34 protein-coding genes and 1 pseudogene are annotated in these 46,854 nt (G+C 70.0%); 15 read left to right on the top strand and 20 right to left on the bottom strand.

Annotated features, from left to right (window positions below):
- Nucleotides 1–120 precede the first annotated feature (120 nt).
- The 6 genes from FJV41_RS18515 to thrA all read left to right on the top strand — a co-directional run bounded on the left by FJV41_RS18515 (nucleotide 121) and on the right by thrA (nucleotide 7,845).
- Nucleotides 121–1,023, top strand: coding sequence for a LysR family transcriptional regulator (locus FJV41_RS18515; protein ID WP_174489304.1), 903 nt, complete (start codon nucleotides 121–123; stop codon nucleotides 1,021–1,023).
- A 123-nt stretch (nucleotides 1,024–1,146) separates the two neighbouring features.
- A complete protein-coding gene (gene trxA / locus FJV41_RS18510; protein WP_141643836.1) occupies nucleotides 1,147–1,473 on the top strand; it encodes a thioredoxin in 327 nt (108 codons plus the stop codon).
- Between the two features lie 236 nt (nucleotides 1,474–1,709).
- Nucleotides 1,710–2,336, top strand: coding sequence for a DUF47 domain-containing protein (locus FJV41_RS18505; RefSeq protein ID WP_141643835.1), 627 nt, complete (start codon nucleotides 1,710–1,712; stop codon nucleotides 2,334–2,336).
- Between the two features lies 1 nt (nucleotide 2,337).
- Nucleotides 2,338–3,363 carry an inorganic phosphate transporter gene (locus FJV41_RS18500; protein WP_141643834.1) on the top strand — a complete coding sequence of 342 codons (1,026 nt, stop codon included), beginning with the start codon at nucleotides 2,338–2,340 and terminating at the stop codon, nucleotides 3,361–3,363.
- Nucleotides 3,364–3,441: 78 nt separating this feature from the next.
- Nucleotides 3,442–5,013, top strand: a complete 1,572-nt coding sequence (locus FJV41_RS18495) for an adenylate/guanylate cyclase domain-containing protein (RefSeq protein WP_141643833.1) — start codon at nucleotides 3,442–3,444, stop codon at nucleotides 5,011–5,013.
- Nucleotides 5,014–5,391: 378 nt separating this feature from the next.
- Nucleotides 5,392–7,845, top strand: coding sequence for a bifunctional aspartate kinase/homoserine dehydrogenase I (gene thrA / locus FJV41_RS18490; protein ID WP_141643832.1), 2,454 nt, complete (start codon nucleotides 5,392–5,394; stop codon nucleotides 7,843–7,845).
- Here thrA and FJV41_RS18485 read toward each other — a convergent pair.
- Nucleotides 7,767–10,277 carry a sensor histidine kinase gene (locus FJV41_RS18485; RefSeq protein WP_141643831.1) on the bottom strand — a complete coding sequence of 837 codons (2,511 nt, stop codon included), beginning with the start codon at nucleotides 10,275–10,277 and terminating at the stop codon, nucleotides 7,767–7,769. The genes thrA and FJV41_RS18485 overlap by 79 nt on opposite strands.
- 294 nt (nucleotides 10,278–10,571) lie before the next feature.
- On the opposite strand from FJV41_RS18485, the gene FJV41_RS18480 reads away from it, so the two are divergent.
- Together FJV41_RS18480 and FJV41_RS18475 are read left to right on the top strand one after the other, a co-directional pair.
- Nucleotides 10,572–12,221 (top strand): hypothetical protein, encoded by a 1,650-nt coding sequence (locus tag FJV41_RS18480; RefSeq protein WP_181790745.1) that lies wholly within the window; start codon nucleotides 10,572–10,574, stop codon nucleotides 12,219–12,221.
- Between the two features lie 38 nt (nucleotides 12,222–12,259).
- Nucleotides 12,260–12,790, top strand: a complete 531-nt coding sequence (locus FJV41_RS18475) for a hypothetical protein (protein WP_141643829.1) — start codon at nucleotides 12,260–12,262, stop codon at nucleotides 12,788–12,790.
- A gap of 406 nt (nucleotides 12,791–13,196) precedes the next feature.
- On the opposite strand, the gene rsgA is transcribed toward FJV41_RS18475, so the two are convergent.
- The gene (gene rsgA, locus FJV41_RS18470) at nucleotides 13,197–14,288 is read right to left on the bottom strand and encodes a ribosome small subunit-dependent GTPase A (protein ID WP_141643828.1); all 1,092 of its coding nucleotides are present in this window, start codon (nucleotides 14,286–14,288) and stop codon (nucleotides 13,197–13,199) included.
- 336 nt (nucleotides 14,289–14,624) lie between these two features.
- Between rsgA and FJV41_RS18465 the strand changes: the two genes are divergently transcribed.
- Nucleotides 14,625–18,242: a serine/threonine-protein kinase gene (locus tag FJV41_RS18465; protein ID WP_141643827.1), complete on the top strand. Its 3,618-nt coding sequence runs from the start codon at nucleotides 14,625–14,627 to the stop codon at nucleotides 18,240–18,242.
- A gap of 12 nt (nucleotides 18,243–18,254) precedes the next feature.
- Here FJV41_RS18465 and FJV41_RS18460 read toward each other — a convergent pair whose 3' ends face one another.
- The gene (locus tag FJV41_RS18460; protein WP_141643826.1) at nucleotides 18,255–18,788 is read right to left on the bottom strand and encodes a hypothetical protein; all 534 of its coding nucleotides are present in this window, start codon (nucleotides 18,786–18,788) and stop codon (nucleotides 18,255–18,257) included.
- Between the two features lie 89 nt (nucleotides 18,789–18,877).
- Complete coding sequence (locus FJV41_RS18455) at nucleotides 18,878–20,464, bottom strand: sigma 54-interacting transcriptional regulator (RefSeq protein ID WP_141643825.1); 1,587 nt, start codon at nucleotides 20,462–20,464, stop codon at nucleotides 18,878–18,880.
- A gap of 233 nt (nucleotides 20,465–20,697) precedes the next feature.
- Here FJV41_RS18455 and FJV41_RS18450 point away from each other — a divergent pair, with 233 nt between their 5' ends.
- Entirely contained in the window at nucleotides 20,698–21,378 is a 681-nt protein-coding gene (locus FJV41_RS18450) for an RNA polymerase sigma factor (RefSeq protein ID WP_174458466.1), read from the top strand.
- On the opposite strand, the gene FJV41_RS18445 is transcribed toward FJV41_RS18450, so the two are convergent.
- The 6 genes from FJV41_RS18445 to FJV41_RS52340 form a co-directional block, all read right to left on the bottom strand.
- Nucleotides 21,314–22,675, bottom strand: coding sequence for a TAXI family TRAP transporter solute-binding subunit (locus FJV41_RS18445; protein WP_141643823.1), 1,362 nt, complete (start codon nucleotides 22,673–22,675; stop codon nucleotides 21,314–21,316). The two genes, FJV41_RS18450 and FJV41_RS18445, sit on opposite strands and share 65 nt — an antisense overlap.
- A 63-nt stretch (nucleotides 22,676–22,738) precedes the next feature.
- Nucleotides 22,739–24,244 (bottom strand): hypothetical protein, encoded by a 1,506-nt coding sequence (locus tag FJV41_RS18440; RefSeq protein ID WP_141643822.1) that lies wholly within the window; start codon nucleotides 24,242–24,244, stop codon nucleotides 22,739–22,741.
- 484 nt (nucleotides 24,245–24,728) lie between these two features.
- On the bottom strand, nucleotides 24,729–26,042 hold the full coding sequence (locus FJV41_RS18435; protein WP_141643821.1) for a nitrilase-related carbon-nitrogen hydrolase: 1,314 nt from the start codon (nucleotides 26,040–26,042) through the stop codon (nucleotides 24,729–24,731).
- Nucleotides 26,039–26,626, bottom strand: coding sequence for a hypothetical protein (locus FJV41_RS18430; RefSeq protein ID WP_141643820.1), 588 nt, complete (start codon nucleotides 26,624–26,626; stop codon nucleotides 26,039–26,041). The genes FJV41_RS18435 and FJV41_RS18430 overlap by 4 nt, the downstream gene beginning before the upstream one ends.
- Before the next feature lie 127 nt (nucleotides 26,627–26,753).
- Nucleotides 26,754–27,488, bottom strand: coding sequence for a hypothetical protein (locus tag FJV41_RS18425; protein ID WP_141643819.1), 735 nt, complete (start codon nucleotides 27,486–27,488; stop codon nucleotides 26,754–26,756).
- Nucleotides 27,489–27,715: 227 nt separating this feature from the next.
- Nucleotides 27,716–27,886, bottom strand: coding sequence for a hypothetical protein (locus tag FJV41_RS52340; RefSeq protein ID WP_174467939.1), 171 nt, complete (start codon nucleotides 27,884–27,886; stop codon nucleotides 27,716–27,718).
- Nucleotides 27,887–28,036: 150 nt separating this feature from the next.
- On the opposite strand from FJV41_RS52340, the gene FJV41_RS18420 reads away from it, so the two are divergent.
- Entirely contained in the window at nucleotides 28,037–30,043 is a 2,007-nt protein-coding gene (locus FJV41_RS18420) for a hypothetical protein (protein WP_141643818.1), read from the top strand.
- A gap of 76 nt (nucleotides 30,044–30,119) precedes the next feature.
- Here FJV41_RS18420 and FJV41_RS18415 read toward each other — a convergent pair whose 3' ends face one another.
- The 4 genes from FJV41_RS18415 to FJV41_RS18400 all read right to left on the bottom strand — a co-directional run bounded on the left by FJV41_RS18415 (nucleotide 30,120) and on the right by FJV41_RS18400 (nucleotide 34,615).
- Nucleotides 30,120–31,049, bottom strand: coding sequence for a TolB family protein (locus FJV41_RS18415; RefSeq protein WP_141643817.1), 930 nt, complete (start codon nucleotides 31,047–31,049; stop codon nucleotides 30,120–30,122).
- A gap of 146 nt (nucleotides 31,050–31,195) precedes the next feature.
- Entirely contained in the window at nucleotides 31,196–32,008 is an 813-nt protein-coding gene (locus FJV41_RS18410; protein ID WP_141643816.1) for a LytR/AlgR family response regulator transcription factor, read from the bottom strand.
- Complete coding sequence (locus FJV41_RS18405) at nucleotides 32,005–33,096, bottom strand: sensor histidine kinase (RefSeq protein ID WP_246137271.1); 1,092 nt, start codon at nucleotides 33,094–33,096, stop codon at nucleotides 32,005–32,007. Before FJV41_RS18405 ends, FJV41_RS18410 begins: the two co-directional genes overlap by 4 nt.
- Nucleotides 33,097–33,220: 124 nt before the next feature.
- Nucleotides 33,221–34,615 (bottom strand): HEAT repeat domain-containing protein, encoded by a 1,395-nt coding sequence (locus tag FJV41_RS18400; protein ID WP_141643814.1) that lies wholly within the window; start codon nucleotides 34,613–34,615, stop codon nucleotides 33,221–33,223.
- Between the two features lie 76 nt (nucleotides 34,616–34,691).
- Here FJV41_RS18400 and FJV41_RS18395 point away from each other — a divergent pair, with 76 nt between their 5' ends.
- Nucleotides 34,692–34,958, top strand: a complete 267-nt coding sequence (locus tag FJV41_RS18395) for a hypothetical protein (RefSeq protein WP_141643813.1) — start codon at nucleotides 34,692–34,694, stop codon at nucleotides 34,956–34,958.
- Between the two features lie 25 nt (nucleotides 34,959–34,983).
- Here the strand turns inward: FJV41_RS18395 and FJV41_RS18390 are convergent, their stop codons facing one another.
- On the bottom strand, nucleotides 34,984–36,642 hold the full coding sequence (locus tag FJV41_RS18390; protein WP_141643812.1) for a M14 family metallopeptidase: 1,659 nt from the start codon (nucleotides 36,640–36,642) through the stop codon (nucleotides 34,984–34,986).
- Nucleotides 36,643–36,812: 170 nt separating this feature from the next.
- Between FJV41_RS18390 and FJV41_RS18385 the strand changes: the two genes are divergently transcribed.
- Nucleotides 36,813–37,271 carry a YaiI/YqxD family protein gene (locus FJV41_RS18385; protein ID WP_141643811.1) on the top strand — a complete coding sequence of 153 codons (459 nt, stop codon included), beginning with the start codon at nucleotides 36,813–36,815 and terminating at the stop codon, nucleotides 37,269–37,271.
- Nucleotides 37,272–37,300: 29 nt separating this feature from the next.
- On the opposite strand, the gene FJV41_RS18380 is transcribed toward FJV41_RS18385, so the two are convergent.
- Together FJV41_RS18380 and FJV41_RS18375 are read right to left on the bottom strand one after the other, a co-directional pair.
- On the bottom strand, nucleotides 37,301–38,752 hold the full coding sequence (locus tag FJV41_RS18380) for a glycoside hydrolase family 6 protein (RefSeq protein ID WP_141643810.1): 1,452 nt from the start codon (nucleotides 38,750–38,752) through the stop codon (nucleotides 37,301–37,303).
- Nucleotides 38,753–39,058: 306 nt separating this feature from the next.
- Entirely contained in the window at nucleotides 39,059–40,381 is a 1,323-nt protein-coding gene (locus FJV41_RS18375; protein WP_246137270.1) for a sigma 54-interacting transcriptional regulator, read from the bottom strand.
- Nucleotides 40,382–40,617: 236 nt separating this feature from the next.
- On the opposite strand from FJV41_RS18375, the gene FJV41_RS18370 reads away from it, so the two are divergent.
- Nucleotides 40,618–41,961 (top strand): ADYC domain-containing protein, encoded by a 1,344-nt coding sequence (locus FJV41_RS18370; protein WP_141643808.1) that lies wholly within the window; start codon nucleotides 40,618–40,620, stop codon nucleotides 41,959–41,961.
- 108 nt (nucleotides 41,962–42,069) lie between these two features.
- Here the strand turns inward: FJV41_RS18370 and FJV41_RS18365 are convergent, their stop codons facing one another.
- On the bottom strand, nucleotides 42,070–42,738 hold the full coding sequence (locus FJV41_RS18365) for a hypothetical protein (RefSeq protein WP_141643807.1): 669 nt from the start codon (nucleotides 42,736–42,738) through the stop codon (nucleotides 42,070–42,072).
- 275 nt (nucleotides 42,739–43,013) lie between these two features.
- Here FJV41_RS18365 and FJV41_RS18360 point away from each other — a divergent pair.
- Nucleotides 43,014–43,223, top strand: a pseudogene (locus FJV41_RS18360) (integrase core domain-containing protein); the annotation flags it as partial.
- An 84-nt stretch (nucleotides 43,224–43,307) separates the two neighbouring features.
- On the opposite strand, the gene FJV41_RS18355 reads toward FJV41_RS18360, so the two are convergent.
- Nucleotides 43,308–43,604, bottom strand: a complete 297-nt coding sequence (locus tag FJV41_RS18355) for a hypothetical protein (protein WP_246137272.1) — start codon at nucleotides 43,602–43,604, stop codon at nucleotides 43,308–43,310.
- Nucleotides 43,605–43,639: 35 nt separating this feature from the next.
- On the bottom strand, nucleotides 43,640–46,854 hold a 3,215-nt coding region (locus FJV41_RS18350; protein WP_141643805.1), incomplete at its 5' end, for a serine/threonine-protein kinase.

Raw genomic sequence — 46,854 nt, 5'->3', positions numbered from 1 at the left:
GCTCGGAGTTGTGTATAAGAGACAGCCCCAGTGACGCCCGGGGGCCCGAAGGGAGAGGAGCCGGACAACCGTCCCGGTTAGGCTGTCCGCGTGCCGCCGAGCCCGCCCCTTCTGGATGACATGCTCCTCTTCTCGGAGGTGGTGACCGCGGGCGGCATCACCGCCGCCTCCACGCGACTGGGGCTGCGCAAGTCCACCGTCAGCCGCCGGCTCTCCGCCCTGGAGGAGCGCCTGGGGGTGCGACTCCTGGAGCGCAACGCCCGACATTTGAGGCTCACCGAGGCCGGGCGCGACTACCACGCCCACTGCGCGCGGCTGGTCGCCGAGGCCCGCGAGGTGAACCGCGCGCTGGGTGAGTCCCGCACCACGCCCCAGGGCACCCTGCGCATCGCCACCCTCTCCCTGCTGGGCGAGCTGCTCACGCCCGTCATCGCCGAGCTGCTCCTGCGCCACCCGCTCCTGCGCGTGGAGGTCTCCCTCGCCGAGGCCCACGTGGACCTCATCGCGGAGGAGTACGACCTGGCCCTGCGCACGGGCCCGCTGGCGGACTCGTCGCTGGTGGCGCGCAAGCTGGGGCGCCTGCGCACCGGCTACTACGCCAGCGCCGCCTACCTCTCCCGGCAGGGCACTCCAAAAAGCCCGGCGGAGCTCCAGGGCCACGCCTGCGTCGTGCTGGCCGAGCCCGGCACCGACGAGGTCTGGTTCTTCGGAGAGGGCCGCACCGCGAAGAGCATCCCCGTCACCGGAAGGCTGCGGGTGCCCAGTGTGCGCGCGGGACAGGCGGCGGCTCGCGCGGGGCTGGGCGTGGTGCGGCTGCCCGCGTCGCTCGTCGTCGACGACGTGAGGAACGGGCTGCTCGTCCCCGTGCTGGAGACAGAGACGCCACCGGGCATCCCCATCTTCGCCGTCTACCCCAGCAGCCGGCAGCTTCCCCCCAAGGTGCGCGCCTTCCTGACGCTCCTGGGTGAGCGCGGCGCCGCGCTTCCCTGGGAAGAGGCCACCGCGCCGGGCCGCGCCCGTTAGGAGCACTTCCCGCAACGAAGCGTTCCGCCAGGGGCTCTCGTTCCGGGGCCCTGGGGCCACTACACCTTCCCTCCACACGCAAGGCGCGGCCCCGCGGGCCGTGCCCCACGAGGAGGACAGGACATGGCGGCGGACGTCATCGAGCTGGGAGACGCGGAGTTCGACCGGGAAGTACTGGAAGCAAAGGGGCCCGTGCTGGTGGACTTCACCGCCGCGTGGTGTCCCCCGTGCAGGTTCATCTCCCCCATCCTCGATGCGCTGGCGGTCGAGTACCGGGGCCGGCTCAAGGTGACGAAAATCGACGTGGACGCCCACCAGGAGGCGGCGCAGCGCTACGGCATCCGCGCCTTGCCCTGCCTGCTCGTGTTCAAGGAGGGCAAGGTGGTCCGCCAGCTCGTGGGCGCGATGCCCCGGGCGAGGCTGGAGCAGGAGCTGCTCGCCTGGCTCTGAGACAGGCCCCGGCTAATGGCTGGAGACAGAGGGGCGCCAGGACGACAGCAGCCCACCCCTGGCGCGCCCGGCCTGTAGCACCGGCCGGGAGTACGGCCGCCCTCTGTGGTGACTGGCTTTCAGTTGCAAGTCAAAAAGGAAGGCTGGCGATTATCCCCAGGTGAGGTAGTCACGGGCGCGCCACGGGAGCGTCACGACCAGGTGACACCCCGGGCATGCCCAACCGGGAGGTAGCCATGCTCGAAAGGCTGATGCCCAAGTCGGACGAGTTCTTCGACGACTTCGACAAGCAGTGCGCCGCGACAGTCCAGGGCGCGAAGATGCTGTACGAACTGTTGAGCGACTATCGCGATGTGCCCGCACGGGTCCGCGCGCTCAAGGACGTGGAGCACCAGGGCGACGAAGTCACCCACACCGCCTTCAACCGTCTGCACAAACAGTTCATCACCCCGTTCGACCGGACGCAGATTCACTCGCTGCTGTCGCGCATCGACGACGTGCTGGACCTGGCGAACGCGGCCGCGTCCCGGCTGCACTACTACGAAATCCAGAGCAGCCTGCCGGATGCGACGGAGCTGGCGCGCCTGCTGGTCCTGTCCTCGGAGAAGGTGCAGGAGGTGGTGGCGGCGCTGCGGCTCATCAAGAAGCCCGAGCAGATTCTGGCCGGCTGCAAGGAAATCAAGCGGCTGGAGACGCAGGCGGACGAGGTGCTGCGCTCCGGGCTGGGCCGGCTCTTCAAGAGCGGGGTCGACACTCTGACCATCATCAAGTGGAAGGAGATCTACGACCTCATCGAGACCGCCACGGACAAGTGTCAGGGTGTGGCGAACGTCATCGAGGGTGTGGTGCTGGAGCACTCCTGAGATGCTACTCGCCGCCGTCATCCTGATCGTCGGAGTCGCCCTCATCTTCGACTTCATCAACGGCTTCCACGACGCGGCGAACTCCATCGCCACCGTGGTGTCCACCCGGGTGTTGTCACCGAACCTGGCCGTGGCGTGGGCCGCCTTCTTCAACTTCATCGCCGCCTTCAGCGGGGGTGTCCATGTCGCCAACACCATGGGCAAGGGCATCATCAACTTCGACATGCTGCGCGGCGCGGGCCCCTCGGCCGTGCTGTCGGTCATCTTCGCCGCGCTGATGGGCGCCATCGCCTGGAACCTCCTGACGTGGTGGTGGGGCCTGCCCTCCTCCTCGTCACACGCGCTCGCCGGAGGAATGATTGGCGCGACGGTGCCGGTGCTGGGCTTCAAGGGACTGATGGGCGCGGGCATCGCGAAGATCGCCGCCTTCATCGTGCTCTCCCCCCTCATCGGCACGTTCCTGGGCATGACGCTGATGCTCATCAGCACCTGGGTGGTGCACAAGCAGACGCCCACCTACGTGGACCGGTGGTTCCGCCGCCTCCAGCTCGTGTCCTCCGCCATCTTCTCGTACAGCCACGGCACCAACGACGCGCAGAAGGTGATGGGCATCATCGCGGTGGTCCTCTTCGGCACCATCTGGAAGGACCGCCCGTTCCACATTGACTGGTGGATGATCATCTCCTGTCACGCGGCCATCGCCCTGGGCACGTTCTTCGGCGGCTGGCGCATCATCCGCACCATGGGCCACAGCCTCACGAAGCTGGCGCCCATCGGCGGCTTCAGCGCGGAGACAGGTGGCGGCGTCACCATCATCGCGCTGGCGGAGCTGGGCATCCCCGTGTCCACCACCCACACCATCACCGGTGCCATCGTCGGCGTGGGTTCCACGCGCGGCTGGCGCGCGGTGAAGTGGGGCGTGGCCGGCCGCATCATCTGGGCCTGGGTGTTCACCATCCCCGCCGCCGCGCTCATGGCGCTGCTCGTCTACGGGCTTACCCAGGTGGTCGTCCGGCTGGTGGGTTGAGTCCGGCCTCCCCCTGCCCGCCCGCGCCGGCCACTTCCTTCGGGAGGCCCGCGGGCGGGTGCTAGCATTCCCTCCTCCATGCGTCTCATCCTCAACCCCGGGCGGGAGGGAGAGCAGGAGCTCCTGCTCCCCGAGGGCACCACCACCATCGGCAGGACGGACGAGAGCTCCGTCTGCGTGCTCCACAAGAGCATCTCGCGGCGCCATGCGCGGCTGGAGCGCCAGGGCTCGCGCGTGGTGCTGGTGGACCAGGGCAGCAAGAACGGCACGTTCATGGGGGAGGTCCGCGTCGAGCGGCACGTGCTCCAGGAAGGCGAGGCCTTCCGCTGCGGCGAGGTGTGGTTCCAGCTGCTCGCGGGCGACCCCGAGCGCGAGGAGGAGCTGAGTCCGCTGCACACGCGCACGCTGGACACGCGCTTCACCCTGTCTCCCCTGGAGACCCTGCTGGACGCGGACGCGCCCCGGCTGCGGGTGCGACCGGAGCCCGAGGGCGACACGACGCGGGAGCGGCTCCAGGTGCTGCTCGCCGTGGCGCAGCTGCTCGCCTCGCCCGGCTCGCTGGACACGCTGCTGGAGCGCATCCTCCAGCTCGTCTTCCGCATCCTCGGCGTGGACCGCGCGGCGCTGTTGCTGGTGGACGAAACCACCGGAGAGTTGCGCCCTCGCGTGGCGCGCGCGGCGAGCGGAGAGACGCTCCCGGAGCGCTTCTTCAGCCAGCGCATCGTCGACTTCGTGCGCACCCATGGCCTGGCGTCCCTCTTCGCCAACGCCCAGCGGGACGTGCGCCTGGACAGCTCCGCTTCCATCCGCTCGCAGGCCATCCTCTCCGCCATGTGCGTGCCGCTGCGTCCGCGCGACACCTGGCTGGGCGTGCTCTACGTGGACAACCGCTCGCAGGGCGGGCTCTTCACGGAGCAGGACCTGGAGTTCCTCACCGCCTTCGCCAACCAGGCCGCGGTCGCCATCGACAACGCGCGGCTGGCGCGACGGTTGGAAGAGGAGGCCGTGCTGCGCAACACGTACCTGCGCTTCTTCCCTCCCGCCGTGGTCCGCAGGCTCAACGCGTCACCGGGCGCGTCGCTGGAGGTGGTGGAGACGGAGGTGACGGTGCTCTTCGCGGACATCTCCGACTTCACGCCGCTGTCGGCGTCGCTGCGTCCCCGGGAGGTCGTGGACATGCTCAACGAGTACTTCCCGGTGATGGCGGACGCGGTGTTCCGTCACGAGGGGACGCTTGAGAAGTACATCGGCGACGCGCTGATGGCCGTCTGGGGCGCGCCCTTCTCCCGGGACGACGACGCGGACAGGGCCGTGCGCGCGGCGGTGGACATGCAGCGCGCGCTGGTGGCGCTCAACGCGCGCTTCCGCGCGAAGGGCCACCCGGAGCTGCGCATCCACGTAGGCCTCAACAGCGGCCCCGCCGCCGCGGGCAACATCGGCTCCGGGCACTATCTGCAGTACGCCACCCTGGGTGATGTCACCAACGTGGCCAGTCGCGTGTGCGGCGTGGCGAAGGCGGGAGAGGTCGTCCTCTCGGAGGCCACGCGCGCCCGACTGCGCGAGTCGACCTGGCGCCTGACGACGCTGCCGCCCACCCGGGTCAAGGGCAAGCAGGACGCCCTGACGCTCCACCAGGTGGCGTGGGACTGATGGAGCGACGCGGCCCTCGCCCGCTCGTTCGGGAGGGTGGCTTGACTCGCACCGGGGTCATCGGTCAGCGTTCCACTTCGTGAACGGCATGCGCCAGGACTTCGCGTGGACCCGGGGACAGACGTCCTCGTCCTTCGCGCGCGCGGCGACCGCTCCCTCCACTCGCACGACGACGACGACCACTACCACCACGACTCCTCGCGGAGCGCGGGAGGTCTAGCTCGGAATCGGCAGTGCTTCCGACCTGGCCCCGCGCTCCCCGGCGCGGGGCCTTTTTCGTTTTCCTCCACCCACCTGGAACGCCATGCAGACCCAGACCTCGACGACGCCCCGCCAGTCCGCCGCCTCGCGCCTCCCCGCCCTCCACGAGGTGCCGTCATGCGCGTGATGAAATTCGGCGGGACGAGCGTGGGCGGCACCGCGCAGATACGGCGCGTGGTGGACCTGGTGGAGCAGGCCCGCAAGGACACACGGGTGATGGTGGTGGCCTCGGCCGTCACCGGCATCACCAACCTCCTGGTGGACACGGCGCGGCTCGCGCAGGAGGGCGGCGCGGTGGACGCCGCGCTCTCCCGCTTCGAGCAGACCCACCTCTCCATCGCCCGGGAGCTGGGGGGCGAGCTGGAGGCGCTCGCGCCGCTGGAGCTGGGGCTCGCGGCCATCTCCACCGAGCTGCGCGGCCTGCTCCAGGGCGTGGGCCTCCTGCGCGAGTGCTCGCCCTCCGTGCTCGCCCACCTGTCCGGCCTGGGCGAGCGCGCCTCCTGTCTGCTGCTGGAGGCGCTGATGTCGGCGCGCAAGCTGTCCCCGCACGCGGTGGAGCCGCGCCACGTGCTCATCTGCACGGGAGACCCGCTCCAGGCCACGCCGCGCATGGACGAGATTCGCGCGCGCTTCGCACCGCTGCGCGACGCGAGCGGCCCCGGGCTGATGCTGATGCCGGGCTTCTTCGGCGGTGACGAGCGCGGCAAGACGCTGTCACTCGGACGCGGCGGCTCGGACTATTCGGCGGCGCTGGCCGCGGCCGCGCTGGATGCCCGGCTCCTGGAAATCTGGACGGACGTGGACGGCATCTTCAGCGCCGACCCCCGGCTGGTCCCCGAGGCCTTCCCCCTGGCGGAGGTGAGCTTCGAGGAGGCGATGGAGCTGGCGTACTTCGGCGCCAAGGTGCTCCACCCCAAGACGATTGCCCCCGCCCGTGAGCGCGGCATCCCCGTGCGCGTGTGCAACAGCTTCCGCCCCGAGCACCCCGGCACCCTGGTGACGGACTCCGCCGCGCCGCCGGACCACCCCGTGCGCGGCCTGTCCTTCCTGCGCGACGTGGCGCTCATCAACATCGCCGGCGCGGGCCTCAAGGGCGTGCCGGGCACCGCCGCGCGCGTCTTCGCGTCCATGGCCCGCACCGGCATCTCCGTGGTCCTCATCACCCAGGGCTCCAGCGAGTGCTCCATCAGCTTCTGCGTGCAGCAGTCGGAGTCCGACGCCGCCGTGCGCGCGCTGGAGACCGAGTTCGAGGTGGAGCGCGAGGCCGGCAAGGTGGACACGATTGAGCGCCAGGGCCAGCTGGCGGTGCTCAGCATCGTCGGCGACGGCATGCGCCACCGCGTGGGCGTGGCCGGCACCTTCTTCAGCGGACTGGCCGACGTGGGCTGCAGCATCGCCGCCATCGCCCAGGGCTCCAGTGAGCGCAGCATCTCCGCCGTCATCACCGAGGCGGACGGCCCGCGCGCCATGGCCCACGTCCACCACCGCTACTTCGGCACCACGGAGGTGGTGGAGCTGCTGGTGGCCGGCGTGGGCAGCGTGGGCGGGGAGCTGATGCGGCAGATTCGTCAGCAGGCCCCCCACCTGCGCGCCCAGGGCGTGGACCTGCGGGTGTGCGCCATCGCCAACAGCCGCAAGGGCGTCATCGAGCCCGCGGGCATTCCCCTGGAGCAGTGGAAGGAGAAGCTGGAGGCGGGCACCGCGTCCGCGTCGCTGGACTCCTTCCGCGAGCAGGCGCGCGAGAAGCGCCCGGGCCGTCCCATCTTCGTGGACTGCACCAGCAGCGAGGACGTGGCGCTCGCCTACCCGTCCCTCCTGGCCTCGGGGCTCCACGTCGTCACCGCCAACAAGAAGGCCAACGCGGGACGCATGGCCCACTGGCGCGCCATCCGCGAGACGGCCTCGCGCCACCAGCGCCGCTTCCTGTACGAGACGAACGTGGGCGCGGCCCTGCCCGTCATCGACACGCTGAAGAACATGCTGCGCACCGGAGACCAGGTGCACCGCATCGAAGGCATCCTCTCCGGCTCGCTGTCCTTCATCCTCGGCCTCACCGAACAGGGCGTGCCACTGTCACAGGCGGTGGGCACCGCCATGGAGAAGCGCTTCACCGAGCCGGACCCTCGCGACGACCTGCAGGGCACCGACGTGGCGCGCAAGGTGCTCATCCTCGCCCGGGAGCTGGGACGCGAGGTGGAGCTGGAGCAGGTGGCGCTGGAGTCGCTCCTGCCCGCGGACTTCGACGCGGACGGCCCGCTCGACGCGTTCCTGGAGCGGCTGCCGAGCATCGACGCCGCCTTCCAGCGCCGCGTGGAGCGCCTGCGCGACGAGGGGAAGGTGCTGCGGTACGTGGGCAGCGTCGGACAGGAGGGCTGCGCGGTGGGCCTGAAGGCCGTGCCCCTGGAGAACCCGCTGGCGGCGGTGAAGGGCGGAGAAAACGCGCTCAGCTTCCTCTCCGAGCGCTACAGCCCCACGCCGCTCGTCATCCGGGGCTACGGCGCGGGCGCGGCGGTGACGGCGTCCGGCGTGTTGGCGGACGTGCTGCGGCTGGTGGAAGGCCCACTGACGTGAGTCCACTGGGGCAGCTCGACGACGAAGCGGGCGCCCCGCCCCGGCTCGCTCTCCACCCACACCCGGCCACCGTGGGCCTCCACGATTTGTCGGGTGATGAAGAGGCCCAGCCCCAGCCCTCCGTAGTTGGGTGAGGCGGCGCGCTCGAAGCGCTCGAAGATGCGCGCCTGGGCCTCGCGGGGGATGCCCATCCCCCGGTCCTCCACGCTCAGCCACACCCGCTCGTCGTGGGAGGCCAGCCGCATCCAGATGGGCTGGCCCGCCCCATACTTCACCGCGTTCGTCAGCAGATTCATCATCACCTGCTCCAAGCGCAGCCTGTCCCAGCGGCCCGGCAGCGACGGCGGCGCCTCCAACATCAGCTCGCAGCCCGCCTTCTCCAGTTGCTCCCGGAGGTGGGCCGCCACGTCGCGCGCCACCATCGACAGGTCCATCTCCTCCGGGCGCAGGGCGAGCCGCGACTCGTGGATGCGGGAGACGTCGAGCAGGTGCTCCACCAGTCGCGACAGCCGCGACAGCTGGCTTTCGCAGACGAAGAGCATGCTGGACAGCCTGGTGGCGAGCGTCGAGTCGGGCCGGGGCCGCGACAGCAGGGCCGCCATCTGCTGCATGCGCAGCTTCATGGACGTCAGCGGTGTCTTCAGCTCATGGGAGGCGATGGAGAGGAACTCGTCGCGGACGCGAATGGCCTCCTGGGACTTGCGGTACAGCTGCGCATTGTCGATGGCGAAGGCCGCGCGGCGCCCCAGCTCCTCCGCCAGCGCCACCTGGTCCGCGCCGAAGCTTCGCGCGGACCGCGACGTCGACAGGAGGGTCAGCACGCCCAGGCTCCGGCCGCGCGCCTGGAGCGGCACGCTGAGGGAGGGTCGACCGCCCAGCGCGCGCACGCGGCGCCACTGCCTCGCATCCAGCCCATCCTTGTCCAGGATGCCCCCAGGCAATCGCGAGCACTCCGAGCGCCCCGTCGCCATCACCGCCACCGGGCCCCGGTGGACATCTGGAAGCAGCGGGTGGGCCGAGAGCAGCGCTCGCACATCCTCGGCCTGCCCGGGCTCTCGGGCCGACACCGCCACCGGACGCAGTCGCCCGCCTTCCCCCGGGATGAAGACGACACACACGTCCGCGAGACGGGGCACCGTCAGCTCCGCGACGCGCTGGAGCGTCGTCTCGTAGTCGAGCGACGTGCCCAGTTCGCGACTCGCCTCGGCGAGAAACCGCTGCGCTTCCTCCAGGCGCTTGCGCTCGGTGATGTCCGTGGAGATGCCGCAGACGGCATAGGGCACGCCCAGGGCGTCCATGAGCGGGAACTTCTGGGTGATGTACGTGTGGAGGCCGTCCTCCTGGGGGATGCGCTCCTCCTGGGCCAGCGGCATCCGGCGCTGGAGCACCGCGCCGGTCATCCGCTGGAAGCCGTCCGCGACCTCCGGCGGGAAGAGGTCGTGGACCTGTTTGCCGATGACGTCCTCGCGGGTGCGGCGGAACATCAACTCCCACTGCCGGTTGACGAAGACGTAGCGACCCTGGGTGTCGAGCAGGAAGAAGATGGAGGTGGCGTTGTCCAGGATGGCCCGCAGCTGCTGCTCACTCTGCAGGAGGGCCTCCTCCGCGCGCTTGCGCTCCGTCACGTCGAGCAGCACCGCGAGCGAGCGGACCCACGCGCCGCTCGAGTCGCGCTCGGCGATGGCGGACAGCAACACGTCGAGGTACTCGCCGTTCTTCTTGCGAAGCCGGTACGGGACGTCCTTGCAGAAGCCCGTCGCGAAGAAGGCGGGCAGCACCTTCTCCCGGGCAAGCCGCGTGGACTCCTCGGACAGGAACTCCACCGAGTCGTGGCCCAGCACCTCCTCGCGCCGGTAGCCCAGCGTGGACAGCCAGCAGTCGCTGACACTGATCAGCCGGCCCTCGCGGTCGATGGAGTGCATCATCACCGGCGTGTTGTTGTAGAGCATCCGGTGCTTCTGCTCACTCTCGAGCAGGGCCTGCTCGGCCCGCTTGAACTCGGTGATGTCGGTGAAGACGGCGACCCCGCCGCGCGGTGCTCCGCTCGCGTCCCGCACGGGTCGGCAGCTCACCAGCAGCCAGACGCCCGAGGGCTTCTCGGGGTTGCGCAGGAAGATCTCCACCTGACTCATCGACTCGCCCCGGATGGCGCGCGCCAGCGGCAGGTCCTCCGGGGGATACGGCGTGACCTGGTCCGGCAGGAAGAGGCCAAAGTGCGATGACCACTCGGAGAGCGCCGTGCCCGAGGCGTCCACCCCCATCAACTGCTCCGCGGTGGGGTTGATGAAGACGAACCTCCCCTGCTCGTCCGCCACCACCACGCCCTCCGCCATGCTGGTGACGACGGACTGGAAGAAGCCCTCGCCGCCCTCGACAGGCGCATCCCTCCCGGTGGGGCGAGGCAGGCTCGGACTGTCGGTCGAAGAGGGCATGGCGAGGAGACGATGGGCCAGGGGGTCGCTCGCCCCCCGCGCGCGACGCCTGCGTGAACGATGCGTGCGCCCTGCTCCAACGCCAACCCACACCTGGGTCCGAGGCGAGGCCGGCCTGCCTGCCGAGCCTCGAGGACGGGCCCGCACGCCCGGACGCTCCCGGCCAGAGTGCACACCCTTCCCCGACAATTCGCGGCTCACGGGCCGCATCCGCCCTCCAACGTTTGAAGTTCCAGGAGGACCCGCCGAGAATGCCCGCCACCCATCGAAAGCGAAAGGAAGGGGGAGGACGGAATGTACGTGTCTCGCAAATCGGTCTGGGGCCGCACCAGCGCGATGCTGGCGCTCGCGCTCAGTCTCACCATGTTCGGCTGTACCGACAACGGCAATGACGACGAGCCCGACGGCGGAGGCAATCCCGATGCGGGGGTGCCCGAGCCCGATGCGGGCCCGCCGATCACCGCCACCCTCACCGGCAGGGTGACGTACGACTTTGTTCCGGCCATCCTCACGACCACGCCCATCCGTGGCGGCATGCTGGCCTTCGCACAGACGAGCGTGCGGCCCGTGCGCAACGCCGCCGTCCAGGTGATGCGGGGCACCACCGTGCTCGGCACGGCGACGACGGACGAGGACGGCCGCTACCAGCTCACCTACACCGCCGGCACCGGCGCCAACCTGACGCTCGCGACCCTGGCCAAGACGACCACCCCCGCCATCCAGGTGGAGGACAACACGGCGCGCAACGCCATCTGGGCCGTGTCCGCCACCATCACCGGCGGCACCACGAGCAGGGATTTGCACGCGGGCCACGGTTGGACGGGCTCCTCCTACAACCCGAGCCAGCGGGTCGCCGCGCCCTTCGCCATCCTGGACAGCATGTACACCGCGTCACGGGCCTTCCTCGCCGTGCGCACGGTCCCCTTTCCACCGCTCAAGGTGAACTGGAGCCCGAACAACATCGCGGAGCGCAACAACAGCGGCGACACCTCCACCGGGCAGATTGGCACCTCGCACTTCTCGCCCTCGGAGAACGAAGTCTACGTGCTGGGCAAGGAGGGCGCGGACACCGACGAGTTCGACAACCACGTCATCGTCCACGAGTGGGGGCACTACTTCGAGTCCAACCTCTCCCGCTCGGACAACCCGGGCGGCCAGCATATCGGCGGCGACGTGTTGGATCCGCGCATCGCCTTCGGAGAGGGCTACGGCAACGCGCTCTCCGCCATCCTCCTGCCGGACCCCCTCTACGTCGACACCTCCTGGGGAGCAGGCCGGCAGACCGCCTTCGGCTTCGACATGGAGACGGCGGCCGCGGACGACCCGACGCCAAGCGTCTTCTCCGAGTTCAGCGTCATGCGGCTGCTCTATGACATCTTCGACGCCTCGAGCGCGGCCGAGGCTTCGTATGACCAGGTGAACATCGGCCTGGGCACGCTGTACGACGTGCTGGTGGGACCGCAGAAGACGACGCCCGCGCTGACGACCATCGGCTCCTTCATCCACGGGCTCAAGGCGCAGCCGGGCGTCAACGCGGCGACCCTGGACACGCTCGCGGCCCACTACCAGATCGGCTCGATTCGCTCCGCCTTCGGCGAAGGCGACACCCAACTGGCGGCCATGTACACCACGGTGTCGTCGCTGCCGTACAACGCCAACGGCACCCTCAAGGGCGGCAAGCCCTCCAACCAGCAACAGCAGAACCGGTACTACGTCTTCAACGGCACGGGCAGGACGGTGATCATCTCCGCCAACTCAACCGAGGACGTGGGCATCCAGGCCCTCCAGCAGGGCACCCGAGCGGGCTTCGCCGACGACTTCCTCAGAGGCACGGAGTCCTTCCGCTTCTCCAGCCAGGCGGACCGTCAATACGTGCTGATCGTGACGGGCTTCAAGGACAGCACGGGCACCTACAACTACTCCGTCTCCATCACCAGCCCATGAACGGACCTCGCCTCTTTCAGTCTCCCCCAGGAGTTCTCATGAATCGCATCGCACCCGCGCTCCTCTCCGGCCTCCTCGCGCTCGTGGCGCCGGTGGCCTGCACGTCTCCGGCGAAGAGCAGCCCCGCCGGGAGCGGTACGGCGGACACCTCGTCGCAGGCGGACGGGGCCACCACCGGCAAGATCAGCGCGCCCGTGGAGGTGGGCGCCACGCTGGCCAGCGACAAGGCCACCGTCACCCTGCGCTTCCAGGGCCCCGCGGACGACGTCCAGGTGGACATCTCCGGCCTGGACGGGCTGCGCGTGACGAGCGAAACCACGCCCCTGCGGGGCGCCCGCTTCGAGCAGGCCACCACCACCACCCTGGACGTGGACTTCACCCCGGGCGACGGGCGTTCGCTCCTCGTCGTCGCCATCAGCGGCACCTTCCGAGGCGCTCCGATGACGAAGGTGGCCACCTTCTCCGTGGGAGAGCCCAGCGTGCAGCAGCAGAAGACGCAGGGTGACGTGGTGACGGGGGACGACGGTCAGCCCATCAAGCTGATGCCCTCGTCCGACTCCGCGCGGTAGCTCACGCGTGGCGGGCCTGGACGGGCCCTGAAAAGAACCGCGGGGAGCGCGCCCCCTCGACGCGCTCCCCGCCGTATGGACTGCTCGAATTCGAACTTCCGGTCCAACGTCGGGCACGCCCCTCGGCATGCCCTCCGGAAGCCACGCCCCTCCCCAGGGGCGCCCCCTCACAAGGTCAGAGGCGAGCCCCCCGGCGCGCCTCGTCCCCCCTCGAACGCAGTGCGTTCGAAAACTCGAGTGCCGGCAAACCGCCCGGACACTCCCCCAACCGCCCTTCAGACGCTCTGCGTCTGAACCCCTTGGACACCCCGGCTCTGCCCGGATGTCCCCACCTTTCGAAATATCCAAACGCGACGGGTCCAAATCCTTGAGCGCGGGATTTCCGCGGCGATTTTCGGCCCGGGGTTCAGTCCTTGCGGCGCTTGGCGCGAGAGCTCTCCCACCCCATCACCGTGCGGCCCTTCTCGAACTTGCGCTGCTCACGCTGCGCGGCGGGGCTCGTCTGGCGCGACTGGAACGCCTTCTCCTTCTGGAGCTTCTCGAAGCTCGAGAGCCGCTCCTCGGGAAGTGTTCCGGCCTTGACGGCGGCGCGCACGGCGCACCCCGGCTCGCCCTGGTGGGTGCAGTCGTTGAAACGGCACCCTTCCGCCAGCTCGAGGATGTCGGCGAAGGTCTGCTCGATGCCTTCCTCCTCATCCCCCATCAGCCCCAGCTCGCGCATCCCAGGGCCGTCGATGAGCAGTGCGCCGTGGGGCAGGAGGAACAGCTCGCGGTGCGTCGTCGTGTGACGCCCCTTGTCATCCTCCACGCGAACCGACTGGGTGGCCAGGCGCTCTTCGCCCAGCAGCCGGTTGACGAGGGTGGACTTGCCCACGCCGGAGGAGCCCAAAAGCGCGCCCGTCTTGCCGGAGGGCAGCAGCGCCCGCACCGCGTCGAGCCCCTCGCCAGTCCATGAGCTCAGCGCGAGCACGGGGACCCCGGGGGCCAGTGCCTCCACGGCCTGGACGAGCGACGTCGCGTCGTCGTGGAGGTCCACCTTGGTGAGCAGCACCGCGGGGGTGGCGCCGCTGCTCCAGGCCAGGGTGAGCGCGCGCTCGATGCGGCGGGGGTTGAAGTTCGAATCCAGCCCGGCGACGAGCAGCACGACGTCCAGGTTGGCGGCGATGAGCTGGCCGCCGCCCTGCTCGCGGCCGACCTCCCGGCGCACGAGCAGGCTTTTGCGCGGCAGGACGGCGTGCAGCATTCCCTCCCCTTTTCCGGGAGGCATGAGCATCGCGACCCAGTCCCCCACGGTGGGCAGCGACTCGGCGCCGGGGGCCTGGTGGAGCAGCTTTCCCGCCGTGCGCGCCCACAGGGTGCGCTCGGCGGTCTGCACGGAGACGAGCCCTCGGTGCTGGCGCACCACGCGGCCGGGGACGAGGGGCAGAGGGGACGACGCGACGACGACGGAGAAAGCCTGGGCCAGCTCGGGCCCCCAACCAAAGGTTTCAAGTGACACGTGGAAAGACTCCGGACAGAGCGGTGCCTGCGGCGCACCTCGGTTCTTCAGGGGCACCCGGGGGGACGTGGACCGCGCTGTGACGGGCCTTCACGCCGGCCTTACCAGGCCCGCGTCCTCCGGGTGAACAGGACTCCCACCGCGGCAAGATGAATGTCGGCGTGCATGGGGCCTCCAGGGGACACGCGGGACGACGACGACCGCCGTCCGGCGCCCCCTGCATATCAACGAGGCCCGCCCCGTGCACGGGGGATGTCGTGGGGGGCGGGTGGTACAAAACGTCCCGCCCGTCGTCTCGGTAGAGAAGGCCGCGGACACACGAGCCTGGGAACGCCGATGCGCGAGGACTACGAGGCGGAGCTGCGGGCGGTGCTCTTCGAGGGCCTGCTCTCGGACAGCGAAGTGGAGGCGCTGCGGGCGGAGGCCCTGCGACGCGAGGCCGCGCCCCTGGAGCTGTTGCGGGAGCGGGGGCGACTGTCCGAGCACACGCTCGCCTCGCTGCGGAGCGCGTCGCGCGCGGCCCTCCAGGGCGCGCTGGTGGGCGCCCCCACCGCCACCGGCCATGTGGGGCCCCCCAAGGCGCTGGAGCCGGAGCCGGAGCCTGGCTTCCCCGTGCCGGGCTGGGAGCGCTACGCGCCCATCCGCTTCCTGGGACAGGGCGGCATGGGGCGCGTCTTCCTGGTCCAGGACCCGGTGCTGCGTCGCCCCGTGGCGCTCAAGTTCGTGAGGGACGACGACTCGGACCGGGCGCGGCACTTCGTCGCCGAGGCGCAGGCCCAGGCACGGGTGGACCACGAGCGGGTGTGCAAGGTGTACGAAGTGGGCCAGGTCCAGGGCCGCGCGTACATCGCCATGCAGTACGTGGACGGCCAGCCCCTCCACCAGCTCGCGGGCGTGCTCAGCCTGGAGCAGAAGGCGCTCATCCTGGCCCAGGCCGCCGAGGGCGTGCACGCCGCCCACCGCGCGGGCCTCATCCACCGGGACCTCAAGCCGTCCAACATCCTGGTGGAGCGCACGGCCGACGGGCAGTGGAAGCCGTACGTCATGGACTTCGGCCTCGCCAGGGACCCGGGAGAGGGGGCCACCGCCACGGGCTCCATCCTCGGCACGCCGCACTACATGGCGCCGGAGCAGGCGCGCGGAGAGGTGAACCGCCTGGACCGCCGCGCGGACGTCTATGCCCTGGGCGCCACGCTCTACGCGCTCCTGGTGGGCCAGCCGCCCATCCCCGGGGGCAACGCGCTGGAGGTGCTCAGCCGCATCCCCACCGAGGACCCCACACCGCCTCGAGTGCTCGCGCCCGAGGTTCCCGCGGACCTGGAGGCCATCGTCCTCAAGTGTCTGGAGAAGGAGCGCGCGGGCCGCTACGACTCGGCGCGCGCGCTCGCTGAGGACCTGCAACGCTTCCTCGACGGGGAGCCGGTGCTCGCGCGCTCGGTGGGGACGGCCTGGAGGCTGGCGCGGCTGACGCGCAGACACTGGCGTGGGTTGCTGCTCGCGGCGGTGGCGGGCCTGCTGATGTTGCTGGCCGGGGTGCAGGCCGTGCTGGCCCGCCGGGACGCGGACGTGCGCGAACACCTGGCGCGGCGCTTCTCCGAGCTGGCCGAGCACGTGGAGTCCCGCGCGCGCTACACCGCCCTGACGCGACTGCACGACACCCGGAATGAGCGGCACGTGCTGGAGACGCGCCTCCAGGAAATCGCGGGGGAGATGCGCGAGGGCGGTGAGCACGCGCTCGGGCCGGGCAACGAGGCGCTGGGCCGGGGCTGGCTGGCGCTCGGAGAACCGGCGCGGGCCCGGGAGCACCTGGAGGCCGCGTGGGGGCATGGCACCCGCACGCCTCGCGTCGCGTGCGCGCTGGCGCTCGCGCTCGGGCAGCTCTACCAGGAGCGGCTGCGCGCCTACGAGCACCTGCCCGCCTCGGAGCGACAGGCGCGGCGGCGCGAGCTGGTGACGCTCTACCGGGAGCCCGCGCTGGCGTGGTTGCGGCAGGGAAGCGGCGCCGACCTGCCTCCGGCCGAGTACGTCGCGGCCCTGCTCGCGTACCACGAGGAGCGGTACGAGGACGCGCTGGAGCGGCTGGATGCGCTGGGAGACCGGCTGCCCTGGTTCTTCGAGGCCCCGCTCCTGAGGGGTGACGTGCTGGTGGCGCGCGCCACCGGGCACTGGGACGCGGGACGTCGCGAGCGCGCGCAAGAAGACCTGGAGGCGGCGAGGAAGGCCCATGTCCGCGCCGCGTCCCTGGCGGAGAGCCTGCCGGAGTCACACCTGGCCCTGGCCGGCGTCGAGCAGGTGGCCCTGCGCATGGGCCTGTATGGCCAGGGTGACGTCACACCGCACATCGAGCGGGCGCTCGAAGCCCTGGAGCGCGCGCTCACCGCGTCGCCCCGACACCTGCCGTCCCTGGTGCGCAAGGCCCACCTCCATCGCAGGCTCGCCGAGTTCCGGAGCCGACAGGGTGGCGACGCGGAAGCCGCGCTCCAGGCGGCGCTGAAGGCGGCCCGGGCCGCGCTCGACGTGGACCCCGTGAGCAGCGAGGTCCGCCACGCGCTGGGGCTGGTGCTCTGGCAGCGCGCCCGGATTCAACAGGCGCGCAGCGAGGACCCCCGGGAATCGCTGAAGCAGGCCATCGAGGCCTTCGACGGCGTGGCGCTCCAGGAGCGCGGCTACGACTACCACTCCAACCTGGGCCTCATCTTCAAGGTGTGGGCGGACCACGAGGACGCGGTGGGCGAGGACTCGCTCGGCCATCGCAAGCGCGCCATCGACGCGTACCTCACCGCCATCCGCATCGACGAGGCGCTTCCCGACGCGTGGATCAACCTGGGCAGCGCCTGGTTCAAGCGCGCGTCGAACCCGCGCAACCCCGACGCGGACGCGGACCTGGAGCGCGCGCGACAGGCGCTGGAGAAGGCGCGGACGCTCAATCCCCGCAACCTCGTCAGCCACTTCTACGAGGCCCAGGTCCACGCGCTGCGCGCCACGCGACTGCGCGACGGTGGAGGCGACGCGAGTCCTTCCCTGGACACCGCGCTCGCGTCGTACCGGAGCGCGCTGGCCCTCAACGCGGACGTGCCCCAGCTCCATGGAGGAGTGGGGCTGGTGCACCTGGAGCGCGCGCGCGCCGCGTGGCTTCGCGGCGAGCCCCCCTTCCCCGCCCTGGACGAAGCGCATGCATCCTTCAGCCGCGCCCTGGCACTGGCCCCGAAGCAGGGCCTGCCGCACAGCAACCTGTCGGAAGCCCACGCCACCCGCGCGGCCTATCGCCTGGCCCGGGGAGAAGACCCGCGAGACGACGCCCGCGCCGCGCAACGCGAGGCCCGCGCCGCGCTCGCGCTCCAGCCAGACCTTTCGACGGCCTGGGCCAACCTGGGACAGGCCCACCGGGTGCTCGCCGCCTTCGCGCTGGAGCGAGGTGCGGACGCCAGGCCCGAGCTCGACGCCGCCGAGCAGGCCCTGGGTGAGGCCCTGCGACGCAACCCCCGGGACGAGGAAGCACTGCGCTACGCCGCGGAGGCTCGCGGTCTGAGCGCGTCCTGGAGTGCCCTCCACGCGAAGGACTGGGAGGCCGCCTTCACTCGCGCCGAGCAGGCCCACGAGGCCGCCCTCGCCGTCAGCTCCCGTCCCCACGATGACCGGCGCGCACTGGCGCGGCTCCACCTGGACTGGGCGCTGGCGCGGCGGTTCGCGGACAAGGACCCTCGCGAGGTGCTGGAGCGCGGCCTGTCATGGGTGGCCCCGGTGCTGAAGGCGCGCCCCCACGATGAAGAGGCGCGCGCGCTGCATGCGGCGCTGGAGCTCACCCAGGCCCGGGCCTTCCCGGAGGAGCATCCCGGTCAGCAGGCACGCGCGCGGGAAGCCCTGGCGAGCGCGCTCGCCACGCGCCCCCTGCTCGCTCGGACCTGGGCGCCCCTGCTCACGGAGCCGGGCCGCTCCCGCGCGACGCCTCCGTGAAGAGCTGGAGCGTCACTCCTCCTCGGGCTCGTTGGGATCCCTGACCACTTCCAGGTCCCCGGGCTGGCCCTCGCCCGTGTCGGTCGAGACGACGAAGGGGTAGTCCTTCCAGACCGCATTGCGACGGACCCTGCGGCACCAGCTCGCCATGGGCCCCGCCACCAGCTTGATGTCGTCCTTGTTGTAGTTCTCGAAGATGGCGTCGGCGCCCTCTCCATGGAACTTGAGCAACGCCCAGGGGACACCCGGGGCGAGCTGAAACTTGAGCAGGTGTCGCTGCCAGACGCAGCTTCGGGGAGGCGTCACGGGGTCGGCCCCCAGGGAGATGGTGATGAAACACAGCGTCCCCTCCTCGGGCTTGGGGCAATCCCCGTCCACCATGGGACAGGGCACAGCCTGGAGCTTGGCGCAGGCGGAGGCGTCGTATTCCGCCTGGGACTGCACGCCCCGCGCATCGACCTCCGCGGGCCCCGACGTGTCGGGCGCGCAACTCCACCCCAGCGACAACATGACGACGCCCGGCCAATGCTTCCAGTGTCCATCCATGGTGCAAGCCTCCCCGCCACGTCGCTTGGGATGCGCGGGACTGGCCCGACCCGGACGGTGGCCCGTGGAGCTTGCCACGCCCCACGGCTTCATGACTCGGGAGGCTCGAGGCCCAGCTCCCTGACCCGCCGCTGGAGGGCGCGACGGGACACCTCCAGCTTCCGCACCATGGCGTCCAGGTCGCCACCGCAGTCCTGGAAGCAGCGGGTGATTTCCTCCGCGCCCAGGTCCTTCACCGTGCGGATGTGGGGACTGCGGTCGACGAGGTTGTAGAGCGATGCCCGGGTGATGCCGAGCTTCTCCGCCGTGTTCTTCAAGTCCCAGGAGCACTCGCGCAGCGCCTCCAGCAGCTCGGGCTCCGTCACGTCCGAGGGCTTGCGACGGGCAACGGGCGTGGGCTCATGGATTGGCGCCTCCTCGCCCGAGGGCTTCGGTGCCAGCTCCGCCTCCAGCGCGGCGTCCACCTGGAGGCGAGCCTGCCCCCGGCCACTGATGACGAGCTGGCGGGCCACGTTGCGAAGCTGGCGGACGTTGCCGGGCCAGTCGTGCCGCAGCAGCCGTGACGCCAGGGCGGCCGGCAGCCACGGCTCCGCATAGGGGTCCGTGGGCTCCAGGCGCCAGGCCTCCCCCAGCCCCTCCAGCTCCACCCGCGCGAAGTGGTGGAAGAGCAGCGAGATGTCCTCCCGTCGCTCGCGCAGCGGGGGCATCTGGATGGAGTAGCCGGAGAGCCGGTGCAGCAGGGGCGCCCGGAAGCGGCCCTGTTCGATGAGGTCCTCCAGGGGCGCGTCCGTCGCCGCCACCAGTCGCACGTCCGTGGCGATGGGGGTGTGCGCGCCCACCGGGTACACCTCCCCCGTCTCCAGCACGCGCAATAGCGCCACCTGCACCTCGGCGGGAGCCTCGCCCACTTCGTCCAGGAACAGCGTGCCGCCATGCGCGGCGCGGAAGAAGCCCTCGCGGCTCTGGGACGCGCCGGTGTAGGCGCCCCGCTGCGCGCCGAACAGCTCCGCCGCGGCGAGCTCGCGGGCCAGCGTGCCCAGGTTGACGCTGACGAAGGGCCCCTTGCGACGGGGGCCGCGCTGGTGGAGCGCGCGCGCGACCAGTTCCTTGCCCGAGCCCGTCTCGCCCCGGATGAGCACCGGCACGTCCAGGTCCGCCACCTGGCGGACGCGCGTGCGCACCCGGCCCAGCGCGGAGCTCTGCCCCACCATGCCCAACGTGTCCGCGGACCGCTCCTCGTCCACCGCCACCCGGTGCAACAGCAGCACCACGCGCCCGGCCAGCTCCAGCGTCACTCCCGCCGCGAGCGCCTCCGGTCGGAAGTCCCAGCTCACCCCTGGCACCCCGCCCACCATCACCTGAGTCCCCTCGGCATCCCCTTCCAGCCGGACGCCGCCCTCCGGACGCGGGAGGAAGCGCAGGGGACGGCGGCTCACGAAGGGGTCCGCCAGCGGCCTGCCGATGACTTCCCCCACGCGCGTGAAGAGCGGCTCGTTGCGCGACAGGGCCACCTCCTTGCCGCGCGCCAGGGACTCCAACACGAACCGCTCCCCCACCCGCGAGGCGAGCGGATGGGAGACCAGCGTCAGCGCCGGCAGGTGCGCGGTGGCCTGCGAATCACCGCCTTGCCGCTGAGGACTCGCGGTGGAGACGTCGTCGAGGAGTCTCTGCTTCATGAGGGGGACGCTCGGAGCCAGGGCCCGCGTTCTCCCTCAGGCTACACGAGCCCGAAGCGCGACGGACCGTGGGAGCCCCCGGGCTGGCACACGCTGACATGTCAGCCGACGCCGCTGACATGCCAGCCGAGCACCGCGCCGCCCGCCCCTGCGCCCTTCTCCGAGGGAGCACGCCCCGGCACAGCGGTTGCTCTAGGAGGCGCTCGGAGGGGTTGCCAACGGTGAGAACCCTCATGGAAGCGAAGACGACTGGATTCTGGGAGCTGTGGCTGTGCCACCACCCGAAGCTCCTCGCGAAGAGCCTGCGCCACCTGGGTGGCCACCAGGCCGACGCGGAGGACGCATTGAGCACCGCGATGCTGCGAGCCGCCGAGGCCTGGCCCCGGGAAGTCCAGCGGCTGCGAAACCCCGAGGCGTGGCTGACGCGCATCCTCCACAACGCCTGCGTGGACCTGCATCGCATGCGGGCCCGACGCGCGGAGGAGCCGCCCGAGCAGGACGACGAGGCCCCGTCCGAGGCAGTGCAGCCGGCGCACGCCCCGTCGCCGGAGCAGCTTGTCCTGGAGCAGGAGCAATCCCAGTTGCTGTGGCGCCACGTCCACCGGCTGCCGGAGCCGTTGCGGCGGGCGTGCCTGCTGCGCTTCGAGCGGGAGCTGGATGGCCGCAGCATGGCCGTGGAGCTGGGCATCACCCATGTGAATACCCGCCGCCGGCTGCTTCGGGCCTATCAGGTGCTGCGCCTGGCGCTCGGCACCTCGGCGCGCGGCACGGACCTGGAGCCTCCCGTGCGCGGCGGCGCGGAGCAGTCCCTGCCTCCGAGCCGGGCGCCGCGCGCCAGGCGGGGGCCGACTACGCGTTGGCGGAGCGGACGAGCGCGCCCACCCCGTCCCGCGCACCGTCGAGTCGGCGGATGAGGCGGCGGCGGACGACCTCGATGTGCTCGCGGAAGAAGTAGAGGTTCTCCGCGTAGGCGAGCGGCATGGGGATGCGGTTGACCTCGCGCTCGGCCTCTTCCAGCCGCTTGAGCATGTCCTCGAGCATGTCCCGCCCGGGGTTCTCATCGAGCTGGATTTCAATCTCCTTCAACCGCGCGTACCAACGGACGATGCGCGAGCGGATGCGCCACTGGTACAGCGCGGGGACGGCGCGGAACAGCGGCACCACCACGGCGATGATGGGCACCAGCATCACCCACAACCGGTCCACCAGGTTCGCCGCCCAGAACGGCAGGTAGCGCTGGAGCAGCGGGATTCCCGCCTCGTAATAGCGTCGGGCCTCGCTGCTGAGGGCGAAGCCCGTCTCACGCGGCGCGGGGAACTCGCTGGCGCCATCGAGCAGGCCCGCGCTGCCGTGGATTTGGCTGGCCGCGCGCATGAGGAGGTAGGAGAGCGCGGGGTGCAGGGAGTCGCGCGCGACGAGGTTCGCCGTCGGCGCGAGCACCACCACGTCCCGCGCGGGGATATCCGAGGCGAGGTTGAACACGCCGCGCGGCAGCACCAGCCGGGTCAGGTACGGGAAGCGGCGCGCGTACGCCTCGCCCCGCGCGAAGCTGAGCAGATTCACACCGGGCACCGCCGCCAGCTTCTGGATGGGGGGCGACTCCGCGGGCGAGATGAGGAAGATGGCGTCGAGGTGGCCCTGCTTGAGCTGCTCGATGGCGGCCTCGCGCTCCAGCGGCAGCAGCTCCGTGGGCGCCTGGTCGATGCCATTGGCCTTCAGCAGCGTGACGGCGAGCGCGCGCGTGCCACTGCCCTCCGGCCCCACCGCGATGCGGCGGCCCTTCAGCTGGCGCACGTCCTCCAGGGGCTCGCCCCGGTAGAAGACCCAGAGGGGCACGTAGGAGAGGCTGCCCAGGGACACGACGCTCGCGGCCTTCTCGCCGCCCGCGGTGCCGCTCTGCACGAAGGCGACGTCGACGTCGGAGTTCTCGTCCGACAGCAGCGCGACATTCTCGATGGAGCCCTTCGTCGAGCGCAGCTCCAGGGTGACGCCGTGCTTGGAGAGGAAGTCCTGGTACTTGCGCGCGTAGTAGCGGAAGCCGCCCTCGTCGGGCGACATGGCCAGCACGAGTTTCTTTGGGGGCGCGGGCTCGATGAAATGGAACGCGGCGGCGAAGGCGATGCCGATGAGGAGCACCGCGGGCGCGAGGGTGAACCACAGGTCGCGCCGCAGCGTGCGCCGCAGCTGTTGCTTGAGGGAGTCCGCCGTCATGGTGGGCGCGGAGTATACGCACCTCTCCGCGCCCACTCCCATGCCTGCCTGCGCGAAGGAGGGCTAGCAGTCAGCCGGGCACGCGGCGGGCGACTCCCAAGGCTGGCACACGGCATCCCCGCACGAGGAGTTGAGGAACGTCTCCAGCACGGCCCGGCGGTGCGGCAGGAAGACGGCGTTGAGCGCGGGGGAGATGCGGAAGCGCGGGCCGAACGGGCCGGGGGCCGGGTCGAACTGCTCACCCACATGGACGAAGCCGCCCGACGGAGGCCAGACGAGGCCGCCGCCCAGGTTCGCCCCGTTGCTCAGCTCGTGACAGCCGCCGCATGACAGCGCCATCGAGCGCTCCACGATGTGCTGGGGCAGCAGCGGGCTGCCCAGCAGCAGCAGCTCGTTCTGGATGTTGGTGCGGAAGGGGCTGGGGTTGGGGCCGAACTGGAAGCGGTAGTCGTTCTCCGGGCCCTGCGCGTTGCTCTGGCCGCTGTTGAACATGTCCGGAATGGTGTTGTTGAACAGGTTGATGTCGGTGACGGCCAGCGCCGGCACCTGCGAGGGGAACAGGACGTTCTGGAAGGACGGCGCCAGCGGGTGCCCGGAGACGGGGTCGAACAACGTGCCGCCCGGGTTGACCTTCACCGTCACCGGCCGGAAGTTCAGCTGGCAGGGCACGCTGCCGCACATCGTGCGCCGCACGCTGAACTCCCGCAGCGTCCACGGCGGCTGGATGAACTGGTTGGTTCGCACCTGCCCGGTCGGCACGCTCCCCGTCGTCCGGTTGCCGTAGTTGTCCATGTGCACCACCGGCATGAAGCCCGGCAGACCCGTGAAGTAGAAGTTCTGCAGCCCGCCGATGCGGGTGGCCAGCGCCGCGCCCGTCAGCGAGGCCCAGAAGTTGGCCACCGGCGCACAGCCATTGAGGCCGGCGGTCGGATTGGGGTTGGGCAGGACCGCCTCGAAGATGAGCAGGTTGCGATTGCCACCCCCGGGGATGCCGGAGCGCTTGCCATAGACGATGCGGTACTCACCGCAGTCCACGCCCGACGCCGGCGCCAGGTCGAAGCGGTTGACGAGCGCCAGCGGGACGTACTCGTCGGGGTTGGTGCCCGGGCTGAGGAAGGGATTGACGAAGGCCTGGTTCCCCTCGATTCGCGGACACTGATACTGGAAGCCGTTGAAGAGCGGCCCGCAGTTGGGCGGGTTCGCCGTGTTCCACCAGTCCTGGAAGAGCGCCAGCGGCGTCAGCCCCGCGACACCGGACTGCGTCACCAGCTGACTCATCACCCGCACGAGCGGGAAGTTCCTCACGATGGCGTCGTCGGTGATGATGAGCGACGAGCGCGGGTCCACCGTGACGACCATCGCCGACGGCCCCATGGGTGGCAGCGCCATGGCACCGATGCCGCGGCGCTCCGGGTGCCTCGTCGGGTCCACCGTCACTTCCTCCGCCGGGTCCATCCCGGTCGGCTCCGCCTCCGGCGCCGCGTTGTCACAGCCGGCCGCCAGGGCCACCACCGCGCACACGAGCATCCCGCGCCAGTCCAGCTGGCTCTTCTCAACCATGCGTTGCATTCGAGGTCTCACACCCGCGCGGACGGCCGCGCCCCCTGCCAGGGATGAGCACTCCGGCACGTCGCCGGATTCACGGGTCGGCAAGAAATCCCATGATTTCACGTTTATACATTGTTCACTGACACAAAATCCACAAAGAGGATGAGTCAAACGCAAACATGGGCTTGCGAGTGCCGGCGACAGGGCTTGGGTCTCGACACACCCTTGCGCGCCGTCCCATCCAAGACGTGTGACGTGTGGCGAATGTTACTCCCCGACGTCGGAGGGTGGACGTCGTGGGCGATGCACGCGACCTGGAAGGCAGGATGTCCCCGGGGCGCCGAGGACACCGACCCCACGCGGCGGGAGGACTCGCCACGTCTGTCGCTGGAGTTGGGGGGCAATCAGGGTGGCGAATAGCAGGAGCGTCAGCTCACGCGCACAGCCGGCTGAGCCCGTGAACATCGACATCCCGAGGACTGGCGCATGCCCACGAGGACCGTGCCTACTCCTGCATCGCCTCCACCATCCGCGGCGGCGGGGACAGCATGAGGATGCTGCTCGCCCCCGGTGCGCTCCGCGCCAGCACGCGGCCGTCGGAAGACACCACCACCGCGATGCCTCCCAGCGAGGCTCTTACCGCGGGCATGCGCAACTCCACCGCCCGCATCACCACACCGCCGATGGCCTGGTCCACGGCGAAGCGACTTCCAGCCAGGGGTAGATCACTGGCCAGGACCGCGAGCAGCTCTCCTCCCGCCTCCCGTCCACGCAAGGCGGTGGCGCGGCTGAAGGCCTCGTAGCAGATGAGCGGAATCACCTTCCGCCCCGCGAGGGACAGCAGCGGTCGCGCCTGGCTTGCGAGCAGCGGCTCCCCTCTTCCCTGAAGCCCGAAGATGGAGCGCTCGCCGATGGGGACGAGGATGGACTTGCCTCGGGTCTCCCGCAGACGCCCGTCCGCATCAAAGGCGGCGGCGGCATTGAAAAAACCCTCGGGCGTTCGGAGCATCAGCCCCGCGATGGCGGGGACCGGCAGGCGCGCATCGAAGGCCTCGAGGACCTCCGGCCGTGACACACGCCCCTCGGTCCCCCGCTGGAGCCCCCGGACCGTGGACTCTGGCCAGATGAGCCGCTCCGTGGCCTCGGGCACCGACTCCGGCACCCGCACGGAAGAGGCCATGTGGACCACGCCCGTCCCTTGGAGCGCATCGTCCGCCACGGGCAGCCGGGGCAGCGCGGCCAGGGCCAGCATGACGCCCACGGCCGGCAGCAACAGGCGGCGCGAGCGCAGGGCCACGGCCTCTCCAACGCACACGGCGGCGAGCAGGCAGAGCACCAGGGTGGGCACCCACCCCACGAAGCCCACGGCCCTCAGGATGGGCGGCTGCATCCATTGGGAATGCAGCACGTGCGTCATGGAGAAGCCGCTCCACGCCTCCAGCCCCGCCTCGCCCAGCACCCATCCCAAAGGCAACCAGTACCTTGGTGGCACCCGCTTCACGGGCAGCGCCGCCAGCGCCAGCAGCGGCACCTGGGACAGCGCCCCCGTGGCCGTCCAGCCCAGAAACGCCACGATGAACGGAGGAGGAAGCCAGGGGGCCGTGTAGAACTCCGCCGTCCCCACCCACCAGTGCAGGGCCACGCCCTGGCGCACCAGCGCGGACAGCAGCAGCGCCGCGGCGGCCTGGCGCCAGCCGTTGGCGCGGTGGAGCGCCCACCCCAACAGCGCGATGCCCACCCAGGCCAAGGGCTGCGCCCACGTCCACAGAAAGGCGACGCCCAGCGCGACACCCGAGCCCAGGGCCAGGAGCAGGCTCATCGCTTCCGGAACCTCTCGGGCGCAACGGGGACCAGCGCCGTGGCCTCCCCCGGGAGCGCCACCTTCACGAGGTTGGGGTGCTTGCGCGCCAACCGGGCCTCCAGCACCGCGGGCTCCCAGCGCGACACCTCTTCGAGCGCCGTGTCCATGGCCTTCGCATCCAACCGCCACAACTCCAACGCCTTGCCAGAGCGCGTCCGGACGAAACGAGCGCGCTGCTCGGGGCTTCCGGCCTGGAAGAAGCCCTCGTCATAGAGCAACCCATCGAGGGGCAGCTTGTACGTGGAGCCCAGCACCCAGGCCCCAGGCGCCTCTTCCGCGAGCGCCGTGAGCAGCGGCGTGGAGAAGCCGTAGCAGGTATCCAGGACGATGAGGTCCGGGCGATAGCACCGAACCACCCGCGCGAGGTCCTCCGGAGACGCGTTGAGATAGCTCGGCGGCAGGCTGTGTCCGCTGAGCACGAGCACCTCGGCCCTCACTCCAGAGGGACAGGAGAAGTCCTCGAGGGCCACATGCGGGCAGCGGGCATCGGAGCACGGCGACTGCTGCAACTCGGCGACATCCGCGCGTGAGTAGATCGCCACGACGCGCTCCTGCACTCCGGGGGCCTGCCGACACGCGCAGGCCCCCAGAAGCAGGGCCAGGAGCCAGTGCCTTACCAACACAGTCATGGACGGTTCCAGTTCCTGGCTCGAAACACCGGGAGGCCTGCTAGCAGCGGCACCAATACGAGGCGCACCACGAGCGGCAGTAGTTGCTCAACCCGGTGAGCCTGCAACCGTTGCGCCGGTACTGCTGGGAGCAGCCGACGGTGGAGCCCACGTACCAGACGCCCACCGCGATGAGGACGACCACCGCCGCGGCGCCGCCCTTCCCATTATTGTCCTCGGGAAGGTACTTGCTGATGACTTCAATCATCGTGAACAGGGAGTACTCGGAGACGGCTTCCAGCGCCCCGGTCTCGAGGAGGATACTGGCCGCTTCCTGCTCGTTGGCGGCCAGCTTGTCACCCACCAGGATGGTCTTGTCCGCGTTGAAGACCATGTGCAGCTTGCCGCCTTCATGGTGGACCCAGGCGTCGCCCGTCTCGTTGTTCACCGTGTAGATGGTGCGCTCCCCGGTCTTCTCGTCATACACCTCGAGGACGGCGTCCTCCGTGCCGCGGACGAGCGTCTGCCGCAGGACGAAGTTCATGAAACGGGGCACCTCGTCATGCATCGCGATGCCCAGCCGGCCAAACCGCTCCAGGCTCCCGTCAACGACTTGCGCGGGCTCCACGGCGCTGAAGACGATGTTCTCGGCCAAGGCCTCGCGCGCCTTGGTCATCGGGTTGGCTTCGGGAGCACGGCTGCAGCCGATCTGAACGGTGAAGACCGCGAGCATCGCGAGCGTTGCCGCGCGCATGCCGTTGGAAGAACCACGGTGTGACTCAGCCGGATGAAACATGTGGGGACACTCCTCTTGCTGTGGGGAACTCGCACCTGGCGCAAGGCCGGGTGCGATGGTTACTGCACTCCCCGTGAAGGCAGGAAGCAGGCCATCTCTGGCTTCCCTCGGAATCTGGGGTGCTACGCCGGTGCCGTTGTTGCGTCCGCCGCAACAAATCTTCACTCTCCGTGACACCCAGCGCTACAACCCCCACTGCACATCCAGTGCGCGCAGCGGCGGCCGCCTCAGTCCTCGTCGCAGTGGAGGAAGCCGTGCGCGTCGCCCTCGATGAGGGGGGCAGATGCTGCTTCCGTTTCTCGCTCGTTGGGCAGGTCCGCCCTGCTCCACCAGTCCTGGGTGCGAAGCTGAACGAAGGCCCTGCCCTCGCGCGCCGTCCCGTCCACGACGTGTGACATGTGGCGAGTGTTACTCCTCGACATCGGAGACGGACGTCAGGGGCCACACCCACGACTCGGAAGGCAGGATGTGCCCAGGGCGCCGAGGACACCGGCCCCTCGCGGCGGAAGGACTCGCCACGTCTGTCTCTGGAGCTGGGGGGTCATTCAATGAAGACGTCTCTTCGCGCCGCGTTCGTCGGCACGAGCATCCACCTCGTCATCCTGGGAGCAGTCCTCGCGGCCTGCGATGGACCCGGTGAGTCGCCACCCCAGGAGCCGCGGACAATGGCCCCCCAGGCCGTCCAGCGTGCGTACCAGGACTATTACAGCGTGGCCCTCGCGCCGGGCGGTCCCACGGGCAGCAGTCAGCTCAGCCGGGGCACCGTCTTCGTCCCCATCCTCCAGCCCGTCACCCATGCGCCGCTCCTGGGTCTGGATGGCACGCCTCTTCGCTACACGTGCGGCGTCACGTTCATTTCCCCACGCAGGGCCATCACCGCCGCGCACTGCCTGGACGACGTCAGCGTCTGGGACCCCGCGAACCAGGCGCTCGAGGTCCGGATGTATGACCCGATGATTGACGCGGAGGTGAACTGGGAGGCCACCGCGGAGAGCCTGTCGGGCACCTTTCCCGGCTTCCAACGGACGCCGCTGGGCGGGGGCTACAGCACGTCGTCCTATTCGTGTCGGGTGATTGCCCGCTGCGGCGACTCGTTCGGCAACTACCAGTGCCCCGCATCGTTCCCCCGGGCCGACACCGCGTTGCTCGACTGCGGCGCCGAGAGCCCCGGCTGTCGTTACGACTACCTGGACGTCGCCGAGTCGGAGGGCCTGGGCGTCCCCGTGTCCATGGCGTGGGCCCACGAGGTCTACTCGATTCCGGAGGACCGGAGCACCGAGCTCTGGCAGCGCTACACGCGCTACATCGACTACGAGCCCGCGCAGAACTACCACTACTACGGGGTGAATCAGCTGCTGCCCCTGCTGTCCCGTCCCTGGAGCAATCCGTCCCGGCCCCGCGTCTCGCTGGGACTCTCCGGCTTCGGCACCGACGCGCGGCTCACGGAGCTGCATGGCTGCCATGGCTCGTCCGGCTCCGGAATCACGCAGCTCAACGAGCACCTGGGCACCCAGGAGCTGCTCGGGCCCGTCGCGGTCTGGGCCCACTGGGTGTTCCCCGCGCACGACTACGACTTCCTCTGTGAAGACCCCGCGCGCACCGCGCGACTCCCGGGCGACGCCGGGCTGGGCTATGCGCGGCTGGCCTTCACCCGGAAGCTCGTCGAGTCGAGGAGCCCGGACGATGTCTGCGACACCCTGGTGCCGGGCCTGTTTCCCAATCCCCTGCTCTGGTTGACGCACGACGTGTGGCTCCTGCGCCGGGGCGCGCTGGGCACACAACCCTTCCCCAAACCCTGGCCATGCACCGCCTCCTCGTGCTCCGCCTGGGAGCGATTGCGCTTTCCCAACGAGCCCCTGGTGCCCCTGGCGCGGGGAGAGTCCCTCACGCTGCCCTCGGCGGAGGTCATCGCGGGAATGACCTATCGCGTGTCGGTGCGCATCCGGGCCCTGGAGGGCACTCCGGCGACCGTCACGCTCTCGCTCGGGACTCAGTCGCTCCTGAGCAACGCGAGCCCCGTCGCGCTCCCGGGCGAGGCCGCGGGGCTCATCGCCACCACCTTCGTGCCGCTGTCCGGCGCGGCGCAGCCCTTGCGGCTTGCCCCGGGCGAGAACTCGGGGGCCTTCGCCGTGACGGAGGTCGTCGTCGTCGCGGACCCGCTGGCCAACGGCTTCGAGTATCACTCGCGGCGCGTGGGCATGGGCATCCTCGAGCCTGGCGCTCGCACGCCCGTCCCGGCGACCTGGACGCGACTCCCTCCCTCGCGCTTCGCGGCCCTCCTGCGTGGGGGCCAGCGGTTCGTCGTGACACGACAGGCTTTCGTGTCGGGCCGCGCCTGGACGGTCGAATTCGACACGTCACGCGACACGGTGGGAGTGTCCTGCGGCTTCATCACCGCTGACGGGCGGGAGCTGCGCACGCGCTGCAACGCGGTGCGTGGACGCGTCCGCACCCACTTCCAGCTCGGCGCGGCACAGCCCGTGGCCTTCTTCGTCGACCTGCCGGCCGGACAGCCCGACCTCATCCTGGACAACCTCCGCCTCGTGACCCGCTGAGCGACGAGCCGGAAGCCACATCGCGCCTCCTCCCGGAGTCAGACCCCTGGCTCCGGGTGGAAGCCGCGTTGGGCGCTCAGTCGCGCACGTCGCACGAGCCGGCATCGGAGAGGAGCCGGCCGACCTGGACGTGGAAGAGGTCGCTGGGGAGGAACGGCTCATACTGGTGCCGCACGAAGTAGAGCGTGCGGTGGTCCGGCGAGAGCGTCGGATGGTACTCGTCCAGCGCGGTGTTCACCGTCGGGCCCAGGTTGCGGGCCGGCTGCCAGCCGCGCCACGTGCGCGTGGCCACGTAGAGGTCGCCGTAGCCGTAGCCCTCCGGACGACCGATGGAGGCGAACAACAGCGTGTCGCCGTCCGGCAGGACGTTCGGGTTGAACTCCCACAGCTCGGTGTTGACGGCGGGGCCCACGTTCTCCGCGGGCCCGTAGCTGCCATCCGCGCGGAGCTTCGAGCGCCACACGTCCCAGCCGCCGAAGCCGCCCTCACGGTCCGAGCCGAAGTACAGCGTGCCGTCCTCGTCCACGCTGGGGTACAGCTCGTCACCGAGGCTGTGCACCGCGGCCCCCAGGTGACGCGGCTCGCTCCAGCCGCCGTCCCTGCGTCGCTCGACGACCCACATCTCCACATCCTCGCGCGGCGCGCCGTTGACGGGACGGATGGAGGAGAAGAACAACCGACGTCCATCCGGCGAGACGAACGGGTCGATGTCCGAATACACGCCCGAGAACGACGCGGGGCGGGGCTCCGTCCATCGGCCGTGGCGCAGCTCGGAGAAGACGATGGTGGCCTGGCGCGTCTCGGGGAAGAAGCCGGGGCTCACGCCCCAGAAGGCCGTGCGCCCATCCGGAGTGAAGGCGAAGCGCCACTCCTCCTGGCCCGGAAGGGAGACGAACCCCGGGGCGAACACCTCGGGCGTGCGAGGCGCGGAGGCCGAAGCGGACATGGCTGCGCACAGCACCAGCGCCGCGAGCACCACGGGGATGCGACGGAATGACGATGACATGACGGATTCCTCTCGAGATGTGGCGGGAGGAAGTGACGTCGTTCCCGCCATGGCCCAAGAGGTACGCGCGTTGCCCGCCGCTGTCCGGGAAGCGGGGATGAAGCGAGAGGGACGCGGGACGGACGGGAGCCCCTCGGGGACGCGCCTCAGCGCGCTCCGTCCGAACCTGGCCCCAGTCCGAGCGCGGACTCCACGCGAGCGCGATGGCTGCGTCCGGTGCGCACGGCGGTGCCGCCAGGTCCCAGCACCAACAGGTATTCGCCCTGGGACAGGGGCTCCATCTCCCGCACCTGGTCCAGGTTGACGAGCACGGAGCGATGCACGCGGAGGAAGCGACGTGGGTCCAGCCGCTCCTCCAGATGTGTCAGCGTCTCTCGCAGGACGTGCTGCTCGCCCCCGACGTGGACGCGGACGTAGTTGGCCTCGGACTCCACGTGGGTGATGGTGGAGCAGTCGACGAAGCGGATGCGCCCGTCGACCTTGATGGGCAGCCTGCGCAGAGGGGCCTCCGCCATCGCGAGCCCCGACAGCAGGGCCTCCTGGCGCGCCACGGCCTCGCTGCGCCGCACGAGGCGCACCTGCTCGCGTGCCCGGACCAGCGCGGCGCGAAAGCGCTCCTTGTCATAGGGCTTGAGCAGGAAGTCCAACGCCTGCGCCTCGAACGCCCGCACGGCGTGCTGCTGCCACGCGGTGACGAAGACGACCACGGGGAGCGACTCCGGAGGCAGCGCGCGGAGGACCTCGAAGCCGTCACCCGCGGGCATCTCGACATCCAGCAGCAGCACGTCCGGCGACGTGTGGAGCACCGCGCGCACCGCCTCCGCGCCGCTGGTCGCCTCGGCCACCACTTCGACGTTCTGTTCCGCCGCCAGCAGTGCGCGCAGCCGGGAGCGCGCCAGCGGCTCATCGTCCGCGAGCGCCACGCGAAGCAGCGTCGACTCCACCGGTTCCACGCTCATGCCGCCACCCGAGCCCCCTCGGGCCCCGCGTCGAGCGGCACGCGCAACTCCACCACCGCGCCCCGGGGCGTCCCCTGCCGCAGCTCCAGCCCCGCCCTGCCCCCGTAGAGGGTCGCCAGTCGCGCTCGCAGGTTGGACAGGCCCACGCCTCCACCGCGAGGCGGGCCTCCCACGGGCGGCCCCATGCCGTCGTCCCGCACGAACAGCCGCAGCACGTCCCCCTCCCGCTCGGCGGAGATTTCAATCCGCCCCGGCTCCGCGCGCGGCGCCAGTCCGTGACGGATGGCGTTCTCCACCAGGGGCTGCAACGCCAGATAGGGCACGCGTGCATCTAGGACGTCCGGAGCCAGCCGCCACGACACCTCCAAGCGGGGCCCGAAGCGAATCTGTTCGATGTCCAGATAGGGAGCCAGCGCCGCCTGCTCCTCACGCAGCGTCACCTCCTGTCGTGCATGGGACTCCAGGCTGTGGCGCAGCAGGTCGCCCAGTCGCGCCAGCATGCGCTCCGCGGCATCCGGGTCCGCGTGGACCAGCGAGGCCACGGCGTTGAGCGCGTTGAACAGGAAGTGTGGCCGGAGCTGCGAGGCGAGCGCCTGGAGCCGAGCCTCCGCGAGCTGGGCCTGGAGCTGGTCCGCGCGACGCTGACGCACATGCGCTCGGCGCGCGAGGCCCAGGGCGTGGGCGCCCGCCGTCAGCAGCACGAAGGGCAGCAGGTTGTTGACGACGCTCTGGGCCAGCACGTCGAGCACGCGGGGCTCGCGCTCGTACCAGCCGATGAGGTCCTGGGTGAGCACGACGAAGGTCGCCCTGCCGAACACCACCAGCAGCAGGGCCACCAGATGGAAGCCCAGGGCGGAAGGCAGGCGCCCGCGCGCCAGGGGGACTCGCTCCGACAGGCGCAGACACATCACGGTGATGGGCACCCACAACAGGGAGCTGGCCAGGGACATGCGCCACAGCGCGCCCCCGGCGACCTCCGCCTCGCCGATGCGCTGGAGGAGCTGGACCTGGCTCACGGAGATGAGCGCGTCCGCGAGCCACCAACCCAGGGCGCCTGGCCACACGGCCCAGGATGGCAGGGGCGCCACCTCACCAGCCCGGGGTCTCGCCGTCTCCTCTTCGCGCATGACGGGCAAGGGTAGCGGGCCCCGGGGATGGCTTCCACGAGGCCTGGGACAAACCGCTCGCGGACAGGGACGAACGGAGCGTCGCTCAGTCGCCCTGGCTCGACAGCCACTGCCGCCACTGCTCGGGACGCTCGAACTTCTCACCGGAGAGCAGTTGGAGCACCAGCACCGCGGGCTCGCGATTGATGGGCTGCTGGTAGGCCGACATGTCCACGAGCAGCGTGCCGACCTTCTGGAGCACCTCCGCGCGGCGGGCCTTCAGCTCTTCGGGCGAGAGCTTCTGGAGCACCATCTCCAGCAGGTACGTGCCCTTGTTCCGGTCCGACACGTCCGGCATCGTCATCGCCTCGAAGACCTTGGACAGGTCGACGACGGGCCGGTCCAGGCCCTGCTGGAAGGCCAGCACCGAGCGGACGACGTTGTTGCGCACGCCGGAGTCCGGGTCCTTGAAGAAGGGCAGGAGCCACCCGATGACCTGCTCCGGCGTGCCGGCATAACCCAGCACATAGGGGACCGCCGAGCGACGGTTCGCATCGGCGTCCTCGCGCAGCATGCGCAGCAGCGCCTCCCGAGCGGCGGGGGCCTTCTCGACGAAGCGCGGCTCGTAGGGGGCGAGCTCGGGGTGACCGAACCCGAACGAGCAGTGGGCGACGCGACAGGACGGAGGCTGGTCGGTGTTCAGCGCGCCGGCGCGCATGAGGCGCACCACCTTGTCTTCGTACTCCAGCCAGTGCGCGATGAGCCCCTCCGGGTCCTCCACGTGTCCGGTGGGTGCGGGGAGGAAGCTCAGGCGGTGCGAATCCTCGGCATCCACCAGGTCCACGCTGGCGAAGGCCTGCCCCTTCAATTCCTCCGCGAAGAACGCGATGACGCCCACGTGGGTGTAGACGAGGTTGAAGCGCTGACGCAGCGCCTCCTCACGCTTCTTCATGAGATGACGGCTGCGGACGATGGGCTTGCCCACCTCCAGGCCGAGCATCTTGATGACCTCGGCCGCGGTGGCGCGACGCGAGCGCGACACGTCGATGGTCGCGAGCACGGGGATGGGCATGGGTGGGGTGCCCGCCTTGTCCAGGTTGGCCTGGACACCCGCCACCACCTGCGCCCAGCCCGGCAGCGAGTGGAGCGAGGCCAGCTCGGGGTCGAACTGGAGCTGATCCACGGAGAGGAAACCACTGTCGGCCGCGCGCTTCAGGAAGGCCATCGCGTCCTCGGTGCGCCCTCCGAGAGAAGCGCAGCCGGCTGCGGAGTAGTACTCCTCCGCGCGAAGGTCGGGGTCCGTCAGGGCCTCCGCGGACTGGCGCCGCAAATCGGCGCAGGTGGCGAAGTCCTCGGCGTCGTAGGCCTTCTCCGCGCGCAGGGACAACTCCTGCGAGGTCATCGCGCCCACGGTGGACACCACGTCCTGGGGCTTCCCGGACGAATGCGCGCAGCCCAGGCCCAACATCAACCACAGACTCAGTCCGACGGACTTCCTCATGAGCGCCTCCCCTTCGAAACCCCGCACTGTGGCGCGACAGTGGCCCCGGGTTCAATGTCTCACGGAACGCCCTGTCTTGAGCCCCAACCCCTGCCGGCATACCGCAAACAGTTGCAACTCAACAGCGCCTGTCATCTGGAGGCACCAGGGACATATCCAGCCACACGGCCCCAACAGCCCCTACTGGAGCGTCGGGACGACGTCGCGCGAGGAGACGTGCGTCTTCAAGCTCTCCACCACCGGTACGTACTACCGCAAGCACGTCCGGTTCCGCGTGACGGATGCGACGGGCGTCACCTCCGCGCCCGCGGAGACCGGTCAGTTCTGCTGGAGCCCCAACTGAGCACGGGGCCCCAGCGCGCGCTCGTTCACTCCGCCTTCTTCGGAGCCGGGGCGGGGCTCACCACGCGGTGCACGGGGTAGAGCCCGCCCACCTCCAGCATCGTGTCCAGGAACTGCCACCGGCAGAAACCATCGTCGGAGTGCGGCTCCAGCAGGTACACGGCCAGCGTGCCCGCGCGCTGCGCCGTGGGCACGTAGAGCGTCCCCTGGGCGAACTCGCGCTTCGTCCGCTCGGGGGACACCGTCAGCACCGTCTCGAAGCGCACCGGCTTGGGCTTCAGGCTCAGCGGCACCTCGGCCTCGCCGGGCGCGGGCACGTTCGCCGCGACGTCGGGGCTGAAGGTCTCCTCCCGCCGGGCAATCCGGTAGCTGTCCACCAGGAAGTGGCGCGGCTTCGGGAGCACCTCGAACCGGATGCCCTGCCCTTCCAGCCGGGGCGCCAGCTCCGCGGGCACCAGGTACGCCTCCGGTGTGCTCACCGCCTGCGTCGGGATGAACGTGCGGTAGTGCGGCACGCGGTAGACGCGGCGCTTCTTCCCGGGGAAGCGATGCTCCGCGATGCTCTTCTCGTCGAACGCCTGGATGCGCGCCAGGTCCCCGTCCTTCGCATAGGCCGGGTAGTCGAACGTCAGCGCGCCCTGCGCGTCCCGGGTGGCGACGCCGTAGTTGATGCCCACCAGCGACTGGAGGTCCGGCGTCTTGCCGCGCGCGATGATGGCCGCCTGCTGGGCCTCCGTGACGGAGAGGAACGCCTTCGAGCTCCGGGCCGCCTCGCGGAACAGCTCCAACAGCCACGCGCGCGTCACGGCGCAGCGGCGCGGGAAGTCGATGTAGCTGTACGTCTCCAGCAACACGTCGAGCCGGCCGAGCAGCCCCCGGTAGTGGCTGCCGAAGCGCGGCAGCGCCGGGTACGTGTGCCAACCCGAGGCGGGCACGTCCTCCTCGCGGTAGTTGCCGTACCAGAAGCTGTCGAACCCGTGGCGCTTGCTCACCGATTCGGAGACGCGCTCCAGCATCGCCCGGTTGTAGTCGCGCAGCTCCTGGAACAGCGGCTCGTTCGAGTGGGACGTGTCGAACGTCAGGTCGAAGGCGTGGATGCTGCCGTCCGTGGTGTGGCAGTCGATGAACAGCTCGGGCCACCACGTCTGGTGCAGCTTCGCCATGGCGCGCGTCTCCGGCGCCTCCTGCTTCGTGCTGTCGCGGTTGAGGTTCCACCCCTCGCCCGTGTAGCGCGTGCCCACGCCCCCCTCGGGGTTGACCTGCCCCTCCAGGCTCTTGAGGTTGAGCTTGCGGTTGTTGGGGCTGATGCGGTCATTGCCGTCCGGGTTGAAGTTGGGGACCAGGACCAGGCACAGCTTGTCGAGCAACTTCGCGCCCAGCTTCGTCAGCGTCAAATCCCGCGCGAGCGCGAGCAGCGCCTCCTTGCCCTCCACCTCGCCGGCGTGGATGTTGGCCTCCACCAGCACGACGACCTTCTTCTGCTTGCGCGCCAGCTCTGGCGTGAAGCAGTTGCGGTCGCTCACGACCATCGCCACCAACGGCTGACCCTCGCCGCTGGTCCCGAAGTCCACCCGTCGGGCGAGCTTCGTGCGGCGGCAGAGTTCGTCGATGAAGGCGAGCACGTCGGAATGACGCGAGGTTTCGGCGTAATTCGAGGCTTCAGCACGGGTGAGCAGCTCGGACATGGGCGCGCATCCGAGCGCCGCGCTCCCGCGTCGTCAAGCACTTCGTCCACAACGCGGCACCGTTCACTCCGGGTCGCCGTCATCCAGTGAGCGCTCGTCGACGCACTGCACGGTCCACGCCGAATATTCCGGAGCACCGCGCCGTGAATCCACGCGAGGATGCGGGCCGCATGAAAATCTGGGTCGATGCCGATGCCTGTCCGGGCCCCGTCCGGGAAATCCTCCTGCGCGCCTCACAGCGCCTCAAGGTGCCCCTGGTGTTCGTGGCCAACCGGGCGATGAACCTGCCCCGCGCGGAGTTCGTCTCCACCGTGCAGGTGGGTGCGGGGCTCGACGTGGCGGACCAGCACATCGCCACGTCGGCCCAGCGCGGGGACCTGGCCGTCACCCAGGACATCCCGCTCGCGGCGCTGCTGGTGCCGCGAGGCGTGGTGACGTTGGACCCTCGTGGGGAGCTGTTCTCCGAGGAGAACATCGCCGAGCGGCTCTCCGTGCGGAACTTCATGCAGGAGCTGCGGGAGAGCGGCGTCGTGACAGGCGGCCCGAGCGGCTTCAACGCCCAGGACCGCCAGCGCTTCGCCGCGGCGCTGGACCGCGAGCTGGCCCGGCTGCTCCCGAAGCGCGGCTGATTCGTCGCGCGCTCCGGGAGCCCCTGGGCTCAGGTCCCGTCGATGAGGCGGATGGCGATGTCGGGGCTGAACTGGCCCGCTGGAGTCGTGGGGGCGATGCCGCAGTTGCCGTCGGAGTCTCCAGGGACCTTCACCCACAGGAGCATCTCCGCGCCCCCACCCACCTGTGACAGCACGCCCAGCTTGCGGCCCGCCGGGTTGCACCACTCGCCATTGTGGCCATTGCCGTTGCGGCTGGTGTCCACCACGAAGGGCTTCGTGTAGCCGTAGCGCGTATTGAGCGCGCCGTTCACCGCCGCCCCATACGTGGTCGACTGGGCCGTGGTGTAGAAGTTCGACACGTTCAGCGCGAAGCCCCGGATGTTGCGGACGCCGGCGGACTCCAGCCGCTGCGCCATCGTGTCGGCGGCAATCCAGTTGGCGTTGCCACCGTCCAAGTAGGCCCACGTGTTCGGCGCACGGTCTCTCAGTTGCTCCGTCGCGTAGCGCAGGAGGCCGAGCCGCGTCTGTCGCTCCGCATCATTGGGCAGACAGTCGAGCTGGGCGACCGCGTCCGGCTCGATGATGACGATGGCCGGGCGGTTGCCCAGGCCGGTGGCGAAGGCGGAGATCCACGTGCGGTAGGCCTCGGGACTGCCCGCGCCTCCGCCGGAGTGACTGCCGCAGTCGCGTCCGGGAATGTTGTAGGCCACCAGCACCGGGAGCTTGTCCGCCGCGTCCGCGGCGGCGACGAAGCTGGACACCGCCGAGGCGATGTCTCCACTCCAGTTGCCGAACCAGCGCGCCCCCGCCTTGCTCGCGATGGACGACTGGATGCGCGCCGCGCGGGAGTCCCCACCGTTGTTGCGCACCCAGACGGCGGAGTTGGAGTTGGGGTCGACGTAGAAGCCGCTCGTCATCCCCACCGGCCCGGTGCCACCCCCGCCGTCCTCCGTGGTGAGGGAGATGTTGTCCAGGAAGGCCGAGAAGGCGCCCACGCCGCCCAGTTGGAACGTCACCTGCCCCGCCGTCGTGGCCAGGTTCGAGGTGAAGGGGAATGTGAAGGTGCGCGTGGTGCCATCCAGGGTGATGTATTGGTCCAGCGGCGCGGTGTACGGCGCGGCCCCCAACTGCACCGTCACCCGCACCCGCACGGTCGCCGACGCGGACGCCGTGAAGGACAGGGTGTACGCCCGGCCATTCACCAGGACGATGTTGTCCTGTCCCGAGGGTGCATCCCAGGGATTGGCGGGGGTCCCCGTGACGTTGATGCGCAGCTTCCCGTTCTCCACCACGGACTGGGAGTTGGCACCGCTCCACCACGGCGCCACCGTCCCGCCACTGAAGGTTCCATTGACGACCAGCTCCGTGAGCGGCGAGGACACCTGGCCCTCCGACTCCGGCTCGGGCGCGGGAGCTGACGGCGCGGCGGGGCCACACGCGGCCACCAGGGATGCACCCAACACGACGGCTACCCAACCCACATGTCGACGCAGTTGCACGAAACGATTCCTCCTGCCCGCTTCCGGATGACAGGGAATGACGTCCGGCCTGGCGCGGGACCTTGGCGCGACGGTGAAAGTCCTTCTTCGCCGCGTCGCGGCATACTGGCAGGTTTTCCCTGTTTTACCAGCTCAAATACACACAAGCCCTGGCGGACGACTGCAATGGCAAAATTGAAAAGGAGCTTGAAACAGCGTCGTCCATCAGGATTGTAGACATCCACGCCCGGCGGCGACGCCAGGAGATACCGGACACTCCGTCATGCGGGCTCACACACGGGGCGCGCGCATCCGGGAGAACGCGGCTCACTCGGGCTCGGAGGACTCCGCGCCGTCGAGGCCGTGCCGGCGCAGCAGCCGTCGAAGCTGGGTGCGGTGCAGGCCGAGCGCGCGCGCCGTCGCGGAGACATTGCCTCCCTGCTGGCGCAGGGCCTCTTCAATCCGGGCCCGTTCCTGGACATCCCCCTGGGCGCGCTCCATCGCATCCGCGCGAGGCTCGGGGCCGGCGCGCACGGTGACGCTTCCGGGGCCAAAGGCTGTTCCCGCGCTCGGGCTCAGGTGTCGAGCCTCCACCCGGGTGGCGCTCTGAAGCAGCGCGGCCTGGACTGCGCCACGCAGCTCCACCAGGAGTTCGCGGATGTTTCCCGGCCAGGGCCGCAGGAGACACTGCTCCACCAGGGAGACGTGGAGCCCGAGCCCCGGTGCCACCCGCTCCGCTTCGCGTTGGAGCAGCAGGGGCAGCTCCTCGGGGCGCTGGCGCAGCGGAGGCACCACCACCTCGGGCCGGCCCATGCGGAAGTACAGGTCCTCGCGCAGCCCGCCCCGGGCCACCAGGGCGCGCAGGTCCTTGTTGCTCGCGGAGCACAGGTGCAGGTCCACCGTCTTCGGCCGGGAGGCGCCCAGGGGCAGCACCTCGCGCGTCTCCAGCGCGCGCAGCAGCTTGGCCTGGACGGCCAGGTCCAGCTCCACCACTTCATCGAGGAACAGCGTGCCGCCATCCGCGGCCTGCAGGTATCCCTGGGCGTCTGCCTCCGCGCCGGAGTACGCGCCGCGCCGGACACCGAAGAGGAGCCGCTCCGCGATGCCCTCGGGAATGGCCGCGCAGTTGACGGCGACGAAGGGGCCCTCGCGCCGGGGACCGTGTTGGTGGAAGGCGCGCGCCATGCCTTCCTTGCCGGAGCCGCTCTCTCCATGGATGTGGAGCGAAAAGCCCAGCTCCGCGGCGCGAGTCACCTCCGCGAGCAGCCTCTGGCCACCGGGCCCCCGCACGAAGCCGTCCACCAGTCCGACGCCGTGTTCTTCCAGGGGCCGCACGTCGACGCTCGGCACGAAGAGGGAGTCTCCCATCCGGAGCACAGCGCGCACCTCGCGAGGCGCGCCGGGCGCGAGCGGCTCTCCATCCACCCAGGTTCCGTTCTGGCTTCCCAGGTCGACGGCCCAGAAGTGCTTCCCGTCGAAGCGGACCTGGGCATGGCGCCGCGACATCCTCGGGTCCTGGACGTCGCCGAGTTGGGGACCTCGCCCCAGCTCCAGCCCCTCCAGCGGGAGCCGGAGCGCCACCGCCAGCGCCGCCCCTCCGCCGAACAGGCGCACCAGCCCGGGAACGCGCGCCGCGTCCGAGACCTCCATCCCTCGTCCATCACCACTCGGCCGGAGCGTCGACCCATCGTGTTCCATGCCGGGTCATCATACGCGCCGGGCGGTGGCACACGGCACGGTGCCAGCGCTTGTGCCATTTCCGGAGCGACCCGGGCGCCTGGCGAGGACATGCTCCCGCCGGCGACGGGAATGTCAGGGGCGCGTTCAACCGTGGCACGGCGCTCGCTATGGGGCGCACGCATCACGAGGCACCAGGGGACACCACCATGAGGAACATGACTGACGACATCGCGGCGCCCGTGCGGGGAGCCCACCGGACCACCGGCCCCATCCTGCTGGCGACACTGGCGCTCCTCGGCGCGAGCGCCTGCCTCAAGCCCCTCCAGCTCCCGCCGTCACCTTCAGACCCGAACCCCCGGCAGCCCGACGTGGGCGACAAGTACGTGACGGACTCGGAGACCCAGTTGCCCGTCACACCTTGCAAGGGAAAGGACTGCCCGCCCCTGGAGCCCACGGCCCAACCGCTGGCGCCGATGGAGTGTCCGACGGGGCAGTGCATCCCGGACAACTCGAACGGCCAGGGCATCTACATCGTCGAGGGCAGCGACTTCTGCTTCACCCAGGGGACGGAGTTCCGGTTCTGCCCGGAGGCCTTCGTCAACCGCGCGCCCGGGGACGTGGTGCTCAAGGGGAGGGACCGCCTCATGGGCACGCTCTTCTACACCGCGACGCTCCGGGGGGTATTGCCGGGCCAGCTCGGTCGCACGCCGCAGGGCGCTCCCGCGAGCTTCGTTGCGATTCACAGCGTGCAGGGCAACGGGGACCAGCTCGTCGTCAATTACTGTCAGTCGCGGACGAAGTGCAGCAAGCCAGAGGACATCCAGACGCTCCAGGGGCCGGCGCTCGCGGGCTTCACGTTCGACGTGCTCTTCCGGAACGTGCCGGATGAGGAGACGTTCTTCGAGCTCCAGCTCGTCCCGCTGGGAACCGACCAACTCCTCCCGCCGTTCCAGCTTCAGAAGTACGAGGTACGACACCGGTTGAGAGACCCCAATGGCAATCATCCGGCCTGGACGAATCCGTGCGGCGGGTCCGCGCGGGGCCGGGTGGGCATCCTCCCGGGGCGGGTGGTGGATGACATGAATGCCGCCGTCACCGCCGACGCCAACGTCACGACGCTTGGTTGCGAGTCCGGCGCCATCGTCACGTGCCTGGATTGGGGTTACAGCCCCTGGAATCCCCAGACAGGGGTGTCGGACCCGAATCGGGAATATGTCTATGGCTCCTGTCTCCAGGCGAAGCGCGCGGCGTACTTCGTGGGCAAGGGCGACCTCAAGAGCTACACGCTGACGGGCACGCGCATCGTCAAGCGGGACGAGTATGGGTTTGGACGGGACGCGGAGGGCGGCATCGAGCGCACCGACTTCCTGGAGGCCCTCTGGAGTCCCGAGGGCGCGGTCTGCCTCAACCCCGAGCACCGGCGTCACCCGGAGATTCCCCTGCATCCGGAGCATGGCCCCCGAATCGAGCGCTGTGAGGCACCGTCGGGGCAGCGCATCCTGTGGCGGGACAACGGCAAGCTCGCGACGGGCCTGCCACCGCGCCACTAGGGCGTGCCCAGCAGGTCAGGGCCAAGGCGGAGTGTAACCACGTCCAGGTGCCCCAAGGACGTCAGCAGGCCTCGAATCTCCTCCTCCAGCAGCAGGCGGGCTCTTTGTTCAGGGGCCGGGCGACGCGGCGACCACCAGGAAGGCGATATCGCAATAGGGACAGACGCGCTTGTCTCCGGGACTTGATTCGCCGAGGTCCTGTGGAGCGTTGCACGAAGGGCAGCGGTGCTCGAGGCGCCGAGTTGAGACAGTGACGTTTTCTGATGAAGCGGATGCATCTGCGCTCACGTTGCCGAGGGAAACAGCGCTCGACAGGAAGCCGGCGGAAGTCCGCCCCGGGGTGAAGGAGGAAACAACGTAAGCCCCCTTCTGGGGTTCGAAGACTCGGTTGATTTCACCGGCGGCGATGAGCTTCAGGATGAATTGTTCAGCCTTCTCTTCCGACACCTGACAGAAGATGGCCACGTCCTTGACGGTGACATCCCCCTTGTTGCGGATGAAGTCAGCCAGCTCAGCCATGGGGTCACGGCGCTCCACGGTCGGCGTTACCCAGTGAGCGTGCTCGCGCTCTTCTTGGGACGAACGCCCCTTCTTCCACAGAAATTGGCCGAGCAGGAAGGGGAGTACGACCATCACCCCCCACAGGGCGGCAACCATTTTGGCCGGCTCCTGTATTTTCCCGTGCGCGTGGGCGACGAGCAGGGCGATTACCCAAAAGGCTGACCAGAGCTTGAGTGCACCCCCAAACAGCACCGCTAGACAGCCGAAGCCCTTCACCAGCCCCCTCCTCTCTTCGTGGCGACATCCGACAGAAAGGGCGTCACGGCTGCAGGCGGCTGCGGTAGTGGACGACTGTCAAAGGCTGGGGACGCATTGACGGCGGAGGCGTTCATGAGGATTTGGTGACGGTAGAAAGAGCTGAATATTTGATACCTAGCATCCAGGTGAGCCAGACGGAAGAGGAGCCTCCTCTCATCGATAACTGCAATGGCGCGGGTCACCCTGGTTCTCTGGTTGCTGCTCACACCCGGGTACTGCTTCTGTTCGAAGGCCCCGAGGGCAGTGGCTGCGCCGAGCGCTTCATTCGCACCCTCAAGGAGCGCCTGCTCTGGGTGCGCATCTTCTCCCCCGTGGAGTACCTCCGGACGGCCCTGCTGGAGTGGGCCCACCGATACAACGAGCACCGGCTGCTGGAGCGCCACAACTTCCTCTCGCCGAGTCAGGCCCGGCGAGCGCTGCCGCAGCTGAAACAAGCGGCCTGATTACGACCGCCTGGGTGTCTCGACAATCCGGTGCGGTACAGGTCCACCGTGTCCGCGTTGCGCTCGCTCACCAGGAGGATGCGGCTATATCCCGATCAGCCCGGGCACCGGCACCGGGGTGGAGCGCTTGCTCGTGATGCCATCCCCCACCTCGCCGAATGCGTTGTAGCCCCAGCCCCACGCAGTGCCGTCTGAGCGCAGCGCCAGCGAATGGGAATCGCCAGCGGCGATACGGGCTTGAGCCTGAGCCCCCGACAGAGCAGCGACTGTCGAAACCTGCGCTCCTGGCGCGCCGGTGGGCTGTCCACAGCCGACCCATGGAAACAATCCCAGCCAGAGCGCTGCTGGCCTTCGGAACCGTCGCCCTGTTTTGTCTTTCATTCCGTTACCCATATCCATGTGCAATGATGTCAGGGTCACCGCTGACGGGGCTTCACGCCTCGCTGGGTGTCGAGCAACCGTTCACCGCCGGGGGCCTGGAGGTGGATGACCCCTGGATGCTCTACGGGGGCCAACCACTTTGCAGGTCCTGCGACGGGGACCTGGATCATGGCGTCCAGGCCTCGTATCAGTTCGATGTACTCACGACGAAGCAAGGGGTTGTGTTCCAGGGCTCGCGCGAGCGCGGCTTTCGCCTGACGGACACCTTCCTCCTGCGTGGAGCCCACCCGCGCCTCCATGAACAACAGCCCGGCACGCAGCGCATGTGCCTGCGCCTGATCCGGGTCGAGCCGCATCGCCAGCTCCACCTGTCTCAAGCCCTCGGACAGCGCGACTCTCGCCTCCGCGAGGGGCTGCGCCTCAGCCAGCTTCCACGAAGCCCGCGCGAGCGACACATGGGCCTCGAGATACGGATAGAGCGCCACGGCGCGACGGGCCTCGGCACGGGCTCGCAGGAGCGTCTCCACCGCGCTCCTCCCCTGCCGCCGGGCCCACTCCGCGCCCACCAACTCCAGACTCGAGCCCACGACGCGACAATCCGCGCAGCGCGCGTCCACACGCAACGCCTCTTCCAGCGCCCGGCGCCCATCCGCCAGCGGAGTCTCGGGAGACTTCCCGTCACGCACCGCCTGGGTCGCCAACAACAAGTGCGCCGACGCGACATGGAAGTGGGTGCGCCCCGCCGTCGCATTGATGCTCAGCGAGCGGGCGAGTGCATCGAGCGCCCGGGTCAACGTGGGACTCGCGTCACCTCCCACGTCGATGAGGTACGAGGCGCGGGTCAGCTCCGCCAGCGCCACCTCGTTCAGCGCGGAGTAGAAGCGACCATCCAACGCGAGCGCGCCTTGTCCCGCCTCCAGGGCCCGCTCCACGTCCGGCCCCGGGTCCTCGCCTCGCGACAGCGCATACGTCGCCAGCGCGTTGTGCAGCTCCGCCAGGTTCGAGTGCGCGAAGAGGTACCGGGGGTCCGTGCGCAGCGCGAGCCGCAGGTGCTTCCCCGCAGCCTCATATTCGGGGCGCGGATCCAGGCCGTGCTCGCGCTGATGATTGCCCTTCCACCGGTGCACGAGCGCCAGGTCATTGTGTCCCCAGGGGTAGGCCGGCTCCAGCTCCAGTGCCCGGGTGAGCTGGGCCATGGACTCGTCCCACGACGCCCCGGGGTCTCCGCCCTCGCGCGCGACTTGAAGCCCCCGCAGGAAGAGACTGAAGCCCAGCGTGTCGTACGCCAGGACCTCCCGGGGTTCGAGCTCGATGGCTCGCGAGGCGGACGCAATGGCTTCGCCCAGGAGCCGCTTCGGCTCCTCGTTCCCATCCAGGGGATTCGCCGCGCGATAGGCATTCATCAAGACCAGCGCCCGCTTCGTGTGCGCGGACGCGCGCATGGGCGATGCGACGAGCGCCCGCTCACTCGCCTCCAGCGCCAGCGACAACGAGGCCTTGCGCGAGCGGCCCTGCTTCCGGTCCAGGTCCGCCTGCTGGAGCCAGACCTCCGCGAGCGCCTCGTGGCCCCGCGCATCGCTGCGCCCCAACTCCAGCGCCCGCTCATAGCGACGCGCTGCCTCCAGGAAGTCCGCGCGCGCGGCTTCGTAGTCTCCACGCCCCAGCCGCTCCATGGCCCGCGCGTGAGCCACGTCCGCCGCGAGCATCCGAGGCTCCAACATCCACGGAGTCTCGGCCTCCGCACCCGACGCGGCGGCCTCCGCCCCAGCCAGGTCCTGGCGATAGAACGCCATCCATCCCGCCAGCAGCCGTGGCGACTCCCCCGCCGCGCCCTGCCCTCGCTCCAGCGCGCGCAGGGCGGGCGCGAGGAGGTCCACTTCCAGGGTCCGCGCATGCTCGGCCACCCACTCGGGCCCGCCCCGGCGTCGCGCCGTCTCCATCTCCAGGAGATACAGGCCGCCCAGCGTCTTCCCCAACGCCAGATTCAGCTCGGGAGAATCCAGCCCCAGCCCCGCCGCGCGAGTCAGCTCCTCGCGGGCCTGTTCCAGCTCGCCCATCGCCAGATGGCCACGGCCTCGTGCGTAATGCACCAGCGACTCGCCATGCGCCCCCAGCGCGTGCGGTGTCGAGGTGAGCTGGACCATCCGCTCCCGCACGAGCCGCTCTTCCGGACGCGTGTCATGCAGCGGCGCCATCAAGGCCGCGCGCATCAGCCACTCCACGTCCTTCACCTGCTGCCCCAGGTGCTCCGCCAGACGGGCGCGTCCCTCGGCCTGACTCCACGAGCGCACACCCAGGACGGAGACGACCAGCACACTCAGCAGGGAGACGGCGGAGACGACGACGAGCGCGCGGTGCTTGCCCGCCCACCGCCGTCCTCGTGCGACGAGCCCCGGTCTTCGCGCGAGGATGGGCTCACCATCCCTGTACCGGTCCAGGTCCTCCGCCAGCGCGCGCGCCGAGGCATACCGTCGCGCCGGGTCCTTGTTCAGACACGTCAGGACGATGGTCTCCAGGTCGCCCGCCACCTCCGGCACGCGCAGTCGAGGAGCAACCACGTCCTCGTGCAACACCTGATGCAGCGTGCCCACGGAGGTGGTGTCGCGGAACGGCGGCACCCCCGTCAGCAACTCGTACAGCGTGGCGCCCAGGCCATAGACATCCGTGCGCCGGTCCACGCTGGCGCGGTCTCCGCGCGCCTGCTCGGGAGCCATGTACGACGGCGTGCCCAGCACCGCCCCTGTCTTCGTGAGGCCCTGCTCCAGGTCCGCGTCGTGGGCCAGCCCGAAGTCCGTCACCACCGGGTACCAGCGCCGCTCCTCCTGCCGTTCCACCAGGATGTTGGAGGGCTTGAGGTCGCGGTGGATGACGCCCAGCCGATGCGCCTCGTGCATCGCCGAGGCGACCTCCCGCATCACCTGGACCTTCTCGCCCAGCGACATGTCGGGCGCCACGCGGTCCAGCCGGGTGCCGTCCACGAGCTGCATCGCGATGAAGTCCCGCGCGCCGACACGGCCCACCTCGTACACGCGGCAGACGTGAGGATGGACGATGCGCGCCTGCGCGCGGGCTTCCTGGAGGAAGCGCATGACGCGGTCCGGGTCCGCCTCCCGCACGAACTTGAGCGCCACGAAGCGACCCAACCTCCGGTCCCTCGCCTTGTAGACCTCCCCCATCCCCCCGCGCCCCAGCAGCTCCAGCGAGTCGAAGCGCTCGCCCATCGCCACCTCCGCCACGCCCAGGTCTGGAG

Source organism: Myxococcus llanfairpwllgwyngyllgogerychwyrndrobwllllantysiliogogogochensis (genome assembly GCF_006636215.1).
Taxonomy (GTDB): Bacteria; Myxococcota; Myxococcia; order Myxococcales; family Myxococcaceae; genus Myxococcus; species Myxococcus llanfairpwllgwyngyllgogerychwyrndrobwllllantysiliogogogochensis.
The sequence above is the reverse complement of the archived record's forward strand: the minus strand, read 5'-3'. Positions and strand labels throughout refer to the sequence as shown.

Coding starts and splice junctions, on each gene's coding strand:
- FJV41_RS18515 (WP_174489304.1), top strand. CDS start 121: ATGCTCCTCTTCTCGGAGGTGGTGACCGCGGGCGGCATCACCGCCGCC.
- trxA (WP_141643836.1), top strand. CDS start 1,147: ATGGCGGCGGACGTCATCGAGCTGGGAGACGCGGAGTTCGACCGGGAA.
- FJV41_RS18505 (WP_141643835.1), top strand. CDS start 1,710: ATGCTCGAAAGGCTGATGCCCAAGTCGGACGAGTTCTTCGACGACTTC.
- FJV41_RS18500 (WP_141643834.1), top strand. CDS start 2,338: ATGCTACTCGCCGCCGTCATCCTGATCGTCGGAGTCGCCCTCATCTTC.
- FJV41_RS18495 (WP_141643833.1), top strand. CDS start 3,442: ATGCGTCTCATCCTCAACCCCGGGCGGGAGGGAGAGCAGGAGCTCCTG.
- thrA (WP_141643832.1), top strand. CDS start 5,392: ATGCGCGTGATGAAATTCGGCGGGACGAGCGTGGGCGGCACCGCGCAG.
- FJV41_RS18485 (WP_141643831.1), bottom strand. CDS start 10,277: ATGCCCTCTTCGACCGACAGTCCGAGCCTGCCTCGCCCCACCGGGAGG.
- FJV41_RS18480 (WP_181790745.1), top strand. CDS start 10,572: ATGTACGTGTCTCGCAAATCGGTCTGGGGCCGCACCAGCGCGATGCTG.
- FJV41_RS18475 (WP_141643829.1), top strand. CDS start 12,260: ATGAATCGCATCGCACCCGCGCTCCTCTCCGGCCTCCTCGCGCTCGTG.
- FJV41_RS18465 (WP_141643827.1), top strand. CDS start 14,625: ATGCGCGAGGACTACGAGGCGGAGCTGCGGGCGGTGCTCTTCGAGGGC.
- FJV41_RS18460 (WP_141643826.1), bottom strand. CDS start 18,788: ATGGATGGACACTGGAAGCATTGGCCGGGCGTCGTCATGTTGTCGCTG.
- FJV41_RS18455 (WP_141643825.1), bottom strand. CDS start 20,464: ATGAAGCAGAGACTCCTCGACGACGTCTCCACCGCGAGTCCTCAGCGG.
- FJV41_RS18450 (WP_174458466.1), top strand. CDS start 20,698: ATGGAAGCGAAGACGACTGGATTCTGGGAGCTGTGGCTGTGCCACCAC.
- FJV41_RS18445 (WP_141643823.1), bottom strand. CDS start 22,675: ATGACGGCGGACTCCCTCAAGCAACAGCTGCGGCGCACGCTGCGGCGC.
- FJV41_RS18440 (WP_141643822.1), bottom strand. CDS start 24,244: ATGCAACGCATGGTTGAGAAGAGCCAGCTGGACTGGCGCGGGATGCTC.
- FJV41_RS18435 (WP_141643821.1), bottom strand. CDS start 26,042: ATGAGCCTGCTCCTGGCCCTGGGCTCGGGTGTCGCGCTGGGCGTCGCC.
- FJV41_RS18425 (WP_141643819.1), bottom strand. CDS start 27,488: ATGTTTCATCCGGCTGAGTCACACCGTGGTTCTTCCAACGGCATGCGC.
- FJV41_RS52340 (WP_174467939.1), bottom strand. CDS start 27,886: ATGTCACACGTCGTGGACGGGACGGCGCGCGAGGGCAGGGCCTTCGTT.
- FJV41_RS18420 (WP_141643818.1), top strand. CDS start 28,037: ATGAAGACGTCTCTTCGCGCCGCGTTCGTCGGCACGAGCATCCACCTC.
- FJV41_RS18415 (WP_141643817.1), bottom strand. CDS start 31,049: ATGTCATCGTCATTCCGTCGCATCCCCGTGGTGCTCGCGGCGCTGGTG.
- FJV41_RS18410 (WP_141643816.1), bottom strand. CDS start 32,008: ATGAGCGTGGAACCGGTGGAGTCGACGCTGCTTCGCGTGGCGCTCGCG.
- FJV41_RS18400 (WP_141643814.1), bottom strand. CDS start 34,615: ATGAGGAAGTCCGTCGGACTGAGTCTGTGGTTGATGTTGGGCCTGGGC.
- FJV41_RS18390 (WP_141643812.1), bottom strand. CDS start 36,642: ATGTCCGAGCTGCTCACCCGTGCTGAAGCCTCGAATTACGCCGAAACC.
- FJV41_RS18385 (WP_141643811.1), top strand. CDS start 36,813: ATGAAAATCTGGGTCGATGCCGATGCCTGTCCGGGCCCCGTCCGGGAA.
- FJV41_RS18375 (WP_246137270.1), bottom strand. CDS start 40,381: ATGGAGGTCTCGGACGCGGCGCGCGTTCCCGGGCTGGTGCGCCTGTTC.
- FJV41_RS18370 (WP_141643808.1), top strand. CDS start 40,618: ATGAGGAACATGACTGACGACATCGCGGCGCCCGTGCGGGGAGCCCAC.
- FJV41_RS18355 (WP_246137272.1), bottom strand. CDS start 43,604: ATGAAAGACAAAACAGGGCGACGGTTCCGAAGGCCAGCAGCGCTCTGG.